Here is a 54,304-nt window from a genome sequence, read left to right as displayed (position 1 = left end):
AATAAAAGAGCGCCCGCTGGAATAGAGAAAACAAAGACTGGAAGTTTTGCTCAGCAGGTGATCAAATCCGAGTTTTGGCGTCTTGGTCTCTGCCTTAACTATGTTTGCCTGGATTCTGATTGTATTTTTATACAAGATTTTAAAAAATCTGATTTTCTGGCTAGCGATGGCAATCCTTATACTGTTATCTATCAAAACAAAGAATATTTCCAGCTAGCCTTTAATCGAGGACACGCAAAGGCGCCAGCCAATCTGCGCGCCGAGGGTGATAGAGTCAAGGCCTTATTCAAGCGCGAGGGCCCGAATTATTATTGCCCATGCCCACCGTTCATATGGTCTGCCAAGGTTTGGGAATCATTGGACCAAAATTATTTACTGCCGAAAAATATGACTTTTTGGGATATCTGTACCCCAGAACATCCTGAGAGCCTTATTTATTTGGAAGCCTTACTTAATTTTCACGCAATTCCCCTGCACCCAATTGAGCAGATGTTTCGGATTTACTACTATGACTGGCACTATTACCTGCTTAGAAGGTGGGGCGAGTCGACCGTTAAATTATCAGAAAATTATTTGGGCGTGATCTTTCAATCGAGCTGGGACTTAGGTCTCGATTATGGGGGCAGTCAAAAATCATTTTTGTCTAGGACCCTCAAAAAGTTAAAAAGATTTGGCCGATATTTGGAAAGCTTTGTGTAATGACCGGCATGCCTCTGGTTAGTGTATTAATGCCTGCTTACAATTCTGAGCTATATATAGCGCAGGCAATTGATAGCATTCTCGATCAAACCCATAGCAATCTTGAGTTGCTGATTTTCGATGATGGGTCAAGCGACGACACAAGAAAAGTTATCGAATCATATAGCGATCTAAGGGTAATAAAAGTACTTTCGGATCAAAATTATGGCGTTGTTAGGGCGCGTAATGAATTAATTGATCGGGCGAATGGTAAATACATTGCCCTGATGGATGCGGATGATGTCGCCGAGCCTACACGCTTACAAAAACAGTTGCAGGTACTCGAATCAGGCGAATGCGATATTTGTGGAAGTGCTCAGTGGGTTTTGGACGAGGCTACTAATAAGCTCAAGAAATCTAAGGACAGATTTACAGACCCAGACTTGAGGGCCTTATTAAGCGTTTACTGTGGTTTATGTAATTCTACAATTACTGGTAAAGCAGAAATTTTTAAACGTTTTAAATACGACACATCCATACTTACCTCCGAGGATTACTTTCTTTGGGTTCAGATGGCGGCCGCAGGATACCGTTTCATAAATCTGAAAGATAGATTGCTTACCTATAGGCGCTACCCCGCCCAAACAAGCGCGGTTCATCTGGAAAAATTTAAATTGACTACGGCTGAGGTGCAAAAAAAATATCTTGAGCTTTTAGGTATTTCTGAAAATTTTTTGCCTAGGCAACAGTCTTGGCGCGAGCGCTTAAGCAATGGACTAGGTTTATTAAAGGCCCTGAATCAGAAATTTAGCGGCGTCTCATTTAAAGCAAATTGTGAGATCTATGCACGCTTTCAATATCGGCGTAATGGATTGTGGACGCCACTTACGCGTCTTGAGAGGTATGCCGTTGCTACCTGGGTAGGTCTATTTTCTGGCGCCTAAGTCACCAGATTCTGTGCAAGGTGCTCAGTAACGGCAGATATCTCTGCTTCGGTAATGTGGCTACCCAGTTGCAATGTTTTGCTTGCACCCCTGTATGAGTGCCACATTTGAGGCATCACCTTAATTTGTTCTCCAAGCATTCCGGCTAAATGGGACATGCCACTTTTAGAGCCTATTAAGACATCGGCATAAAGTAGGTGGTGAAATGTATCCATAAAGCTGGTATCAATATATTCTGTGACCTCAAGCTTGGCGTCTTTGAAGTGATCTTTCCATGAAAACGGCACGCCATCTTCAGAATGGTATTGACCATCCCGACCCTCGCTAAAAATATGCAATGCTAAGGGTTGATGTACTGAGTCCTGAATGATTTCCAGGAGCTTTAAGTACCAAGCGTCAGGTAACATCCGGTCTGAAAGATCCGAGAATTGGCGACCGGGAAGTAAGTCGCCGCGACGTATATGAAGTGCAACATTTAACTTTGTTGGCTTGTAAGTGAGTGCAATGGGATGTTGTTTCCTCGCCTTGGCATAAGCCTTGATAAACCAATCTCTGGTGGATTGATATTCGTAGTCACCAAATCGATTGTTGCCGATTTTAAATACGATATTCGATTCTGGGTGGGATTGAATAAAGCGATCAAGCGATTTGTAGATGTCATCATCATCTTGCTCGTTTGATGGAATGTGAATTTCAAATGCTGGTAGAGGAATTAATCTAAGTTCACCAACCTGAATTCTTTTCTCAATTTCTTCACGACTGACAAGTAAGTTTTTAGGATTGAGCATTCGATTGAGATCGTTGCCAATATTATGCGATTCATCCCGTTTTTTCCCTCTCAATGTACGCAAGCCTTGTTTGATTTTCCAGCGGAGTGAGTCTTGAGTAGATTTCATCAGCTGATCTTCAGCATATGCAAAGTCGAGATTATTTCTTGCGGCAATTTTGAGGGCTCTATTGATGATTCCCATTGAATGACCAATGCCGGCATCTGGATTGTCATAGTCAATTAAAAATCGCTGATTCATAAGCCTAAATCTTGAGTAATCTTATTGATGATGGTTGAGACATAGCTGGTGGTATCAAACTGCATTGCAGCGGGACTATTAAGAAATTGTTGAATATTCAATTGATATTCGGCGTATTGAGATTCATTGATTCCCAACAGGAAGCGGTGAACCTCTTCTGTTGACGCAAATTTTCTGCGATCGATGTAGCATCCCTCAGGGATGTAATCTTGGATGGTATTAGAGCCCCAGTAAACGGGAACGCACCCACTAAAAAAGCAATCAAATATTTTTTCGCTAATGTAATCCGGTAAATCAGCCGCATTCTCATAACAGTATGCAAATTTTGCTTTTCTATAAACATCCGCCTTATTTTCAATTGCACCTTGATAGCTGGGAAATGGTTTATATCCGTATATTTGGGTTGCTAGTCGACGAAGCCTTCTGGAAATTTTCGCGACCGGTGTAAATGCCGGTGCAGGCTTGCCCCATCCTAATCCATACAGCGAGAAATATGCCGCAGCATTTTTTTCATACCAGCGGATGACGGCGATCCGCTCTTTGTATAGATCAATTTCAAAATTTTCACGAAATGCTTTATTGGCATTAATCAGGCAAGAAAAAACAGGACGCTCTGCAAAAGTTGGAAATTTCTCAGAGCGGATGTGATTCGGAATAAATAAGTGACTTACGTTTGGCAGATGTAATAAGTTTCTGTTCCAAGTAAATACCCCATCAAATGTGCTGAGATACCGCTCATCCCTGTTCAATGGGCAAATATAGGGGTTCTCGGTAGCAATCACATACTTTGGTCCGGAGATGCATTCGATGTTTTGACCATCATGCAGAAGGTTGAAGGCAATATTTCGTCCCTGGTTCACATCGGGGTTATTGAGCTCAATCCCACGTTTTAAGAATTCAGATCTGAGCAGTCTATTGGTAATGGTTGGGTTATAGGTATGATGTCTATCAATCTCCTCAAATGAGGCGTTTTTAACTCTATCTTGTTGATAGTAATTGGCGAATATCATCTATTTATATGGCTCTATTTAGTTCTAAACATTCCCAAAGAAAACCCATTGCCCAATCTAAGATATTGCTGGCTGGCCCAGTCAGGAATGTAGCCTCTATTATTGAGCACGAGGTTGAAACCTTAGTGTTGAGCCTTGGCAACTTCAAAGAAATTGTTTGCTTTGTTGTCGAAAGCGATTCTAGCGATGATACTGTGAAAAAACTGGAGGAGCTGCAAGGAAGAATCAAAAACTTCTCTTTTGTGAGCGCTGGAAAGCTGAGTGATCGATATACCAGACGCACAGATCGCATAGCTCTATGCCGGAATTTGGTGATTGAGGCTGTAAATACCGACCCAAAATTTGCAGATGTTGATTACATTGCCATGGCAGATATGGATGGTATGAATGGTCTTGTTACCCCTCAAAAAATTATTGACTGCTGGGAAGCTACTGAGCCGTGGGATGTGATTACTGCCAATCAACTCGGCGAATACTACGATATTTGGGCCTTGCGCCATCCTGATTGGTGCCCTGTTGATTGCTGGCAGCAAAAACATGCCTTGGAGAGTGTAATTGGCGATAAGCCCGCTAGCAATTTGGCCGTTGCTGCCCGGCAAGCACTATTGGATCCAGGTCTTGGTTTAATCGAGGTGGACTCGGCTTTTGGGGGATTGGCAATTTATAAGCGTGAGGCCTTTCTTGCGGGGCGCTATGCTGGTACTGACAAGCATGAAGGCTTTGATGTTGCTGATCACGTGCCTTTTCATGAAGAACTGCGCGCCAAGGGGTACAGAATTTACATTAATACCGCTTTGATCAATTGTGCAAGATACCCCGATGCGGTAGAGCCCCCATCACCCCCTAAGCCAAGGGGGGTCTTTATAATCATAAAAAGATTAGGACATGCAGTCTTTGGTAAGAAACGATTTAATAAGTACCTGGATTCCATGAAATCCATGTAAAGGAATTTTGATGATTTTGATTACTGGCGGCGCAGGATTTATCGGTGGTAATTTTGTTTTAGATTGGCTCGCCAATCCAAGTGCCGAAGGTATCATTAATCTTGATAAATTAACTTATGCAGGCAATTTAGCCACATTAGAGTGCCTGAAAAATGATTCTCGTCATCAATTTATCCATGGTGATATTGGTGATCAGGGACTAGTTAAGCAGTTACTTGCCGAGCACAAGCCTCGAGCCATTGTTAATTTCGCCGCGGAAAGCCATGTAGATCGGTCTATTCATGGACCTGCAGATTTTGTACAAACCAATATCGTTGGCACCTTTAATTTGCTTGAATGCGCGCGGGAGTATTGGAATGCGCTAGAGGGTCAAGCCAAAGAACAATTTCGCTTTCATCATGTGTCCACGGATGAAGTCTATGGATCACTCTCTGCATCCGATCCCGCCTTCACTGAAAAAAATTCTTATGAGCCCAATAGCCCCTATTCAGCCTCTAAGGCGGCGTCAGATCATTTAGTGCGGGCTTGGTTCCATACCTATGGTTTCCCAGTAGTGACAACCAATTGCTCTAATAACTATGGCCCTTATCACTTCCCTGAGAAATTGATTCCACTTGTGATATTGAATGCCTTGGATGGTAAGCCCTTGCCTATTTATGGCGATGGTCAGCAAGTGCGAGATTGGCTTTATGTGGGAGATCATTGTTCAGCAATTCGCGAAGTATTGGCTAGAGGTAGCTTAGGCGAAACTTATAACATTGGTGGCTGGAATGAAAAAGCCAATCTGGATGTGGTTAAAACCATCTGTTCTATTTTGGATCAGTTAAGACCTCGCGCCGATGGGAAGTCCTATGCAGCTCAAATCACCTTCGTGAAAGATCGTCCTGGACATGATCGCCGCTATGCCATTGATGCTAGCAAGATAGAACGCGAGTTGGGCTGGAAGCCTGCCGAAACCTTCGAAACAGGAATTCGTAAGACTGTTCAGTGGTACCTCGATAACCCTCAGTGGGTTGAGGGCGTTGTCAGTGGCTCTTATCGTGACTGGCTGCAAAAGCAATATCACTAAATGAAGATCTTAGTCACTGGCAAGGATGGGCAGCTTGGCAAGGCATTTCAGAAGAAATTCCAAAGCCTATTACAAGACAATCCTTCTGCGTTTGATATTCAATATATTGGTCGTCGAGAGTGTGACCTAGCTGATCTAAGTGTGCTTGAAAATATTCTGCATGAATATCAGCCAAATGTCATTATTAATGCGGCAGCCTACACGGCGGTGGATAAGGCGGAGCAAGAGATTGATCTAGCATTCACTATCAATGCTGCTGTACCCGAACTGTTAGCCAAGTATGCTGCTAGTCATGGTGCTTGTTTATTGCACTACTCAACAGATTATGTTTTTGATGGTCAGGGTGATGTGTTCTATAACGAGAATCATCCCATCGGCCCCCTGAGTAGCTATGCTAAGAGCAAGGCTGAAGGGGAGCGCTTGATATCGGAAGTTTTTGCAAGTAGCCGAGGCCCTCAAGTCTCTAAGTCTCACTACGCTATTTTTAGAGCTAGCTGGCTATATGGGGATGGCGATAATTTCATCCGCACGATTTTGCGTTTAGCTCAAGACCGATCTGAATTAAAGGTGATTGCCGATCAATTTGGGGTTCCCACGAGTACAGAATGGTTGGTAGCACTCAGTGCTGATTTCCTATTCGATATGTCTAGAGCTGCCAATATTGTGCTCAGAGATTTCCCATCCGGTATTTATCATGCAGTGCCGGCCGGTCAAACTACTTGGTATGGTTTGGCATGTCTAGCAGTTGAGACCGCCAAGGCCTCGGGCCAAAATCTATTGCTGGAAGTGGCCAATATTCATGCCATACCTGCATCTGAGTACCCATTGCCAGCCCCGCGTCCTATGAATTCAAGGATGTCTACTCAAAAATTACAGAAGGCCTTAGCAGATTTCGGACTCGTGTCACAATTTCCCCAATGGGATCAGCTCGTTCGGATTTATGTTGCTGACCTAGTAAAAAATCAGCTTATTTAAAAGGTATCACGATGGTAAATCGCAAGGGTATTATTTTGGCAGGGGGGTCTGGCACCCGCTTGTACCCAGTTACGCAAGCTGTTTCTAAGCAGCTTATGCCAGTCTATGACAAGCCGATGGTCTACTATCCCCTGACCACTTTAATGCTCGCCGGTATTCGCGACATTTTGCTGATCTCAACACCGCATGACACACCGCGCTTTACAGAATTACTGGGCGACGGATCGCAGTGGGGCTTAAACATTGAGTATTGTGTGCAACCATCACCCGATGGCCTTGCTCAAGCATTTACTTTGGGAAAAAATTTCGTAGGAAATAATCCTAGCGCATTAGTGCTTGGCGACAATATTTTTTATGGCCATGAATTAATTTCCCATCTTTCAAGCGCTAATGACCGTACAACGGGTGCCACTGTTTTTGCTTATCACGTGACCGATCCAGAACGTTATGGCGTGGTTGATTTTGATAAAGACCGCAAAGCGATCTCAATTGAAGAAAAGCCCACCAGTCCCCGCAGTAACTATGCCGTTACCGGACTGTATTTTTATGACAATCAGGTCTGCGATATTGCTGCATCCATTAAGCCTAGTGCGCGTGGTGAGCTCGAGATCACCGATGTCAACCGTGCGTATTTGGCAAAAGATCAGCTGAGCGTGGAAATCATGGGTCGTGGTTTTGCTTGGTTAGATACGGGCACCCATGATTCTTTATTGGATGCGGCAGGCTTTATAGCGACACTACAGAAGCGCCAAGGTTTGATGGTGGCATGTCCTGAAGAGATTGCTTATCGTCAAGACTGGATTACAGCAGAGACTGTGCAAAAGGTGGCCGAGCAATTGAGCAAGAATAGCTATGGCCAATATCTTGGCAAGCTCCTGAATGAGCTTAACACCAGCGCCAAGCCAGTTACTTTGCCGACTAAAAAGGCGGTGTGATGACTGCTCAGTCTAAATTAGTCAAGAAACCAACAGCCATTCATGATGTGTTTGTTTTAGAGCCAAAAGTATTTGGCGATGAGCGTGGTTGGTTTACAGAGTCATTCAACGCCCAAGATTTTGCGAGTGTTATTGAGCAAGATTATGAGTTTGTTCAAGATAACCATTCATTCTCTCAACAATGGACTTTGAGGGGTTTGCATTATCAGATGGAGAAAACTCAGGGCAAGCTAGTGCGCGTAGTTACAGGAGCTGTATTTGATGTGGTGGTTGATATTCGGACGCAGTCACCTACTTATGGGAAATGGTGTGGTGTTGAGCTGAGCGCGGAAAATCATCAACAGATGTGGATTCCCCCAGGCTTGGCACATGGCTTTTTGGTCCTTACACCTACGGCTGAGTTTTTGTATAAAACCACGGATTATTACGATCCGAAAAGTGAAGCTTGCTTAGCCTGGAATGATCCTACTGTTGGTATTCAGTGGCCTTTACCAGAAGGCGTCTCTCCGAATATGAACGCCAAAGATTTAGCGGGCCTATCTTGGGATCAAGCGCCAAAGTTTTGATGAGTATGTATAAGGCACCCCCTAAAATTTTGTTAGTGAAACTATCTTCACTGGGGGATGTGCTGCATAACCTACCGATTGTTTGGGATTTGCGTGCACAGCTGCCAGAAGCGCAAATCGACTGGATAGTCGAAGAGGCTTACGTTAGCTTGTTGACCCCTTTGCTCTCTAGAAAGGGTTTTCGTGGCATTGATCACATCATTCCATTTGGACTGCGTCGCTGGAAGAAGGGGTTACTTAGTCTTCAGACCTGGAAAGAATTTTTTGCCTTCAAAAAACAACTGCAAACAGTCGCTTATGACGTCATTATTGAGACGCAGGGCCTTTTAAAGTCTGCCTTGGTTTGCGCTTTGGCTTGTAAATCCTCCAATGCAGTAGTTGCGGGTTTAGCCAATGCAACAGAGTTCTCGGGTTATGAGCCTATCGCCCGATCTTTTTACAATCAATGCGTTCAGGTGCCCAAACAATGCCATGCAGTGGACCGTTCTCGTTGGGTGATGAGTTCAGCCTTAGATTGGCCCTTGCCCAGTCGTCAAGAAAGCCAGATCCTTTTTTATCCGCAGACTAGTGTTGCTCAACTAACTCATACTGAAATCAGTCAGCATACGAGCGCATTTAAAAAGCCCTACGTACTTTGCTTTCATTCGACTGCGCGTGAAGCCAAAAGATGGAGCAATGAAAATTGGATCGCCTTAGGAAAATCTTTAGCAAGCCAGGGTTACCAAGTGATCTTTCCTTGGGGCAATCTGAGCGAGAAGAAAATCAGTGCTCAGCTGGCGAGTCAGATTGATGGTGCAATTGTGCCGGACGCTTTTTCTATTCAGGATGGTTTTTCGATTATTGCAAGCGCCGCATTGACGATTGGCGTTGATACTGGCCTGACACATCTCGCTGCCGTATTAAATAGGCCAACCGTGGAAATATATTGCGATTCACCTCGTTGGAAAACCGAAGGATATTGGTCTGATCAAATCATCAACTTGGGTGATATACAAGCTCCTCCGAGTGTTGCTGAGGTTCTCAGTGCTTCGCTAAAACTACTAGCGCAATAGGGAGTTGATTGAGATCAGGTCTTGATCAGAAAGTGCTGCTGCTTGGGCCTTCAACTTAATCGCATTTAAGATTGTGCTGTAGCGCGCCTGTTGAAGTTGTGAGCGGGTGCTGATCACAGTATCGAGTGCAATCAAAACATCAATATTAATTAAGGTTCCAACTTGGAAGCCCAGCTTGCTCGATTCCAGTGCTGAAGTTGAAGAACGTTCTGCAGCCTCATAGGCTTTGACGCTAGCCAAACCGCCATAGAAGCCAGTAAATGCAGCACGAGTATTTTGGGCGGCGGTGCGGCGTGCATTGTCGTAGTTTGATTTTGCCGCATCTACGAGCGCGGCATTTTGCCTAATCACAGCACTGTTATATCCACCGGAAACCAGCGGAATGGTCATTTGCAAGGCAATAGTGTTGTTGTACACGTTGGTATTTGCAGGGGTGTAACTAGTAGGCGTACCGTTAGAGGTATTAAAGCCGCTTGTGCCTACCAAGTTAACGGACGGGTAATTGAGAGCTTGAGAAGCACGATAGGTACTTTCTGCAATGCTGACGCTGAGCTGACCCGCTAAGACGTTGAAATTGGCAGCCTCTGCTTGGTCGATCCAGTCTTGCAAGGTTTGACCGGGGGGTAATTGTGGGTTCACGTTATCGGCAACCACATTGCTGTTGTTATCTTTGCTCTTAGAGCGGGGATCCTTTAGCACACCATCAATCTTCACTTCTTTAGTGAGGGGTTTGAGTGCCCCCACAGGCCTGCCAACCAATTGCTCAAGGACGCCGCGCTTCACAACCAAGTCTGCTTGGGCTGCAATCTCTTGCGAGTTGGCTAGATCCAGAGCTGCCTGTGCTGTATTGACATCAACAATGGTAGCAAGACCAGCATCAAATTTGGCCTGAGCAATTTCTAATTGTTGTTTGATCAGACCCTTCTTATTGCGAAAGAGTTCGACGTTATCTTGGCTTGTTAGTGCATCAAAGTAGGCTTGGGATACTCGCAGAATCAAATCTTGTTGCGCTAAATAGAAGCGCATATCAGCGAGCTTGGTATTAAGGTCACCCTGCTTAAAGGCCTCAAGAGCGGCCATATTAAAGACCGGCTGAGTGAGGGTAACGGTGTAGCTTTTTTGATCAAATACCCTAGAGTTTCCAGGTCCAGTTGCCACAACGGTCGTGCCTACTCCATGTTGGTAGTAGCGCGTGCCACCAGGAGTTGCATTGGCTTGGGGCAGTAAAAGCGCTAGGCCTTGCCAGTAGAGTTCTTTGCCTGCCTGATAGCTAAAGCGAGCAGCATTTAAGACGGGATCACTAAAGGCAGCTTCTTGATACAGGCTTATTAAGTCCGTCATTTGGCCCAAATTGGCGGTAGCAGCGTTACCTCGATTGACATTTGAGGGCGCGGCCTCGCTAGGGAGTGCGGTCTTCGGCCCTACAACTAATTGGGGTGGAGCATCTAGGCCAACTAAGGATTGGGCGCTCAAGGGCGTGGGCAGGGACGGGCGAGCGCCAGCCGGGGCTTGGGCCATTGCCGCATTTGGGGCAATGCTCACTCCAAGCGCCTGACTTAGGATTAAACCAAATATAGTTTGTCTAGAAAGTCTAAAGCGTGCTTCAGTCATTTAATTCGGATACTTTTTTAATGTGCCATGAAGTTTAAGGCTAATTTAAAAAAAAGGCTTAAATCCCATATATTCCGCTTCATTAAGTGCTGACCTAGGGGTCAGAAGCCTATAAAATTAGGGCTATGGAACTAATCTTGCTAGCAAAAGCGCTTATTTTAGGGGTGGTTGAGGGTTTAACGGAATTTCTCCCTATTTCTAGTACTGGCCACCTCATTTTGGTGGGCGACCTTTTGGACTTCAATGATGAGCGCGGCAAGGCTTTTGAGGTGATTATTCAGTTTGGGGCGATTTTGGCGGTATGTTGGGAGTTTCGTCATAAGTTATGGTCTGTTGCCTCCACGATATTTTCAAGTTCTAGCTCTAGACGCTTTGTGCGAAACCTGCTGATTGCTTCTTTCCCAGCGATGAGTCTAGGATTCTTGTTTAGCAAGCATATTAAGGCGGTCTTGTTTGCCCCTATCCCTGTAGCGCTGGCTTTTATTGGTGGTGCGTTCATTATTTTCTGGGCCGAGCGCAGACAGGTAAATCTACAGCATGCGCATCATCTGGATTCGGCAAAGACGGTGGACGAGCTCACAGCAATGGACGCCCTGAAGGTTGGGCTTGCACAATGTGCAGCATTGATTCCAGGGACCTCACGATCTGGTGCAACCATTATTGGTGGAATGCTGTTTGGTTTATCTAGGGCGGTAGCAACGGAGTTTTCCTTCTTTTTGGCTATTCCTGTAATTGGTGGGGCAACGGCTTATGAGTTATTAAAGCTTTGGAAATCACCAGTCTCCGCCTTAGCTGGAAATGATGGCACTGGATTTGGGTTGGCAATTTTTCTTGGCTTTATTTCTGCTTTTATTTCTGCTTTCATTTGCGTGCGCTGGTTGATTCATTATGTTGCCGGCCATAACTTCATCCCCTTTGCCTGGTATCGCATCGTATTTGGTGTGTTGGTACTTGTGACTTCATATACAGGTTTAGTAGCCTGGTCGCATTAAAAATATAAAACAGGATAAGTAAGAATATGTCACTCTTTACCGCCGTTATTCCAATGGATGCATCTATTGATGCGATCACCAATAACATTCAGTTAGCGCTTGCCCCAGTATTTTTATTGACTGCAGTAGCTACCTTAATTAATGCTATTTCAGCACGCTTAGCGAGATCGGTGGATCGCATGCGCTCTATTCAAAGTCAAATTTACAATGGCGCTCAAATCATTGCCCCTTTGGTCAGAGATCACATGCTGATTGAATTAAAAGAGGCTAAAACCAGAGGGCGTCTTTGCACCTCTGCAATCTTTTTTAATGTTTTAAGTGGTGTTTTTATTTCTTTAACCGTACTGGAGTTATTTTTCTTTCAGACGGGTGCCGCCCATTCTGCAAAAACCAGTTATGTCGTCTGGACTTTTGTGTTGGGGCTCATCTCTTTTATGACCTCCTTAACAATTGTTTTAGCTGAAGTAATTTACGCTTATCGCTCAGCTGGCTGGAACTCTCCTCAGAATTAAGCCCTTAAGCATCCATATAACGTAGTTTAAGCGCAGTGAAAACGAAGGTAAAATTGCGTGAATTTCTATAAGGCTTCAACCATGAACAAAATCCTCATTACCGGCGGCGCAGGCTTTCTGGGATCCCACTTGACCGAGAAGCTTCTCAAAGAGGGTAATGATGTTCTGGTAGTAGATAACTATTTCACGGGTACTAAAGAAAACTTGGCGCATTTGTTGCCTAACCCTCGTTTAGAGCTAATGCGCCACGATGTGACTTTTCCACTCTACGTAGAAACTAATCAAATTTACAACTTGGCTTGCCCGGCCTCCCCAGTGCACTATCAATACGATCCAGTGCAAACGACTAAGACTAGCGTGCATGGTGCGATCAATATGCTCGGCCTTGCCAAAAGAACTCGGGCGCGTATCTTGCAAGCGTCTACCAGTGAAGTCTATGGCGATCCTGAAGTGCATCCCCAGCCAGAGGAGTATTGGGGCAAGGTCAATCCCATTGGTATTCGCTCTTGCTATGACGAAGGTAAGCGTTGTGCTGAAACCCTCTTTTTTGACTACAACCGTCAGCACAATTTAGATATCAAGGTCGTGCGTATTTTTAACACCTATGGCCCCCGCATGCACCCGAATGATGGCCGTGTAGTGAGCAACTTCATTGTGCAGGCGCTACAAGGCAAAGACATCACTATTTATGGCGATGGTCAACAAACTCGTAGTTTTTGTTATGTCGATGATCTGATTGATGCCATGGTGAGAATGATGAACTCCGAAGACGGCTTTACAGGCCCAGTGAATATTGGCAATCCGGGTGAGTTCACCATGTTGCAATTGGCTCAGACGATCCTCAAACTCTCAGGCAGCAAATCAAAGATTATTCATCAAGCTTTGCCATCAGATGATCCTAAGCAACGCCAACCGAATATTGAACTCGCTAAAGCTAAGCTTGGCTGGCAGCCTAAGGTGAACCTGGAAGATGGTTTGAAAGAGACAATTGCGTACTTTAAAAAGGTCTTGGTCTAATTGAAGTCTGATGATCGGTCAGATGATGGTCGCCGTATTGATCGCATTAAATCCTTTGTGCTTCGTGCAGGTAGAACAACTGCAGGTCAGCAGCGCGCGATTGATGAACTTGGACCAAAGTTCTTAATCCCTTTTCAGGAAGCTACACTTGGTTTAGAGCAGGCATTTGACGGGTCTACCAAGCCAAAGATTTTAGAGATTGGTTTTGGTATGGGGGAGACCACCGCCAAGATTGCCCAATTACGCGAGCAAGATGATTTTTTAGGGATTGAGGTTCACTCACCTGGTGTTGGCGCCCTATTAAAGCTCGTTGGCGAATTGGATTTAACCAATGTGCGCATCATTCGCCATGATGCTGTTGAGGTCCTCGAAAAGATGATTGCCCCCAACAACTTGGATGGCATTCATATTTATTTTGCTGATCCTTGGCATAAGAAGCGCCATCACAAACGCCGCTTAATTCAGGCGCAATTTGTGAAGTTGCTGGTTTCGCGTCTAAAGCCAGGCGGCTATTTGCATCTTGCAACGGATTGGCATAACTATGCCGAGCAAATGTTCTTAGTTCTCAATGCAGAAGAAGCTTTGCAAAATATGTCTCAGTCTGCTGTGCGTGTCGAAACTTTTGTAGCGCAAGATGTGGCTAAGCATGACTCAAGTGTCTCGAATGAATTTAAGCCTACGATTGAGCAGATGAATGCTGAGCATCTTGCTTATGTTGAGAAGCCAGCATACCGGCCTCTCACGAAGTTCGAAAACCGTGGCCTCAAATTAGGACACGGTGTTTGGGATTTAGTCTATAAGAAAAAACAATAAAACAATAAAGCAATAAAGCAATAAAGCAATAAAGCAATAAAGCAAAACTAGCGCTATATGTTTTTATAGGCCTACGCAAACGTATTTCAATTCTAGGTATTCATCCATGCCATAGACACTGCCTTCACGCCCTAGACCAGATTGCTTCACTCCCCCAAAGGGTGCTACCTCGTTGGATATCAGCCCCGTATTGACGCCGACGATGCCGTATTCCAAAGCCTCGGCAGCCTTCCAAATTCTGCCAATATCTCGACTATAGAAGTACGATGCAAGACCATATTGGCTATTGTTGGCCAGCTTAATCACTTCCTCATCGCTATCAAAGGGAATAATTGGGGCGACTGGCCCAAATGTTTCTTCATAGGTGATGAGCATGTCATTGCTGACATTTGCCAAAATGGTGGGTTCATAGAAGGTGCCGCCCTGAGTAGAGCGCTTTCCACCAATAACAAGTTTTGCGCCTTTTGCTAGAGCATCAGCAACATGGCGCTCGACTTTTTCAAGTGCAGGCAGGTCAATTAACGGACCCTGAGAAACACCGCTCTCAAGACCATTGCCAACCTTAATTGCTTGAACCGCTTTTGCAAATTTTTCCACGAAGATATCGTGAATTTTTTTGTGAACATAGATACGATTAGCACAAACACATGTTTGGCCGGAGTTGCGGTATTTAGAAATGATGGCACCAGCAACTGCAGCATCAATATCAGCATCTTCAAAAACAATAAAAGGAGCATGGCCACCCAGTTCAAGAGCTAACTTTTTCACTGTGGGAGCGCTTTGCGCCATCAGAATACGTCCCACCTCTGTAGATCCGGTGAAAGAGATGTGACGTACTGTAGGTGATTCACATAAGACCTTGCCAATCGCGATGGAGTTATCTGCATCTGCTGTCAGAACATTGATTACACCATTGGGGATGCCTGCCCTCATGGCTAGTTCAGCAAGTGCAAGAGCGGAAAGAGGGGTTTGCTCTGCCGGCTTGATCACAATGGTGCAGCCTGCTGCCATGGCCGGTGCAATTTTGCGTGTGATCATCGCATTTGGAAAGTTCCATGGGGTAATCGCTGCGCATACCCCAATAGCTTGTTTTAAAACCATAATGCGCTTATCACCCCAAGTGCTGGTGGGAATATCGCCCGATACGCGCTTAGCCTCTTCGGCAAACCATTCAATAAAAGAGGCGCCATAAGTAACTTCACCAGTCGATTCTGCGAGGGGCTTACCTTGTTCTAAAGTCATCAAGACAGCAAGATCTGCGGTATTTTCAATAATCAAATCAAACCACTTTCGCATAATGTGGGCGCGCTCTTTGCCAGTCTTATTGCGCCATTCTGGCAATGCTTGGGCGGCAGCATCTATTGCAGCTTGAGCGTCTATCGAATTGAGATTGGTAACATCAGCAATCACTTCATTGGTAGCGGGATTATTGATGGAGAAAGTGTTGCTACTGGCAGCCTTAATCCACTGACCATTAATAAAAGCATCTTCTCTCAAAAGGCTGGAATCTTTTAATAGTTTACGAATGTCAACTTTTTGCATGGCGCTAGTCTCACTTTGTTTGTTTTTGTGCAAATAGGGATTTAGTCCCAAAGCTGGGCCAATCTCTCAATTTTTGATTTTATCCCTCAATGACCCCGAGGTGGGCAAGGCGCGCAGGATGGCTTGAGGGCTTAGGCCCTAGCCTGCTTAGCCTGCGTTAATTTCAGTACTACGAAGCGACTGTGCCAGCAGATCTAGGACGCCGTTGACATATTTATGACCGTCGGTACCACCAAAGGTTTTGGCAAGCTCTACAGCCTCGTTAATCGCCACCTTATAGGGTACAGACAGGTCGACAGCTAATTCATATGCGCCAATCAGTAGTGCAGCATGCTCGACTGGAGATAGTTCATTGCTAGGGCGATCTAATGCGGGTGTAATTAAACTATCAAGTTCATCCGCACGCTCAAGGACGCCTTCAAAGATGCCTTGAAAGAGATCGAGTTTGCAACGCTTAAATGCCGGGTCTTCAGCAAGTTGTTTGGCAATGAGGGATGCATTCGGCAGGCTGCCAGCACGACGCATTACCAGCCATTGATAAACCCCCTGAAGTGCGTATTCGCGTGCACGACGACGAGGTGTTAGCGCACGCTTTGGAGCCGCACTTTTGCTGGAGGTTTTTTCGGCACTTGGGGTGCTAGCGTTTTTGGTCATTAACTTCTTCTTCGAGATTACTGTGATGAGTTTGGCTGGATCTCAATATCAAGATCGGGAGTAAGTGCTAATGCTAAATTGGCCATCTCAACAACTGCGCGTGCGCAGTCGGCACCTTTGATTTGAACGCGAACATGAGCTTGCTCATCGGTATCGCAAGTCAGGACACCGTTGGCAATTGGCAGGCCAGTCTCAATCGAGATGCGGGTAATTCCAGAAGCTGATTCATTGGAAACTAATTCAAAGTGATAGGTCTCGCCCCGGATCACAGTACCAAGCGCAACCAATCCATCAAATTCACCGGTCTCTGCTAACTTCTGTAAAGCAAAAGGAATTTCCAATGCCCCGGGAACAGTGACTAGGCGAATATCTTCTTGGGCCACACCTAGTTTGATTAATTCTTGAATGCATGAATTGCTCAGTGCAACGCAATGCCCCTCATTAAAGCGGGCCTGCACAATCCCAATTCGAAAGTCTTGTCCCGTCAAGTCTGGGGCTAAAACGCTGACGCCAGAATTGCTCTGTAAGTTGTTAGCATGGTCACTCATGATGAATTTCTTCCGGACTTAATATGTTTACTGGGCTGGGTTGAAGGGTGAATAAGCGGTAACTTCTAATTTATAACCCGATAGGCTTGGTGTAGGCGCAGGATTGGCTAATAAGCGCATTTTGCCAACGCCAAGGTCCTTCAGGATCTGGGCGCCAATGCCATAGCTGCGAAAGTCAGTTTTACGGACCAACGGTTTTTCTGAGTGCTGTTCAATGCTGTTGAGTTTTTGAAATTGCGCTAACCAATCTGCATCACCAGGCGCTGCAATGCCAGCAGCATTTAGAAGTACCGCAACACCGGCTGGAGCTTTAGCAATCTCTTGCAGGGCTTGTGCGAGCGGCCAAGAGTGAGTGCTACTTTTGGCTTCTAGAAAGTCTAGAGCGGTCAGGGGCTCATGCACCCGAACCAGCGTTTCTTGATTCTCGGAGGGCTTACCCTTTACCAGCGCAATATGAATGCAAGAGCTAGGGGTGTCTCGATAGATGATGCCTTGAAAATTACCCCAAGGTGTGGCAAATGCTCTTTCGCCCTCACGAACTACGATGCTTTCGTGTTGGCTACGATATTGAATCAGATCAGCAATACTGCCGATTTTTAATTGATGCTCTTTTGCGAAATCTAGCAAGTCTGGCAAGCGTGCCATCGTACCGTCATCTTTCATGATTTCGCAAATGACTGATGTCGGGGAGCAGCCAGCCAGTGCAGCCAAATCACAACCTGCTTCAGTATGACCGGAACGAATCAGTACACCGCCGGGTTGAGCCATCAATGGAAAAATGTGGCCAGGCTGCACCAAGTCAGCTGGTTTTGCGTTCGCTGCCACTGCCACTGCAATCGTATGGGAGCGGTCTGCTGCAGAAATGCCGGTAGTAACACCGCTAGCCGCTTCAATAGAAACGGTGAAGTTTGTTCCCATAGAGGTGCCGTTATCACGCACCATGAGGGGCAAATTAAGCTGCTGGCAACGTTCCCGTGTCAGCGTCAGGCAAATTAAGCCACGACCATATTTAGCCATGAAATTGATAGCCTCAGGACTGACGTGATCAGCCGCAATGACAAGGTCACCTTCATTTTCACGATCTTCTTCATCAACCAGAATAACCATCCTGCCGGCGCGAAGTTCGGCAACAATATCCTGGGTGGGGGCAAGTTTATTTGACATAGCCTCCTATTTTAAGCCGATGAGCCTTTTGTAGGTGTCTATTGGCGCAATATGCGGTTCTTCTGATGCTTGAGGTCTCTGGATGGTATATGAAGCTTACTCGCTTACTGGGAAGATGTGGGATGCCCCATCGAACCCTTACCAGTGCGTCTGGCTTTGTTTTACTTGAGGCTTTGGTAGCCATGAGTTTGGTAGCGGGTCTTGGGATCACTGCTTGCGAGGTTTACCAAAGCTTGCTCCTTCGCTATGGCAAGAATCAAGCCCTGCGCAGAGATCTCGCCTTAAAAGCGGATCAATATGAAATTCAAACTTTAGGCAAAGGGGGTGTTGGTGAACTTACTCGAATGTCTCGTGGGAATGGCGCTTTGCCTCATACTCATCGGCCCATTACTAAAGGTCAGCAGCGAAATGCTCGTAAAGCAGGTTCAACTTGAGCAATTTCAACTGGCTAGTGCCGAAGCTGATCGCGGGCTTGAATTAATTGGTCGAGCTATTCGAATGGCGGGTTATCGAAATGTGAAAACAATCGATTCAAAAAGTTCCAAAATTACCAAACTAGAAGCCTTAGAAATTCAAAAGGGTATTGGACTCAATCAATCTGATGCATTGTTCATTAAGCATGAAATATCAAACGGGATAGATTTTGATTGCATTGGGAATGCTTTAGGCAAGGAGCGAACAAAAAATAACTTAGCGCATCAGGGGTTTTTACTTGAACGTCAAGCTGGGCTGACCAAGGGGGGGAGAATTCATGGAGGCTCTTTAATGTGCCAATCCTTGGACCGAGAGGGACGCCTGCAAAATACAACGCTGATGAATGGCGTACATTCCTTAATGATTAAAGAGTTAGACCCAGGCGTCAAGTCGATGACGCCTACAGCAAACTCTCAAAAATTATTTAAAGTTAGCATCCAAATGGATACGGGTAAGTCCATTTCAGAGTTCACCCGAATTTATGCCAGTCGAAATCTCCATTGATTATTGCCTGGGTTGTCTCTTTATTGCTGCTCATGGCATCGCTGGTGGGTTATCTTCAAAAGCTTACGTCTCTTGAGTTGATTGCCACTCAGACAATGACATCAAGCCAAGTAGAGTTGGTCGCTGCAGAAGAGGTGCTGTTGACGTGTGAGAACAATATATCCAGCATCTCGACATTACCATCTAATGCCTGTGTATTCCAGTCTATCGGCCAGCAGCTTTGGAAAATTTCAACGACTGGTAATGTAACCATCGAGTCGGTTGTTTATTTGGATCAAGCTTCAGGAATTCCGACGCGTCTGAGCTGGCGGCAGGTGTTTGTAGAATGATCACCAAAGAAAGTGGTGCTAGTTTGCTGGAGTTGATGGCTGTGATTTTTATTGTGGCGATATTGGCAACGATCACCATGCCGGCTCTGCAGCATCAGATGGCTAGCAGGGAAATAGAAACACTCGCGCGACGATTCATTGCCCATGCCCATTTTGCGCGTCATCAGGCGTTATATTTAGGGCAAGTAGTGAGTATTGCTCCACGCTTCCAGAACGACTGGAATACTGGTTGGGAGATCAAAAGTGTTTGCAGTAAAAAGCCCTGTATTGAGAAGGTTTGGGTGGTGCATGACAGTATTTCCCCAATGTTCATTAAGAAAGGTGGAAAACAATTTAGTGGACCCAACTCTAACCAGCGAGCAATCTTATTTAACGCTGCAGGAGCAGCAAAAACCCAGCAAGGCGGTTTTGTGGCAAATCGTTTGATTTTGGGGCATCTAAAGGATCCGGATCTAGAGCGCCATTTAATCCTTGGGAGTGGCGGTCGCTGGCGAATCTGTGATCCATATCGGGATGCTAAATCTTGCCGGTAAGTCATGATTTAACAAAGAAGGCCAGCAATCGGTTTTAATACTGGTATGTATACCGCTTTAGACCATGAATTCATGAGCCAGGCTTTAGCCGAGGCCGCTCAGGCACTTTATTTATCTAACCCTAATCCCCGTGTAGGTTGTGTGGTGGTGAAAGATGGAAAAGTCATTGGGCGTGGCCACACCCAGAAGGTTGGTGGCGCTCACGCCGAAGTACAGGCTTTAGCAAATACTGCCGAGAATGGTTTTAATCCTGAGGGTTCCACAATCTACGTAACCTTGGAGCCTTGTAGTCATACCGGGCGGACGCCGCCTTGCGTGAATGCGCTGATTGCTGCCAAACCGGCATTGGTCATTGTTGCTATGTTCGATCCCAACCCATTGGTGGCTGGGAAAGGTTTGGAGCTATTAAAGGCCGCTGGTATCGATGTGCGCTGCGGTCTTTTGCAGGCCGAAGCCGCAGCTCTAAATGCTGGGTTTATTTCTAGAATGACAAGAGGGCTGCCTTGGGTGCGCCTGAAAATTGCAGCCAGTTTAGATGGTAAAACTGCTTTACCTAATGGTACGAGTCAGTGGATTACTGGACCTGCTGCACGTGCAGATGGCCATCATTGGCGTGCACAAGCATGCGCCATTCTCACCGGGGTTGGTACCGTTAAGGAAGACAACCCCAGTCTGAATGTGCGCGATGTTGAAACTAAGCGACAACCATGGCGCATCATTGTCGATTCAAAGTTAGAAACGCCTGTAGATTCCAAGGTTTTTGAAAACCTTCATCAGTCTGGCGTGATTCTGGTTTGCGGAAAGCTCGACACTGTAGAAAAAGAGCAAACTGCCCAAGCATTTAGAGCGCGAGGTATTGAAGTGCTCGCCTTGCCTAATGCAAACGGTAAGGTTGATTTACCAAAATTATTTTCGTATCTTGCCCAAGAGCATGAAATAAATGAAATTCATGTGGAAGCAGGATTTAAATTAAATGGATCTTTGCTGCGTGAAAATTGTGTAGATGAGTTGTTGTTGTATTACGCCCCCTTCTTAATGGGTGAGGGTATCGGCATGGCTAATGCCTCGCCATTAACTGCGCTTATGCAAAGACAGGATTGGAAAATTCTGGATCAGGCAATGGTTGGACCAGATATGCGCTTGCGCTTGGCTAAACCGGCAAACCAGCTTAAGGAATAAAATCCCACTATGTTTACTGGAATCATTACTGCTATTGGTAAGATTAAGAGTGCAACTCCTGCAGGCGATGGCTTGCATTTGCAAATTGAAGTCCCTGCCAATTATTTGGATGACGTTGCTCTTGGTGACAGTATTGCGATTCAGGGCGCTTGTATGACGGCAACCAAAATTGAGGGCAATACCTTTCGGTTGGATATCTCACGAGAGTCGCTCAATAAAACAGTTGGCTTAGATGCTGTTGGCCCCGTGAACCTTGAGAAAGCAATGCGCTTAAATGATCGCCTTGGTGGTCACTTGGTAAGTGGGCACGTGGATGGTATGGGTAAAGTCACAGACTTTGCGGCTGTAGCCCAAGATGCCTATGGTTCTTGGCTTCTCAGGATTGAAGCACCAAAGGAACTCGCCTCATTTCTGGCTTACAAGGGCTCCATTGTCGTCAATGGTGTTTCGTTGACTGTAAACAAGACTGAAGATCTGCCCAATGCTTGCATCGTTGATATCAATATCATCCCGCACACCTTGCAAAACACCACCTTGGGTAATTTAAAGCAAGGTGATCTAGTCAATCTTGAGGTTGATTTAATTGCTCGCTATGTGGCTAGGATAATGAGTCAGGCATAAATCTCTTGGTCTACAGGTAGCTTTCTTACAAATAACCTTGCTCAATAGATAGCTTTTTAACCCTTCTTGCAGTAGTCCCATTTTGGGACTACAATGAGGCAATGCGGGTAATTGCTAAAAAATACTTGGTGCAGTTTTGGTTGCTTCATCGAGATGCAGAACAGCCACTAAGGGCATGGTATGACGAGGTAATCAGCACTAAATGGTCTTCACCTCAAGAAATCAAAAATCAATATAGAAATGCAAGTTTTATCAGTAACAATAGGGTAGTTTTTAATATAAAGGGAAATGATTACCGCTTAATTGTTGCGGTTGCTTATCGTCTCGGGGTGTTCTACATAAAATTTATTGGAACCCATACTGAGTACGATAACGTTAATGCAAAGACGGTAGAAATGGGGGGTACATGAAAGAATTAAAGCCTATACGTAACGATAACGAATATGAAGCTGCGCTCGCAGAGGCATCCTATTTTATCGATCATGAGCCCGCTCCTAAAAGCAAAAAAGCAGATCGCTTCGAAGTATTACTAATGTTGATAGAGTCTTATGAAGCTAAGCATTATCCAATCGATCTTCCGGATCCGATTGAGGCAATTAAGTTTAGGATGGATCAAGCTGGTTTGAGGCCCAAAGATTTACAGCCCATGATCGGTGGGTTAAATCGAGTTTATGAAATCTTGAATCGAAAGCGTCCGTTAACCTTAAAAATGATTTGGAAGTTGCATTCAATGCTCGGCATACCAGCTGAAAGCCTCATTCAGCAGCCAGATGAACTTCACATAGCTTGATTGTTTAAGTCTAGTTTCGATATCTAGTTGGATCGACCACGCCAGCAGCTTTAAAGCCCGCTTGCCTTAGGCGACACGATTCACATTCACCGCAAGCTTCACCTAAGTCATTTGCTTGATAGCAAGAGACAGTCTGTGAGTAATCCACACTAAGGGTTGCACCAAGTTCAATAATCTCTGACTTACTCATGCCGATAATTGGAGCATGAACCCGAAAGCGATTTTCATTGTTAATAGCTTCTACACCCGCCTTTGTGGCTAGGTTGGCCATTCTTTCAAATGACTCCACATATTCAGGGCGACAGTCTGGATAGCCTGAGTAATCGACTGCGTTGGCGCCGTAAAAAATATCTAAGCCGCCAAGAGATTCCGCCCAACCCAAAGCAAGTGATAACAAGATGGTATTGCGAGCTGGCACATATGTGACTGGGATTTCTTTATCTTTGCCGGGTGTTGTTGGTATTGCGATAGATGCATCTGTTAGAGCTGAGCCACCAAAGCGAGTCAAGTCTAAGTTCACAATCTCGTGGCGCACTACACCCATCTTTTTGCCGATATGTTTAGCGGCGGCCAGCTCTGAAGAGTGCCGTTGACCATAACCAACAGAAAGTACATAGGGGGCGTAGCCAAGATCCTTGGCGAGGGCCAAAATAGTTGTGGAGTCTAGGCCACCAGAAAAAAGAATCACAGCCGGCGCATTGGGTTTGCGCGGTGCGATATTCTCAAACGCAGCGGTCAATCTAGACATGTGAATTACTTTGTGCCTGGCAATAGCTGCTGAGCATCTTTTGCGGCTTCTGTATCTGGATATTTGGCGATGATCTCGCTAAAAGTCTTTTTGGCTGCCACTTTATTGCCACTTTCTAATTGAGAATTTCCAAGCGTTACCATGGCTGCAGGAATGCGCATATGGTTGGGAAATTTCTTAATCAGCAGTTGCAGTTGGTTAATGGCGCCAACATAATTTTTGTTTGCATATTTAGAGTTGGCGCCCCAGTAGAGTGCCAATGGTAAATAAGGGCTTTGCGAATATTTGCTGGCAAAAGCAGTGAAGCTTTCATCTGCCTTCTTAAGATTACCGGCTTGGAAGGCTTTTAAGGCTTCGTCGTATGCTTTTTTCTCACCCGGTTGGACTGTGCCGCTAAGTCCTTCGATGGTGATGGTACGTGGCTCAAAATTACCTAAGCGTGTATCAAGATCTTGGTAGTAAGTCTTTTGGCTATTATTGATATCCTCGCCTTGTTTTTCAAGGGACTCGACTTTGCCACGTAATTCAGCATTGTCTGCTTTGAGTTTTTCAATTTGATTCTGTAGCTCTAATTGCGTCGTTGCTAAAGACTTGCGCAAATCTAAAATGGCCTTACGTGCATCATCGTCAGCAAAGAGTGCCCAAGCGTTATTTGGGGCTATTAAGCAAATGATGGTGGCACTTAAACAAAACGCTCCAGAGAGCGTTTGTTTAATAGATGGTTGAAGCGCCTTCATTTAGTTTGTGATGTAAACAATATCTGCACGACGATTCTCGGCCCAAGCCGCTTCGTTATCGCCTTCTGCTTTTGGTTTTTCTTTGCCAAAACTTACAGCTTCCATTTGATCATCAGAAACGCCCATCAAGTTTAATGACTTGCGCACGGAATCTGAACGACGTTGACCCAGTGCCAAGTTGTACTCGGCTGTACCACGCTCATCAGTATTGCCTTGAATAATGACTTTTTGAGTTTTATGAGCTTTTAGGTAGCTAGCATGGGCAGACAAAGTACTTTGGTACTTGGTCTGAACGGTATATTCATCAAAGCCAAAGTAAACACTACGTTGGTAAAGGGGGCTTTGTGGATCATTCCATGGTTGCGAACCAAAGTTACCGCTTCCACTGTTGGCGCTGTCACCATTTACATCATCAAGTTTGACGCTAGAACAGGCCGCCAAAAGCAATGCAGTTGCTCCCAAAAGTGCAAGTGTGGCTGCACGGCGCGCGATAGAGATCTTCATATATTTTCCTTTTCCTACAAACTGGGTAAGCAAATAAGCTAATAGGTGATATTATGCCCCCAAGATCATGAAAAGTGGCTATCGAGCCTAACTCTCAGAGGGGTTCAGATATTTAGTCCATAAAAGGACCCCAGGATGGCTGACGAACATCAGACCCCGGGATGCTGAGTACCTGCTTGGAGTTGCCATCAACCGATACCGCTGCGAGCACGCGTTTACCGCCAACCTTGGTTGAATAAAGTACATAACGACCATTGGCCGCAAAAGAGGGTGATTCATCACTAGAGCTGTCAGTCAGAGCCTGTGAATCACCGGTCGCTAGATTGAGGATATAGAGTCTAAATGCGCCACCAATATTGGCAACGTAAGCCAAGTATTTCCCGTCTGGCGCAATCCGCGGTGAAGTGACAAAGCCTTGCTTGTAGGTGATCCGTTTGGCGCCTTCCACTTGTTCACCGTCAGCGCTCATGCGATAGATTTGAGGATTGCCCCCACGATCACTTGTGAAATAGATATAGCGACCATCTGGAGAAAACTGGGGTTCAGTATCAATTGTGCTGCCGCGGGTTAGGCGGTGCAGTCCTGTGCCATCAGCGTTAATACCGTAGATTTGGGTATTACCATCGCGGGATAGGGAGATGGCTAGCTTTTTGCCATCGGGCGACCATGCTGGTGCGCTGTTATTGCCTTTTTGATTAGACAGGGCAATACGACGACCCGTAGCCAGTTCATGCACATAGATGACTGGTTTTCGATCTTCAAAAGAAACATAGGCCACTTTCTTGCCATCGGGCGACCATGATGGAGAGATGATGGGTTCAGAACTATTCATCGCATTGCGAATATTTTGACCATCCGCATCAGAAATAACTAAGCGATAGCGCTTACCTTCTTTAATGACATAAGACAGTCTGGTCGAGAAGACGCCACGCTCGCCCAGTAACTTCAGAATAATGTCATCAGCAATTTTATGGGCTACTGTGCGTAAGTTATCTGCAGTGGCATTGAGATTCAAGCCACCGAGACTTTCACTTTTACGAATATCAAATAATTTGTAATGAATCTCAAACTGTGTGCCACCAGATGACACTACCGAGCCCACTACTAGGGCATCAGCACCACGAGCAGCCCAAGATTTGTAGTTCGGCGCGCCTTCATCACTTTCGCTCGCATTACCATTTTCAGTATTTTTAAAATAACCACTGCGCGCTAAATCTTGGCGAATAATTTCAGTAACACTGGTGGGCAGTTTGTTCTCATCCTTAAAGCGCATGACGGCGATGGGATACAAGGACTGACCAACGCCTGTGATCTCAATATTCATTTGAGCTAATACCGAGCCTGCAAAGCCAAGCAGCCCAATACAGCTCAATGCTAATAGCTTGCGTGATAAGAATATTTTGGCAAATTGCAACATGCTTTAGTCCCTGGGTTTAAAGGTCAGCTTAACTTCGCGTTGTGGAATTTTGCCATTGTCATCCTTTGGCAAGCTTTCAGCGCGAGTCAGTGCCAGTAGTACTGCGCGATCCCAGCCTGCGTTGCCGCTTGAAGCCAAAATGCTAGTGCTCAAAATCGCGCCATCGGGTGCTAAATCCACTTTGACCACTGTAGCTGGATTGCCGCTAACGGATTCAGGATTGAAGACGATGAGTGGCTTAACTTTCTTCACTACCTTATCGGTCCAGCCAGGAGGGGCGTTACCACCGCCACCAACCCCGTTACCAGGGGTACCACCGCTACCTCCTTCAGCACCGGCCGCAGCACGCAGGCGCGCTAACTGGTCTGCACGCACTTTCTCGGCTGCGGCATTTGCTTTGGTTTCTGCTGGAGAGGGAGCGGGGACTTTAGCAGGTTCGAGCTTTTTAGGGGGCTCTACTTTCTTTGGGGTTTCTTTGGTTGGAGCAACTTTCACGGGTGGGGTAGGTTTGGGTACTTCTTTTGCCACTTCCTTTTTAGGCGACTCTTTCTCGACTTTCTTTTTCTTAGCAGCAATATCAGCCGCTTCTTCTTTTACTTCAGATTTAAGCTCTGGCTCTTTTGGCGCTGTTACTTGTTGGCTTGCATCCCATAATTCCACTTCAACCCCTGAAGGGGTGCTGGTATGCCAGCTAATGCCAATCATCAAAAATGCGAGCAAACCGAGGTGTGCCAAAAGCGAATAAGTAAAAGCGCGTTTATTGCTTGCTTTGTGTTTTCGAGTATTTCGCAAGAAGGGCGTATGCCGGAGTTGCGCGCTGGTCATGAATTAGAAATAAATGCTTTGTGATTTATGTTTTGTTAGCACAGTGCTTATTGGCTCTTCACCGCAAGACCAACTCGCTTAACGCCATTCTCTTTTAGCTTGGACATCACTTCCATCACTACTTCATATTTAATGGATTTATCAGCGGCAAGTACAACGGGTTGATCGGCAGATTTTTCTGCTTGTGTACGAGCAAAAGCCCCCAACTCAAATTTGTTTAAAGTTTGCATGGGCTCACCGTCTTTACGCACAATGACATTTTCATTGGCATCGATAGTCAAAAAGACAGGCGGCAAAGCTTGTACTTTTGCACCGCCAACTGTTGGTAGATTGACTACGCCTGGATTGACCATGGGGGCAGTCACCATAAAAATCACTAGCAATACCAACATCACATCAATGTAAGGAACCACATTGATATCAGACATCACCCGACGTTTGCGTGAGCCCCTAAGAGATGAAGAAGAGCCGGCCATGCTTATTTACCCGTGCCTTGGCGCTGCAAGATATTGGTGAATTCTTCGATGAAAGTTTCAAAACGAATCGAGAGGCGATCGACATCAGTGGCGTTACGGTTATAGGCGACAACTGCAGGGATCGCTGCAAACAGACCAATCGCAGTTGCTACAAGCGCTTCAGCAATGCCCGGGGCAACCGCTGACAAAGTCGCATTCTGGACATTGGCTAAGCCACGGAAGGCGTGCATGATGCCCCAGACCGTGCCAAAGAGGCCGATATATGGAGAGACTGAGCCGACTGAGGCCAAGAAGGGGAGGTTGGCCTCTAGGATGTCCATTTCGCGCTGGTAAGTGGCCTTCATGGCGCGGCGAGCGGCATCGATTTCACGTAACTTCATGAATTCCTGCATGCCTGCTTCAAAAATATGCTCTAGAACAGCGCTGCTACTCTTATTGCGTAAGGATGCCTCGAGTAAAACGTTCAGATCCCCGCCGGACCAAAAATCACGCTCGAAGCGCTCGGTATCATTGCGAACGCCTCGAAGAACCGCCCCTTTTTTGAAAATAATGGTCCAAGAGGCAATAGACATGCCCAGTAATAACAACATTACCAACTGTACTAATAGGCTGGCATTAAGGACTAGGGACAGGAATGAGAGGTCTTGAGTAGGGTTCATGGGGGATTTTGTATGATGTAGGTTGATTTTACTTAAGCAATCCAACTTTTTCAGGATTATCACCATGTTTGACCGTCAAAATACTTTAGCCAAAACCGACCCTGCGCTCTGGGCAGTGATTCAGAATGAAAATAAGCGCCAAGAAGACCATATTGAGCTGATTGCTTCTGAAAACTACACCTCCCCGGCAGTAATGGAGGCCCAAGGCTCCCAGTTGACCAATAAGTATGCCGAAGGCTATCCAGGCAAACGTTATTACGGCGGCTGTGAGTTTGTTGACGTGGCTGAGCAATTGGCGATTGATCGCGTTAAAGCCCTGTTTGGTGCCGAAGCGGCAAACGTTCAGCCCCATTGTGGGGCCTCTGCAAACCAAGCGGTTTTCTTGGCATTCCTAAAACCGGGCGATACCTTCATGGGAATGAGTCTGGCCGAAGGTGGTCACTTGACCCACGGTATGGCATTGAATATGAGCGGTAAGTGGTTCAACCCTATTGCTTATGGTTTAGATAAAAACGAAGCAATTGATTATGAGCAAATGGAGCGCTTGGCTCGTGAGCAAAAACCAAAACTCATTATTGCGGGCGCATCCGCTTACTCATTAAAGATCGATTTTGAACGTATCGGTAAATTAGCCAAAGAAGTTGGCGCGATTTTTATGGTGGATATGGCTCACTATGCAGGCCTCGTGGCTGCAGGTGTTTATCCAAACCCAGTGCCTCACGCTGATATCGTTACTTCTACTACTCATAAGAGCCTCCGCGGTCCACGCGGCGGCATTATCTTGATGAAGGCTGAGCATGAGAAGGCAATTAATTCTGCAGTGTTTCCAGGCTTGCAAGGCGGCCCACTAATGCATGTGATTGCCGCTAAGGCAGTTGCATTCAAGGAAGCGCAAGAACCTAGTTTTAAGGATTACCAAAAGCAAGTAGTAGCTAATGCTAAAGCCTTGGCAGAGACTTTAATTGAGCGTGGATTACGCATTGTTTCGGGCGGTACTGACTCGCACGTCATGTTGGTAGATTTGCGCGCTAAGAAAATGACCGGTAAAGAAGCGGAGCGAGTATTGGGCGAAGCGCATATTACTTGCAACAAGAATGGCATTCCAAATGATCCTGAGAAGCCAATGGTTACTAGTGGTATTCGTTTAGGTTCACCAGCAATGACAACCCGCGGCTTTAAAGAGGCTGAGGCACGTCAGGTTGGGCACTTCATTGCGGATGTGTTGGACAACCCAAATGATGCGGACAACATTGCCAAGGTGCGCGCACAAGTTTCTGAGCTTACTAAACGCTTCCCGGTTTACGGCTAAATCAATTTCTAAAAAAGAAAGCAAACATTGCGCTGCCCATTCTGTCATAACGACGATACCCAGGTCTTAGATACTCGGGTATCAGATGAAGGTGATACGATTCGCCGCCGCCGCCGTTGCGCCAGCTGCGATAAGCGGTTTACGACATACGAGCATGCAGAATTGGCTTTGCCGGCAATTGTTAAAAAGAATGGCAGTCGTGTTGAGTACAGCCATGAGAAGCTAGCGAGCTCGCTCAAGTTGGCATTGCGTAAGCGTCCCGTTTCCGCGGCTTCGGTAGATGAAGCGATCGCGCGTATTGAAGAAAAGCTTCTGAGTCTTGGCGAAAAAGAAATTGCGAGTGAGCGGATTGGTGAATTGGTAATGCGTGAACTCAAGCGCTTAGATAAGGTAGCTTACATACGCTTTGCTTCTGTCTATCGAAGTTTTGAAGATATTGAATCGTTTGAGAGCGCCCTAAAAGAGTTGAAGTAGGTGCAAATCTCCGCCCTAAAAGCATTACTTTTGATGTTTCTGAGCTTGTGCAGCGCACATCATTTTGATGACGCCATCTACATCCGTGGGTTTAGACCAACCCAAGGATTTAATGGCTTTTTCAGGATTGCCAATGCTGGAGACTATTTCATTTGGTCTGAAAAAGCTGGGCTCAATCTCAACGTATTTTTGCCAATCTAAATCAAAATACTCAAATGCTTTGGCTACAAAGTACTTGAGAGATTCTTGTCTACCGGTAGCAATAACAAAATCATCTGGCTTATCCAATTGCATCATGAGCCACATTGCTTGAACATACTCTGGCGCCCAACCCCAGTCACGGGAAATCTCTAAATTACCTAATTGCAATTTGCTTAATTGACCTGCTTTAATTTTCGCGGCACCCGCAATAATTTTTTGAGTAACAAATCGCTCTGGCCGCAATGGGGATTCATGATTAAACAAAATGCCCGTGCAGGCATAAAGACCGTAAGACTCGCGATAACTATTAATCAGCCATTTAGCGGTAGATTTGGCAACGGCATAAGGGCTCCGTGGCGCAAAAGGGGTATGTTCGTTTGCTGGTATGTTGCCGGTGTCACCAAAGCATTCGCTTGAGCCAGCGTTATAAAAGCGAATTGACTTATTTTGTAAGCGAATGACCTCAAGGATATTGAGTGTGCCAATAGCGATGCTTTCAATTGCCTCTACGGGCTGATCGAAGGAGAGGCCAACTGAAGTTTGCCCAGCAAGATTGTAAATTTCGTCAGGATCAAAAGACTGAATCGCATTAAAGACGCTGCGAAAGTCATTAATCGATACTGAAACCAGCTTAACCTTATCGCGAATGCCTAGAGTTTGAAGATTGGCAAAGGAGGATGCCATCACATCACGCGATGATCCGGTTACTTCATACCCTTTATCGAGGAGGTATTTTGCTAAGTAAGCACCATCTTGACCAGTGATGCCAATAATTAATGCTTTTTTTGCCGCCAATTTATTTTAAGACCACGAAGATGGAGGTAGTAATGTCTTCAACACTGCCTGTTCCATTGACCTTGCGATAAGCTGGAGCTTTCACTTTATCAGCAGGACTGCTTTGAGTAGCCCAACTTGAATAGTATTCAACTAAGGGACGAGTTTGATCGTTGTAAACCTGCAAACGCTTGCGTACAGTCTCTTCTTTGTCATCGTCGCGCTGAATCAAATCTTCACCAGTCACATCATCTTTGCCCGCAACTTTTGGTGGATTAAATTTAACGTGATAGGTGCGGCCTGAGGCGGGGTGAACACGACGACCACTCATGCGATCGATGATAGCGTCAAATGGCACATCAATTTCTAAAACATAATCAATTGGAACGCTAGCATCTTTCATGGCTTGCGCTTGAGGAATCGTTCTTGGGAAGCCATCAAACAAATAGCCTTTACTGCAATCTGGCTGAGTGAGGCGATCTTTAACTAAACCAATAATGATGTCGTCCGATACTAGGCCACCAGCATCCATAATTTTTTTTGCGGCTATGCCAAGCTCTGTACCTGCTTTAACTGCAGCACGTAGCATGTCGCCAGTTGAGATTTGTGGAATCCCAAATTTTTCGCAAATGAACTGGGCTTGTGTGCCTTTGCCAGCACCTGGTGCACCGAGCAGAATTAACCGCATTGTTTTCCCCTTAGAAGACTTTTTATTGTCCTGTATTTTTACAGCCTGGCCGTGGACATACTCCTAGGATTATCCCCGAGAACCAAAACAGATCTTAAACGGCTTTCTAAGCCCGCCAGCTTGAACGAATCCGCTCTAGGTCTTCCTGGGTATCAACGCCTGCAGGAGGAGCCTCTGAGGCCACATGGACCTGAATACGATAGCCATTCCACAGGGCACGCAGTTGCTCTAAGGATTCAGCTTGTTCTGGGGGTGCTGGTTCTAGGCGGGTATAAGCTTGCAAAAAATCTGCTCGGTAGGCATAAATGCCAAGATGCCTTAAGTGTTTGATGGACGCCTCAGGGCTCAGATCTCTAACAAAAGGGATTGTGGCTCTTGAGAAATACATTGCCTGGCCAGTGCGATTCAGGACCACTTTTACGACATTTTGGTTGCTGAGCTCGGCCTTATCTGTAATTCTGACAGCAGCAGTGGAGATGGCGCATGAGGGATGGTCTGCCAAAGCCTGTGCCACTTGATTAATCAGTTCTGGTGGGATTAAGGGCTCATCACCTTGGACATTCACTACTAAGGCGTTATCTGGAAGTTTCAGCTGTTGGGCAATTTCTGCAATACGATCAGTACCAGTGGCGTGGTCGTCACGAGTTAATAAGCATTCAATGCGATGTTCATCGCATGCCGCCTGAATCTCGGGTGAATCCGTTGCGACAACGACACTTTGCGCTGCTGACTGCATGGCGCGTTCTGCAACGCGCACCACCATCGGCTTGCCATGGATGTCAGCCAATGGCTTGCGAGGCAGCCGAGTAGATCCCAGGCGTGCAGGAATAACAACAAGAAAAGCAGGGGGGTTGGATACGCTGCTCATAGGGGTAGTTTAGGTAAGTTCGTCAGCTTCAAGGCTGCGCGCTTCGTCTACCAGCATGACCGGAATATCATTGCGAATAGGATAAGCCAGCCGATCTGCTTTGCAAATGAGCTCTTGTTTAGTGGCATCCAAATGCACTGGACTCTTGCATAAGGGGCAAACCAAAATTTCGAGTAAGCGCTTATCCATATTGGGTTCTTGTCTTTTTATAAGGTGTATTGATTTGGATCTGGTCTTTGCAATATCGATTGCATCCATTCAGAGAGGGAATCAGGGATATTGACCGACATCGGTACAACCCAAATACGCTCATCAGTAATTCCAGAACATTTTACGGCATCCTTTTCAGTAATGAAGATGCATGGTGCATTGATGCTATTAAAAAACTCGGCCGTAAAGGTGCTGTGATCGGGTAGCGGAAAGCACTTGGCTATAACACCGTGATTTTGCAAGTCGCTAAAGAAGCGCTGGGGATTGCCAAGCGCTGCAACGGCGGCAATCTTCTTGGGTAAATATTGCTCGGCAAAGCTTTCGAGCGCTTGTTGATTGTCTGGATAATTGAGTTGATATGCCAAACCTAATTGTGGTTTGAGGTTAAAGGCGCGTCGCCCTTGAAAGTATTCGTCAACCTGCACTAATTTTGGTGATTGCTTGGATGTCATGAGAGTGGCATCGCGATCGCGTGTTGCCGATTCGCGCAATGGTCCAGCGGGTAATAAAAAACGATTCCCTTCACCGCGCTCATCGCGGACAACAAACTCGATATCTCTTCCACCTTCTCTTGCAGGCCAGCGCGAGAGCCCAGTGTGTTGTAGGCCATCATCACTGATGATCACATTGACTTCCGGGTGTCGTGCCAAGAGGGCTGCAATAGTTTGTTGGCGCTTTGGATAAACCCAGATTGGAAAATGATTTTGGGTGCGCTTGGCAATCAGAACTGGCTCATCCCCAACCATGCTCGGATCAGATGCGCTAGTGACGTGCGCAGGCGAGCGACTTGCTTGATTACCTTTAACGCCATAGCCGCGAGAAATAATTCCAGGTTTCCATCCTAATGCGGCTAACTTTTCTGCTAAGGCAATCACAATCGGTGTTTTGCCTGTGCCACCAACCCGAATATTGCCAACAATGATGACTGGTACTGCGGTTGGTTTTGGATCGAAGATGTGTAGATCGGTCATCAGTTTGCGCAAACGCAATATCAAGCCATAGGCCCAAGATAGGGGCCACAACAATAGGCTGGTTGGCCCACGCCGCTCCCAAAATGTTGGCGCTTTGCGAAAGTGATTTTTAAAAGACATGATCACATTACTTTTTGGATTGACTGCTAAAAACAATATTCGAGAGATTGGCATCGCGTGCTGCCTCTAGGGCGCTCATGACGGCTTGGTGTGGGGCGCGGGCATCAGCATCAATATTGACTTGAATGCTTGGCGCATTATCTTTACTGATGTTGTTTTGAGTTAGTTGATTGAGTGAGTTGCTGAGTTGGCTACGATCAGTCACTTTTCCGTTTACAGCAAAACGTCCATCGCGACTGACTGCAATATGAATTTGCTTTACTTCATTCTGACTCTCTACTCCGCTAGCGGTAGGTAAAGTGATAGCCAATTCTTGATAGCGCGTGAAGGTGGTGGAGATCATTAAAAAAATGAGCACCACTAAGAGAACATCGATAAATGGAATGAGATTAATTTCAGGCTCTATATGAGCATCGGTCGCAATTGTGGCACCTAGCGAAAATCTACCTCGCCTAGCTTGGTGAGTGTTAAGCCAACTCATGAGTTATTTGGATAGAGTTTCTTAAAAATCTGTCTGGTGAATTCTTCACATTCACGTTGGCGTTGATTTGCCATTGCGCGTAATCCACGCCATGCGGCTAATGCTGGAATTGCAATGAGCAAGCCAAAAGCGGTGTTGTACAACGCTACTGAAATACCATGCGCAAGTTGTTGTGGGCTCCCAGCATTGCCAGTAATTGCGCCTTGACTGCCGAAGATTTCAATCATGCCCACTACTGTCCCAAAAAGGCCTAGCAGGGGCGCGACCGTAGCAATTGTCGCTAAGGTGCCAAGGTAGCGATCTAGCTTTAAGAAAGTGCCTTGAGCTACCGCCTGAATTTCTTCCAATGCTGCATCGGCATTATTTCCAGCAGACTTCTCTAGTAATGCGCAGGCCAATAAAGGTGCCGCTGGGGAGCTTTGGGCTAACTGAGCTACTTCTACATTGGTGATCGATTTTTGCGTAGTGAGTTGATTTGCAAGACTAAAAGCAGATTCCAAAGTAGTTTTAGGCAGAATATTGATTTGGCGGAGATACCAGGCACGCTCAATAGCAATTGCTAGGCCCAAGATCGAGATAATGAGGAGGGGCCAAATAGGCCAGCCGGCAGACAGTAAGATGGAGTACATAAGCTCAGTACTTTAGCTGAATTGAGAAGTGGTTTTAGGAAAGCAGGCCTGTGGATAACTCTGTGCAAAACTTTTTTCGAAAAGTGCTGTAAGTCCTTGATTGATCGTGAGGGCGGCAGAAATTCGTAGGATCAGCTTGTTATAAGTATTAAAATATCTTTATATAAATCAATGATATAGGGCTTAGCTGTTGGATTTATGAGACGCTTTGGGTCAGCAAATACTTACTTAGAGTGGCTAACCCTAGAGCGAATGGGCTTCTGTGGATATTTATCTTCCTTGAACCCTTATAGCTGTGTAGCAAAAGAGAAAAAATGTCGGAAATATCAAGGGAAATTCTCAGTGTTGGCGATCTAAACCGCGCCATTGCAAGCTCTTTAGAGGAGCGCTTCGATACCGTTTGGGTGAGCGGGGAGATTTCCAATTTCAAGGCTTACGACAGCGGGCACTGGTACTTTTCCCTAAAAGATGAGGAAGGCCAGATCCGCTGCGTGATGTTCCGTGGCCGCAATGGCCAAGTCGGATTTATGCCCCAATCAGGTGATTTGGTTGAGGTAGCTGCAAATCTGGGTTTTTATGTTCCGAGAGGGGACATTCAGCTGACGGTGCAAAGCATGCGCCGAGCCGGTATGGGTGGCCTGTACGAAGCTTTTTTGAAGCTCAAGGCAAAGTTAGCCAAGGAAGGCCTATTCGATACAGAGCGTAAGCGTGAAATTCCTTCGCATCCTCGGGCGATTGGTATTGTCACTTCGCCACAAGCAGCTGCATTAAAAGATGTTCTGAGTACTCTTGCTAGAAGAGCGCCCCATATTCCGATTGTGATTTACCCAACCTTGGTTCAGGGTCCTGATGCTCCTGGTGGAATTATTTCTGCATTGCACGCTGCGGCGCAAGAGCTTATAGAGGGCAAGACTGAGGTCGATGTGATTTTGCTAGTCAGGGGCGGTGGCAGCATTGAAGATCTCTGGGCATTTAATGATGAAAAATTAGCCTATGCGATAGTGCAATCACCAATCCCAGTGGTAAGCGGCGTTGGTCATGAGACTGATGTGACTATCGCAGATTTTGTTGCTGACCTGCGGGCTCCAACGCCCACTGGTGCTGCAGAATTGGCAGCACCAAGACGAGATCAAATGCTGCAAGAGTTAGATGCGATTGCGCAGGCCTTGCTGCAGCGAGTCTCGCAAAGAGTAGAACGTGAAGCGCAAACTTTGGACCAATTAGCGCTGCGACTGAGTCATGCGCTGCCCAATCCCGAGCGGATGCGTGAGCAAATTGGCAATTGGCAACAACGCTTAAATCAAGCATGGATAGTAAGGATAGAGAGTTGGAAGCGTAGTCAAAACCACTATCAATCTCAGTTAGAGATGCTTAATCCTCAGCGCACCTTAGAGCGAGGTTACGCAGTAATTCTCACGCAAACTAAAGAAGCCGAAAAAGGCATGCTGCAGGCAGTACGCAATCCAAAGGAACTTAAAGCAAATGAGAGCTATCAAGTTCGTTTGGCTGAGGGTGAGATAAAGATTGAAGTATCAAAGGTAGGCCATTAATCAGGTAATCTCAACTGGGTTAATTGCCTAATTAGGCGCTCTCGAAGAATATGCCGGCAGGCACCTTGAAGCGCTTAGCTAAAGAATTAATTTGTCTCACATTCAGCTGGCGGGCACCAGATAATATTTGAGAAATAACACTCTGATTACCAACTTCTGGCAATTCGGATTGCTTAAGTTGGTGCTGCTCCATTAAATAAGCTAAGAGGGCCTGCGGTTTTGCGTCAGGCACTGGAAAGTGTTCATGTTCATAGGTGCGAATAAGTTCACTAGCAAGTTCGAATAAGTCCAAAAGTGGATGTCTTTTTGCCGGCCCAATAACATCTGAGAGCATGTCTGCTAATTGCACCATTTTTTTATATTGCTTGTCGCTACGAATTGGGCTGAGATCCACGGTCTTAGAAAGACTCTCCCAAGCCTTCTGCAAGTCATTAAGATTCATTTTTTCCATCCGTCTTTATCATATTGTTTGTGTGTCAAGACAGCCTTGATATAGCAAATCTGCCTCTCAAACTGAAGGTAGGCTACTAGACGATATTTATTTCCACAAATATTAAAAACATATAAATCACCAACTTTGTCAGCTGAACCAAACACTTGTTTGATATCTGAAAAACTTTTGAAACATCCGAATTCCATCAGTTTTTTCCACGACTGCAGTGCCTCAAATGAATCCTTATGAGAGGCGCCAAACTCAAGAAGGCGGCGATTGGTAATAACTCTCATTGACTTATTGTATTGCAAATTGCAATATTAGGGTAGCAAAAAGATGCCCCTGAAATTTGTATGGATTAACTAGCCCTAGAGAATATTCGGCTCAATTTGCAACTCAACGCCAAAGCGTTCTCTAACTTTTCCCTGAATGATGTTTGCAAGCTCCAGAATATCGTTTGCAGTTGCACCACCATGGTTGACGAGTACCAAGGCTTGTTTTTCATAAACACCAGCAGACCCTGAGCGATAGCCCTTTAATCCACACTGATCAATCAACCACCCTGCGGCTAGCTTGCGGGTGCCAGTGGCATCGGGATAAGAAACCAGATTGGGGTGCTGCGCCAACAGATTTTCATATTGAGCGATGTCAACGATAGGGTTTTGAAAAAAACTACCAGCGTTACCGATCACCTTGGGATCGGGCAGTTTGGCACTTCGTACTTTACATACAGCATGAAAAACCTCTAAAGCACTTACTAATGGATTATCAGAAAATTGCTTGGCTAGATCGGCATAAGTTAAGCGTGGCTTCCATGCCTTCGGAATTTTAAAAGCGACCTTTGTCACGATGTAGCGCTCAGGATTTTGCTTAAAGTAGCTATCGCGATAAGCGAAACAGCAATCCTCTTTGCTCAGAGTGACAAAGGCTTGATTTTTGCTATCGAAAGCTTCGATGGAATCTATGTACTCTGCTACATCTGCGCCATAAGCGCCAATATTCTGAATGGGGGCTGCGCCAACTGTGCCAGGTATGAGGGCTAAGTTTTCAAGACCGGGTAGGTTTTGCTCAAGTGTCCAAGCTACAAAATCATGCCAGTTTTCACCGGCGCCGACTTCAACTAAGGTGAATTGTCCATTGCTGTCGATGATTTCTTTTCCAGAAATACCCATTATCAGGGTGGTACCGGCAAGAAGGCTTGGGAGAACAACATTGCTGCCTCCGCCTAATACGCGCCAAACAACCCCTGCCTTCAGAATGCTCGCGATCAGCTCAGGCAACTGATCAGGTGAAGTGATTTCGTAAGCAAGGTCTGCGATTGCGGGCAGGCCGAATGTATTTTTATCCTCAAGAGATAAATTTGGGAGGGGTTGGGGGGCTGCAGGCGCATTTTTTGCACAGTTCATGCCACAATCTTATTCGTGTTCAGCAATCCGCTTCTAAAAAGTGCTTGCTGGCAAGGTTTCAGGGGTTTTTAAAGCAAAAAATTAAAGGATTTGATATGCCAACATTTGATGTAGTTTGCGAACCAGACATGAATGAGTTAAAGAATGCGATTGAGCAATCCAATAAAGAGATTACCAATCGATTTGACTTTAAGGGCTCTGATAGTCGCGTAGAGCAAAAAGATGAAGTCTTATTTTTATTTGGTGACGATGACTTTAAGTTAGATCAAGTACGCGATGTGCTCTTTGGCAAGATGGCCAAGCGTAATGTGGATGTACGTTATCTCAAGGATGAGAAAAAAGAGACTATCGGTAGTGATAAGCGCAAGCAAACGATGAAGATCCAAAAGGGCATCACTCAAGAGTTGGCTAAAAAAGTAGTGCGCATCATTAAAGATAGCAAGATTAAAGTGCAGGCGAGCATTCAGGGCGATGCTGTGCGCGTGACGGGTGCTAAGCGTGATGATTTGCAGGAAACTATGGCATTGCTCAAAAAAGAAGTGACAGAAGCGCCATTGGGCTTTAATAACTTCCGTGACTAAAGAAGGCTCTGTTGCAGGGCTAGCTAAAAAATCTAGTCCTGCGCTATTAGCCCCTGCCAGCCAGGAGGCCATTGAGCGTTTCTGTGACGCCTGTTGGTTAGAGGATGGTCTTGCTCAAAATAGTCTTGCAGCCTATCGCAGAGACCTGTTGCTCTTAGCGCAGTGGTTGTATCAAACAGCTCATTTGGATTTGTATGCCGTGGATGAAAAAGAGCTCACCGCCTATATTGCACATCGTCGAGCAGATAAAGCTACTACAGCGAATCGTCGCCTTACTGTATTTAAGCGGTTTTATCGCCATGCCCTGCGCAATAATCTTGTAAAGAGTGATCCTTGTATTGGCTTACGAGCTGCTAAACAAGCACTCCGTTTTCCCAAAACCTTGAGCGAGGATCAAGTCACCTCATTGTTAAATGCCCCTAAGATTGAAACTCCTTTAGGTTTGAGAGATCGCACTATGCTGGAATTGATGTATGCCAGTGGCTTACGTGTTTCCGAAATTGTTTCTTTAAAAACGGTTGCGCTTGGCTTAAATGAGGGGATTGTGCGAATTGTGAATGGCAAGGGCGGCAAAGAACGTTTAGTTCCCTTTGGTGGTGAAGCGGGCCAATGGTTGCGCAGATATCTGGCAGAAGCTAGAACGCCACTGCTAGAAGGTAAAACTTCAGATGCAGTTTTCATCGGGCGCCATACTGGTTCGGCGCTGACCCGTCAGGCATTTTGGGCGCTGATTAAGCGCTATGCTTTGCAGGCCGGTATTCCTGTGGCTCTATCACCTCATACCTTGCGTCATGCGTTTGCAACCCATTTACTCAACCATGGGGCTGATTTACGGGTGGTTCAGTTACTTTTGGGGCATGCAGATATCTCCACCACCCAAATCTACACCCATGTAGCTAGAGAGCGTCTGAAGTCGATTCATCAGCAACATCACCCCCGTGGCTCCTAAATTGACAGATGTGTTTAAGATAGCGGCATGGATATTCTTTTAATACTGCTTGCTTACCTGATTGGCTCCGTGTCCTTTGCGGTGGTAGTGAGCAAATGCATGCGCTTACCAGATCCGCACTCTTACGGCTCTGGTAACCCTGGCGCAACCAATGTTCTGAGAACGGGTAATAAGCGTGCCGCAGTACTGACATTACTAGGTGATGCTCTCAAGGGTTTTGTGGCAGTAGTTTTGGCTCGTATGATTTTGGGTGAAGAGTCTTTGAGCTCTAGTCTTAATTCTTGGATTTTGTGTGGTGTAGTGATCGCCGTTTTTCTAGGACACTTATTTCCACTCTTTCATGGCTTTAAAGGTGGCAAAGGCGTTGCTACTGCCTGCGGTATTTTGTTCGGTATTAATTGGGTTTTGGGATTAGCAACCCTTGCTACCTGGATCATTGTTGCGAAGTTCATGCGCTACTCTTCTTTAGCAGCAATTGCTGCTGCAGTATTTGGTCCAATCTATTTTGTCTTTCTATTTGGCTTTCATCCTATGGCTCTCGCGTTGCTCATCATCTGTGCATTATTAATTTGGCGCCATCGTAGCAATATTCATAATTTGATGAATGGTACGGAGTCCAGAATTGGCTCTAAGAGTGCAAAGTCATGACCATTGCATTTGCCTGTGTTTTATTCATGGGTCTGCTGCCTTATGTCGCCGCAGGGATTGCTAAAAAAGGTTTCGAGGGCTATGACAATGGTCAGCCTCGCATATGGCTTGCAAAGCAAACTGGTTTTCGGGCGCGCGCTAATGCGGCGCAAGCCAATCTGTTTGAGTCTTTGCCATTCTTTTTTGCAGCCGTCATCATTGCATCAGTGATGCATGCTCCGCAAGCTCGGATAGATCTTCTGGCTCTGGGATTTGTAATCGCGCGCATTGCTTACTTGATTTGCTATATCGCGAACTGGCCAACTACCCGCTCTATCGTATGGTTATGTGGCATAGCTTGTGTAGTAGCGATTTTCTTTCAGATATAGATTTATCCCTACAGTTTATTCAAAGAATATTCAAAAATTACTTAGAAGAAATAATTTATGGCCACTAAAAAAACAGTTGCGAAGTCGGTAAGTAAGAGGACTTCCAAAGTAGTAATTAAAAAAACTCCCGCAGGAAAATCTGCCGCAAAGAAGGTGATTAAAAAAGAAGATTCTGGGCTGCCTTTGTCGGTGGTGATCCGTCGTCGGATCGAGGCACAAAAGGCACGCTTTCATGCGAATGACAATATTTCTGCCTTTATTAAGCCTGGTGAGTTAGAGGGTTTAGTCGATGAGGTAGCAGAAAAAATGCAGGCCGTATTAGAAAGTTTAGTGATTGATACAGACAGTGATCACAATACTCAAAATACGAGTAGACGTGTTGCTAAGATGTATGTGCAAGAGGTCTTTAATGGTCGCTATACGGTGCAGCCAACCTTAACAAAGTTCCCCAATGTGAGCCGCTTAAATGAGCTCATGATTATTGGCCCGATTACTGTCCGTAGCGCCTGCTCTCATCATCTTTGTCCAATTATGGGCCGTATTTGGATTGGTGTTCTACCTAGTAAAGAGTCAGCTTTAATTGGTTTGTCTAAATACTCACGTCTCACCGAGTGGGTCATGTGCCGCCCACAAATTCAGGAAGAGGCGGTAGTGGAATTGGCCGACATGCTCGAGAAAAAAATTAAGCCCATTGGCGTAGCGATTGTGATGGATGCTGATCACTTTTGTATGCAATGGCGTGGTGTGAAGGATCGCGACTCAAAAATGGTCAACAGCGTGATGCGTGGCGCTTTCTTAAAAGACTCCAACTTACGACGCGAGTTCCTCTCTTTACTTGAAAGACGCTAGTTAAAGTTTGCTGTTATCGCAAGCTTCTGAGTTTGCTCACAACTCAGCCTATGGTTGAGAATAGTTCTCAACTATTACCTCATATAAATCAGCAACTTAAGCGGTGAGTAGAGAACTTATTTCTTCTGCTCTATGATCGCTCTTAATCACTTTGCATTTACGTTTTACATTTCGCTTTTAATGATTAATTAACCCACTGGAGTCACTATGAAAACTACCCGTCGCCAATTCATGATCATGTCAGCTGCTGGTGCTGCTACTTTGGCTTTAAACAGCAAAGTGCAAGCTCAAGCCATGGTTGCTGAAACCGATCCACAAGCTTCTGCATTGGGTTACAAAGCAGATGCTTCTAAAGTAGATAAGGCAAAGTACGCAAAATATGCTGCGCCACAAGCCTGTAGCAATTGTGCCCTCTATCAAGGTGCTGCTGGTTCTGCTGCTGGTGGTTGCGCGCTTTTTGCTGGCAAGCAAGTGTCAAGCAAAGGTTGGTGCTCTGCTTACGCTAAGAAAGCTTAAGTTATCAGGAGTTACATTCTGATAATGAATTACTGAGAAACAATTTCAGTAATGGCAAAGAAAAAAGCCACTGCAATTATTGCAGTGGCTTTTTCTATTGACAGGTTTAATGATTAAACGTTAGCCAAGTGTGCTTCTAATGTTTTGGTGAACTTGTTAGCGTGGCTACGTTCAGCCTTTGCCAAAGTTTCAAACCAATCAGCGATTTCGTCAAAGCCTTCATCGCGTGCAGTCTTAGCCATGCCTGGGTACATATCGGTGTACTCATGTGTTTCACCGGCAATCGCTGCTTGTAAAGCTTCTGCAACAGTCTTTGCTGGCATACCTGTACCTGGCTCGCCTGCGCCGCCTTCAATCAAATACTCCATGTGACCATGGGCGTGACCAGTTTCGCCTTCAGCGGTTGAGCGGAAAACAGCTGCAACATCGTTTGCACCAGCAATATCAGCTTGGTTCGCGAAATACAAATAACGACGATTTGCTTGGGATTCGCCAGCAAACGCTTCTTTCAAAGACTGTTCAGTCTTTGTACCTTTAACAGTTTTAGCCATAAATGACTCCTAAGATGATGATTTCGGATAGGGCGAGCGTTCCATTTCTGGGGTAATGCCACTCACCACGGGGTTATTATCAACAAAACAGGCCTCTCGAATAATCATATTTTTGTATTGGTCTGATAGCTAAAAGCAACTAATAATTAAATTTCGATTAAAGAAATAAAAGATGAGACATACCGCCAAATATCTACTTAAACGTTACTCCTTTTACTTTGGTGGCGACCAGCCAGCAGTTTCTTGGGCAGAGCGTTTTCGCTCTAGTTGCGGTGCATTTGTAGGCTTGATGTTAGTGCTCACTCTCGCTAAATACCTTGGCGAGTTAAGTGGTATCGACGAATGGCTGATGGCATCCTTAGGGGCTAGCGCTCTCTTGGTATTTGCCTTGCCAGGCAGTCCCATGGCACAGCCGTGGGCAGTGATTGCCGGAAATACCTTGTCAGCTTTAATCGGTATCACCGCTGCCAACCTTATTAAAGAACCATTATTGGCGATGCCGATTGCTGCGGCAGCCTCTATTTTGGGAATGTTTGTCTTGCGTTGTTTGCATCCCCCGGCAGCGGCAGTAGCCCTGATTGTTGTCTTAGGTCATGTGACGCACTACCGCTATGCCGCATTCCCAGTTATGGTGGATTCCATATTGCTGGTAATGGCTGGGGCGATTTACAGCAATATGACCGGAAAAGGCTACCCCAACCGGCCCATGAAGTAGTCTATTTAAGGTGATTAAGTCTTTTTGGCATTCAAATTGGTCTAAAAAGACTTAAAAGTTTCTAAAAGTAGTTAATTACTTAAATTTTGAAGCAGCAATAGAGCTAATGCAGTCTTTAATACTGTAGTTCTGATATTTACCAGCATTTTCTTTGCGAAGAGATTGAGCGCATTCAGAAACAGAATTACGTACATTGATTTTCGGAATTGAAGTCATTTGTTTTCTCCTAATGATGATGAAATAGCTTAGATCAATATTCTATTGATATTTAGAATGATTGGTGCGCCATCAGAAGGCTTTAAAATCATGTTAACATTATTTATAGGCAATATGCCAAAAGAAATGCTGACAGAATTGCCAAACATTAGTAGAACCTTATGACCCAAGTATTGCCAGTGATCCTCTGCGGTGGCTCGGGTACGCGTCTTTGGCCGCTATCGCGCGCAGGCTTTCCAAAGCAATTTTTGGTGCTCTCTGACAATGACTCAAAATACAGCCTTTTTCAGCAAGCCATAGAACGCATTCACTCAGTTGCTGATGCTGAAATTGAGCTTGGCACTACATTAATAGTGACTAATGAAGAACATCGTTTTTTAGCTTTAGACCAGTTGCGTGAAATGAAAAACGCATCAAAGATGCTCCAGACTGCTTTATTGCTTGAGCCATCAGGTAGAAACACTGCTCCAGCATTAACGCTGGCCGCATTCTATGCGCAAGATCGTGCGGCCGGCACAAATAGCGACCCAATCTTGGTCGTGACCCCAGCAGATCAAACAATTCAAAATCCTGCAGCATTTACACAGGCGCTGCAGCAGGCTATACAACTTGCTAGTGATGGTGCAATAGCAATTTTAGGAATTACTCCAAGCGCTCCTGAAACCGGTTATGGCTACATCAAAACGAAAACTCAGGAAGCTGGCAAAAATGCAGGCGAATTTACCGTTGAACGTTTCGTTGAAAAGCCGGATGCCGGTACTGCCAAACAATATCTAGCAGAGGGCGGTTACTTTTGGAACGGCGGTATGTTTGTTCTTAAGGCGAGCGTTTGGCTTGCAGCCTTAAAAGAATTTAGGCCCGATATTTTGGCGGCTACGCAAACAGCGTGGCAAGCCAAAGAACAAGATCTCGCTGGTGATGCCGTTTTTGTGCGACCAGGCAAGGATTTGTTTAATGCCATTCCAAGTGAATCGATTGACTACGCTGTGATCGAGAAATGCCCCAATTCCACGTACCCAATCAAGATGGTGGCCTTAGATGCCGGCTGGAATGATTTAGGCGCGTGGGATGCGGTATGGCAAGTAGGTAAACAGGATCAAGACGGCAATGTTACCAGTGGCGATACCTTGCTCACCAATGCTAAAAACACATTAGTGCATGCCAGCAGTCGCTTAGTGAGCGCAGTTGGCGTTGAGAATCTCATTATTGTGGAGACAGCCGATGCTGTTTTGGTTGCCGATAGAAAACATAGCCAAGACGTTAAAAATATTGTTAGTCAATTAGCAGAGCAACAGCGTGAAGAAAAGAATTTGCATCGCAAGGTCGCCAGACCTTGGGGTTGGTATGACAGTGTTGATGAGGGCGAGCGCTTTAAAGTAAAGCGTATTCAGGTAAAACCCGGCGCAAGTCTTTCACTACAGATGCATCATCACCGTGCTGAGCATTGGATTGTGGTCAAGGGCGTAGCAGAAATTACCAATGGCGATAAAGTGATTACGCTAACGGAGAACCAAAGTACCTTCATCCCTCAGGGGCAAACCCACCGACTCGCTAATCCTGGCAAAACGCCGTTAGAGATTATTGAAGTGCAGTCCGGTAGTTATCTGGGCGAGGATGATATTGTGCGTTTTGAAGATACCTACGGTAGAAGTTAATTTAGAAAATTACAAAGAGTTAAATATATGACGAGCAATAAAACGAATCCGCAAAAAGTCGCGTTAATCACTGGCATAACAGGCCAAGATGGTTCTTACCTTGCTGAGTTCTTGCTGGAAAAAGGTTATATCGTTCACGGCATTAAGCGTCGTGCCTCTTCTTTTAATACCGAGCGTATCGATCACCTCTATCAAGATCCCCATGTCAATCACCCTGATTTAATTTTGCATTATGGTGATCTAACCGATACCAGCAACTTGGTGCGCATCATCCAAGAGTGTCAGCCAGATGAAATCTACAACTTGGGTGCGCAGTCTCACGTAGCCGTTTCTTTTGAATCTCCTGAGTACACGGCTGACGTTGATGCCATGGGCCCCTTAAGAATGTTAGAAGCCATTCGTATTTTGGGTCTGGAAAAAAAGACCCGCTTCTACCAAGCTTCAACTTCTGAGCTCTATGGTTTAGTGCAAGAAATCCCTCAAAAGGAAACCACACCGTTCTACCCAAGAAGCCCTTACGCCGTAGCCAAGATGTATGCCTACTGGATTACCGTGAACTACCGTGAAGCTTATGGGATGTATGCCTGTAACGGCATCCTCTTTAACCATGAATCTAAGCGTCGTGGCGAGACTTTTGTCACCCGTAAGGTCACCCGTGGGTTAGCAAATATCTCCCAGGGATTAGAGAAGTGTCTCTTCATGGGTAATATTGATGCCTTGCGTGATTGGGGTCATGCCAAAGACTATGTACGCATGCAGTGGCTAATGCTCCAGCAAGATAAACCCGATGATTTTGTGATTGCTACAGGTGTGCAGTTCACTGTCCGTGAATTTATTATCCGCAGTGCCAAACAGCTAGGTATCACCCTAAAGTTTGAAGGCACTGCCGAGAATGAAAAAGCGATCGTAGCCAACATTGAGGGTGATAAAGCACCAGCCTTAAAAGTAGGGGATGTGATCGTGCAAATTGATCCGCGCTACTACCGTCCTACAGAAGTGGAAACACTCTTGGGTGATCCGACTAAAGCAAAAACAAAACTGGGCTGGGTTCCAGAAATCACTCTAGATCAAATGATCGTCGAGATGGTGGCTAACGACTTAGACCAAGCCAAACAACATGCTTTACTTAGTAAGCATGGCTTTAGCGTTGCAGTTGGTAAAGAAAACTAAAAAAAGATTACATACATGCCAACAGATTTAAATCAAAAAATATACGTAGCTGGTCATCGTGGCATGGTCGGCTCAGCCATTGTGCGCGATCTGCAGGCTAAGGGTTACACCAATATCGTTACTCGCACCCATGCACAACTTGAACTCACGAGCCAACAGGCTGTAAGCGCTTTCTTTGAAACTGAAAAGCCTGATCAAGTGTATTTAGCCGCTGCAAGAGTGGGTGGTATTTATGCGAACAACACTTTTCCTGCCGAGTTCATTTACGACAATTTGATGGTGCAGGGTAATGTGATTCATCAAGCCTTTTTGAATGGTGTCAAAAAACTCCTGTTCTTAGGATCAAGCTGTATCTATCCGAAGTTAGCACCGCAACCGATGAGTGAAGATGCGCTCCTTACTGGAAAGCTCGAGCCTACCAATGAGCCTTATGCCGTTGCCAAAATTGCCGGCATCAAGATGTGTGAGAGCTATAACCGTCAATATGGTGCTTCTCATGGTGTGGACTACCGCTCAGTCATGCCAACTAATTTATATGGTCCGGGTGATAACTACCATCCAGAAAATAGCCATGTGATACCAGCGCTCATTAGACGTTTTCATGAGGCTAAATTGAGCAATGCGCCCGAAGTAGTGATTTGGGGAACGGGGACTCCAAGACGTGAGTTCTTATATGTTGATGATATGGCTGCCGCATCCGTGTTTGTAATGCACTTAGATAAGCAAACTTACGATAGTCAAACGGAACCCATGCAAAGTCATTTAAATGTTGGCTATGGTTCTGATGTCACGATTGCAGAGCTGGCTTATGCTGTTGCCAAAGCCACCGGCTATCAAGGCACGATTAGTTTTGACTCTACCAAGCCAGATGGCTCTCCAAGGAAATGGATGAGCTCTGATCGTTTAAACAAGTTGGGTTGGTTGCCAAAGATTAATCTTGATCTAGGTCTGCAAAATGCCTATCAAGAATTCATGTCTAGGATTGATATCTAATGTTGGGTATGCTGAAGGTGCCAAAAAATATCTCAGTCACATCTGACGCCGCCCCCTCAAAAGATGTGTTGGGATATTGTTTAATTATTTTAAGTAGTGTGCTGTTGGGTATTTGGGCTGTCAAAGGCACGATTGCCTTGCGCAATAGCTTATTAGGTATTGAGACTATTCTCTCTACTATTTATTGCATGCGTTTTTTTAAAGTCGATAAACAAAAGCCCCCCCTCAAGAATTGGACGCCACTAATTCTGCTGGGTCTCATGTTTTGTTGGGTGATTTTTCATTATTTTTTCTTGACCCGCTTCCCCGAACAACAATTCCATGAATTAACCAGCACCTGGTTGCGTAGTGGTTTAGCGGTAATTGTGGGGGTGGGGACAGGTATGGCTATTAGAAAAAGACCCAATGCAGTGAGCTTTTTGTGGATCGGTATTCTGGTAAGTTTTGGATATCTCATTTATGAGTACATTCCGAAAGCAATTGCCTTAAATAGTTTTTTTGTTCCTCTGCCCGATAACATAAGCTACATCTTTTACGGAAAGATCAGTGGCGTATTGGCGGGAACGATTTTAGTAGTGGGCTTGCTAGGCACCATGGCTGATGCGATTAGACGAGGTCAATTTTGGGACATCTTTGGCACTGCTATTTTATGGCTCCTTGGCACGGCCACTGCTTTGTACGCTTACGTTTTTATATTTGATACCCGAAACGGTGTTGGCTTGGCTGCTATCTTTTTTATCTTCATGAGTATTGCTGCCATCTTTCAGCTCATCAAGGCATTGCTAGGTAGAAAAATGGGTTTGAGTGCGCCCTTATTGCTGGCCTTGATTATTGTTTTTACGGTAATGCTGGGATGGTTCGGCATGCAGCACCTCAAGCACAATTCTGGCTGGTCAACCATGTGGGAAGATGCTAAAACCGCAATCCAGATAGAAAAGTACCCTAACTGGCAAAATCCTGCAGTGATGGGCTATCCCCAAAATGCAAATGGGGAGGGAGTCAAAGCCAATACCTATGAACGCTTGGCTTGGGCCAGCGCTGGCGCGCGCATTTTCTTGCCAGAAAATCCCTTAGGCGTGGGCATTCTGAGTAAGCCGTTCACCACCTTATTGATGCAAAAATACCCTAATGGGGGCGCTTACATACCCTCAACCCATAGCGCCTGGGTGGAGATTGCCCTGGCATTTGGTTACCCGGGATTGCTGTTGACCTTGGGGGCGCTATTTGGCCTCTTGTGTATCTCAGTCAGCTTTGCTGGGCCACATCAATATCTCACCAGCCTACTTTCCTTGGGGCTCATATTGCTCTACACCGTTGGGGAAATCAGTAGTCAGCATGCCATCGAGATGCTCTGCTTTTTGATTGCCTTGATGTCAGCATTGCTGCCATCTTCCGAGTAGGGTAAACCCATGAAGTCTAGGGATTGACCCCGTTTTTAAAATCAGCGAAATAGCGCCCAGCGCTTATAATTAATAGAACTAGTAGGCAGACTCTCATAGTAAAGGTATTAAGCGCATGTCATCCCAAGAAGTCGCATCCGAAAATGAAATCTCCCTCTTAGATATCGTCAATTTTCTGACTGGGGCCTGGAAAAAACTCGCTGCGGCAAGCATCGTGGGTGCTGTATTGGGCCTTGCAGGCTGGTTGACCTTAGGCAGTTACTCAGCCGAGTATGTTTTATTAAATAATAATAATAATAATAGCTACGCCCTGGACCTCGTCTCCTGGAAGATGCTGCAAAAGAGCCTGCCAAACTTGGCCGCTCAAATCGTCGAAGAAAATAAAGCCCCGCAGGACCAAGCGTCCCTCTATAAAGCCATGAGCAACGAGCAGTGGTGGCAAAAAAACGTACTACCCAGTTATGCGCTCTCCAAAGCGGACACCAAAGACCTAGCTGGAATTAGCAAGGACTTGGACGCGGCTTCGACCACCATCCTCAATCTCACCTTGACCGCCAGCGGTTCCTCTAAGGAGCAATCAATTGTCAATGTCCGAGCAAGCGCAAAATTTTTACGCTCAGGTAGTGCCTACCTGCAGATCCGCCCTATGCTCAATGGCTACGAGAGCCAAACGGTTAGCACCGTAGCGGAGCTGCAGCAAAAAATCACCAGCACCCAAATCGAGATGGGCTACCAGCAAGAGCGCGCCAAGTCTTTAGAGGAGCTGCAGAAGCGCTTCCCCGGCGGCGCCAATGTCAGCGGACAAGTGGTTGACCCCAAAGACTCGGGAGCCAAGTACCTCCCACTAGCAACCCAAATTGTGGCGGTCAATAACGACATCAACGCCTCAAAAGAAAACCTGGCCAGACTACAAAAACGTGTAGAGCAAATTAGCCTCATCAAAGCCTTTATCGAACAAGCCATACCGCTACAAGACCAGACCTTTGATGGTTTAGCACTCGTTGATCAGCTATTAGCAATCGAAGGCTCTTTGCGCAGCAAATTAGCTAAGGGTGATGCCAACGGCCAAGAAATACTCGATCAGCTGCATAGCCAATTGCTCGCTATCCAGGTGCGCTTTACCAAGGGTTTAGAGGCCAACACTGCCCCAATCGCGAGTAAAAAAGGCATGCTCAAGTCGACCGCCGGAGGATTGGCGGCGGCGTTCTTCTTGATGCTCTTAGCGCTGTTAGGTGGGCGAGTATGGCTTCACATCAAAAGCGGTGGTGCCAAGTGAAGTCTGGAGTGCAAATGCCAGCACGGTACCGGGCATTAGCGGGCTTGAGTGGTTGTAACTAATATCTAATACAGAGTGAGTCTTTTTATTAGGCTCTAAGAAGAATTAATCAAATGAGCGATAAGCCAATTTATGTGACCCAACCATTTCTTCCGCCTTTGGAAGAATTTACTGCCTATTTAGAGCGGATTTGGGAAAACAAAACGCTCACGAACGGTGGACCGTTTCATCAGCAATTAGAAAAAGCATTGTGTGAGTATCTAGGTGTTAATCACATTGCCTTATTTAATAATGGCACGATTGCACTTATTACTGCATTGCAGGCTTTAAAAATCAAAGGGGAGGTTATTACCACCCCTTACTCTTTTGTGGCTACAGCCCATTCGCTTCTTTGGAATGGAATTGAGCCCGTTTTTGTTGATATTGATCCCAATACTTTAAATTTAGATCCGTCAAAAATTGAAGCCGCAATCACATCTAAAACCACGGCCATCATGCCGGTACATTGCTATGGACATCCTTGTAATGTGGAAGCAATCCAAGAAATTGCAGATCGTCATAACTTAAAGGTAATTTATGATGCAGCGCATGCTTTTGGAGTAGATTGTCATTGTGGGAGTGTATTGAACCATGGTGATTTGTCAGTGTTAAGTTTTCATGCAACAAAAGTATTTAATACTTTTGAGGGTGGGGCTATTGTTTGCCCGGATGCCAAAACGAAGCGCCACATTGATCAACTGAAAAACTTTGGCTTTGTGGATGAGGTTACCGTGGATGTTGCAGGAATTAACGGAAAGATGAGTGAGGTGAATGCGGCATTTGGATTGGTTCAATTAAATCATATTGATGCAGCATTAGATGGGCGTAAAAAAGTCGATACACTCTATCGGTCTCTTTTGAAAGATGTTGTGGGAATTAAGTGTCTTGAAGATACGGGTAAAAAAGTTGCGAATTACTCCTACTTTCCGATATTGGTTGAACAGGATTACCCCTTAACTAGAGATGAGCTTTATCAAAAGTTAAAAGATTGTAATATTTACGCTAGACGCTATTTTTATCCATTGATTAGCCAATTTCCAACGTATAAAAATTTAAATTCTTCCAATTCAAAAAATTTATTAAATGCTTTAGATGCATCGGAAAAAGTATTATGTCTGCCAATTTATCCTGACTTGGAAAATGGCGAGATTAAAAAAATTGTTAATGTGATTAACAAGGATGGCAAATCTTGAAACTCGCAATTATGCAACCTTATTTATTTCCTTATATAGGGTATTTCCAGTTAATTAACTCGGTCGATAAATTTATCTTTCTTGATGATGTAAATTTTATCAATAAGGGTTGGATTAATAGAAATCGATTAATTTTTTCAGGTAGCGTAAGTTACTTTAGCTTAGCACTGAAACAGGCTAGCCAAAATAAAAAAATTGAAGAAATCGACATCAGCGAAGATTCAAAATTGCTACTAAAGCTAGAGCGATCAATTAAGGAGTCATATAAAAAGGCTCCATTTTTTTCTGAGGCTTATCCAATTCTAGAAAGTAGGTTGTTTTTAAGTGACCTTGATAAAATTTCTGAGATCGCTAAATTAAGCGTGCTAGATGTAATGAAATTCTTGGATATCAAGACAACAGTCGTGCAGAGTTCTGGCTTATATGAAAATCAGCATTTAACAGGTCAAGACAGAATCTTGGATATCTGCCTTAAGGAAGGGGCAGCTGAGTATATTAATTTACCTGGAGGTAATAACTTATATGATAGGAATTTTTTTAAAAACCAGGGAATTGAATTGAGCTTTATTAAACCCAATATAGCTGAGTATAAAAACTTCTCCGTAGCTTTTGAGCCAGCACTATCAATTATTGACTTGATGATGCATGTACCCTGCGAAAATATCAAAGAAATGATTAATGCATGAGTTACTTAGAAATTGCAGGACACTACGATAAATGCCTTGAAGTATATGGCGATACGCATCGGGGTTTGGATTGGCCTAATGAGCAAGATATGTATAAGCGCTATCAAATTATGCTTGATCTGGTTCGGCGCGATACTCGGGAAAATAAAGTTTCCCTTTTAGATTTTGGATGTGGGACTTCTGGTCTTTACCAATATATAGTTGATCATGAACTGGCTAAGATTGAATATGCAGGATTAGATATTTCGAGAAATTTTATAGATATCTCCACAAAGAAATATCCTGAAAATAAATATTTTTGCCTTGATGTGCTGTCTGATCACTGCGATCTACCATTATTTGATTATGTGATTTTTAATGGGGTTTTTACGATTAAAAAGACGTTAAGTTTTGATGAAATGTTTAATTTCATGAAGTCGGTTCTTATAAGGATGACCCAAAAAACAACAATAGGTTTTGCATTTAATGTAATGTCAAAGCAAGTCGATTGGGAGAGGGAGGATTTGTTTCACTTGCCACTAGACATGCTAGCTAGTTTTCTCACTCAGTCTATTTCTAGAAATTTTGTAATCCGTAATGACTATGGCTTATATGAATATACTGTTTACGTTTATCCTTGAAGTGAGTAAATAAGAATGTCTAAGGTAGTTATATTTGGGGTTCAGGATTTTGCAGATTTGGCTCATTTTTATTTGGGGTTGGACACTGAGCACGAGGTCGCAGCCTTCACGGTCCACGAAAAATATTTAAATTTATCTGAATTTAAGGGGTTGCCTGTTATTCCATTCGAGTCGGTTCAAGATCTTTACCCGCCAACTGATTTTAAATTTTTTGCCCCGTTAAGCCCTTTGCGAATGAACTACCTTAGAGAGTCGGTTTATAAGGAAGCTAAGTCCAAAGGTTATCAGTTTATATCGTATATAAGTACAAGGGCTACTTACTATGGAACACCGGTAGGCGAAAATTGCTTTATTTTTGAAAATAATGTTATTCAGCCCTTTACTAGCATTGGGGACAATACTATTCTCTGGAGCGGTAATCACTTGGGTCATCACAGCTCAATAAAAGATCATTGTTTTATTTCATCTCATGTCGTTATATCAGGTCACGTAACAATTGCTAATAATTGTTATCTTGGCGTGAATTCCACAGTAGTAGATGGGGTAAATTTGGCCGCCTCTACTTACGTTGGTGCTGGAGCTTTGATTGGGTCAAATACTAAAGAGTTTGGAGTGTATCCCGGAGCAAAATCTGAAATTTCTAAGGTACCCAGCAATCGACTAAGGGGCATGTGATGACATGGGTAAAAAAAGGGCTTATATACTCCCCCAATATGGATAGAGCATGGTCTAAATCTCATGCGCAGGTTCCAACTGTCGATTTAATTTCAGATAACGTCCTTAGAATTTATTATTCATCACGGGATGCGCAAAACCGATCTCATATTTCTTATATAGAGGTTAATCCAAAAAACCCAAAAGAAATTCTTTATGAACATCCAGAACCTATTCTGGACCTTGGAAAATTGGGGGCATTTGATGAGTCTGGCCTCATGCCTTCGTCGGTTGTAACTATTAATGATATTAAATATCTCTATTACACCGGCTGGAGTATTGGGAAAACCGTTCCCTATCACAATACGATTGGGTTAGCGGTTAGTGATGATGGGGTAAATTTTAGAAAGGCAGGGGAGGGGCCTGTACTGTCGACTACTTTGCAAGAGCCCTACTTCATAGGCACGGCTGAAGTGATGATGCTAAATGGGGTATGGGGGTGTTGGTATGCGTCTTGCACCGGATGGGAACTTATAGACGGAAAGCCGGAGCCAAGATATCACATAAAGTTTGCAGAGTCTAAAAATGGTATCGATTGGATTAGAAATGGAGCCATTGCAATAGATTACAAGGATCAAAATGAAGGCGGCATTGTTAAAGCGACCATTCTTGTAGGCGAGGAATATGAGATGTGGTTTAGCTATAGAGGCATAAAAGATTATCGATTCAATTCAAGCAATAGTTATCGCATTGGATACGCGCACTCTCAGGATGGACGGCAATGGGTTCGACGGGATGAGTTCGCGGGCCTAAATGTTTCCAAGATTGGCTGGGATTCTCAAATGGTTGCATATCCTAGTGTTTTTAATATCGGCAACAAAAAAGTGATAATTTACAACGGAAACGCTTTTGGGAAAGAAGGATTTGGATATGCTGAATGGGAGGGATCTGATGAAAAATAATATTAACCAAGTTTCTCTTAGGAAAATAGCTCAATTTGAAATTGAGCAGCATATCCATAATATTGTGGAGTACGGGTATACCGTCATAGAGGGTTACTTGAAGTCGGTCGAAGTAGATGAAATACATGCCCGCATAATTTCTTTATATGAAAAAAATGAAAAAAATAAAGAAGGTGGATTCAACCACGAAGTGCAACTTTGAACAACTAGGTAAGGAGGCTAAGGATGTTTTAGTATCCAAAGCTTCTAGACCTGCAAGTCAAAGTAGCCATGACCTATCAACACCTTAGCCAAACTGA

Annotated in this window: 67 protein-coding genes (1 of these 67 cut by a window edge); 41 read left to right on the top strand and 26 right to left on the bottom strand. The window is 45.1% G+C overall.

Features of this window, described 5'->3' with window-relative positions; translation table 11 throughout:
- A protein-coding gene (locus ICN46_RS02405; protein ID WP_216204151.1) for a DUF6492 family protein crosses the window boundary here: on the top strand, positions 1-699 show its 3' portion. It extends 201 nt beyond the left edge of the window; 699 of the gene's 900 nt are visible here — the last part of the coding sequence; the start codon falls outside the window, past its left edge; its stop codon occupies positions 697-699.
- On the top strand, positions 699-1,622 hold the full coding sequence (locus ICN46_RS02400; RefSeq protein ID WP_524538577.1) for a glycosyltransferase family 2 protein: 924 nt from the start codon (positions 699-701) through the stop codon (positions 1,620-1,622). Before ICN46_RS02405 ends, ICN46_RS02400 begins: the two co-directional genes overlap by 1 nt.
- Here the strand turns inward: ICN46_RS02400 and ICN46_RS02395 are convergent.
- Entirely contained in the window at positions 1,619-2,650 is a 1,032-nt protein-coding gene (locus ICN46_RS02395; protein ID WP_216204147.1) for an O-fucosyltransferase family protein, read from the bottom strand. The genes ICN46_RS02400 and ICN46_RS02395 overlap by 4 nt on opposite strands.
- Entirely contained in the window at positions 2,647-3,660 is a 1,014-nt protein-coding gene (locus tag ICN46_RS02390; protein WP_216204146.1) for a glycosyltransferase family 10 domain-containing protein, read from the bottom strand. The genes ICN46_RS02395 and ICN46_RS02390 overlap by 4 nt, the downstream gene beginning before the upstream one ends.
- An 8-nt stretch (positions 3,661-3,668) precedes the next feature.
- Between ICN46_RS02390 and ICN46_RS02385 the strand changes: the two genes are divergently transcribed.
- From ICN46_RS02385 to waaC, 6 genes are read left to right on the top strand one after another with little or no spacing between them, the layout of a single operon-like run.
- Positions 3,669-4,604 carry a hypothetical protein gene (locus tag ICN46_RS02385; protein ID WP_216204144.1) on the top strand — a complete coding sequence of 312 codons (936 nt, stop codon included), beginning with the start codon at positions 3,669-3,671 and terminating at the stop codon, positions 4,602-4,604.
- A 10-nt stretch (positions 4,605-4,614) separates the two neighbouring features.
- Positions 4,615-5,673: a dTDP-glucose 4,6-dehydratase gene (rfbB, locus tag ICN46_RS02380; RefSeq protein WP_216204143.1), complete on the top strand. Its 1,059-nt coding sequence runs from the start codon at positions 4,615-4,617 to the stop codon at positions 5,671-5,673.
- Positions 5,674-6,648 carry a dTDP-4-dehydrorhamnose reductase gene (rfbD, locus tag ICN46_RS02375; protein WP_216204141.1) on the top strand — a complete coding sequence of 325 codons (975 nt, stop codon included), beginning with the start codon at positions 5,674-5,676 and terminating at the stop codon, positions 6,646-6,648.
- Between the two features lie 11 nt (positions 6,649-6,659).
- A complete protein-coding gene (rfbA, locus tag ICN46_RS02370; protein ID WP_216204139.1) occupies positions 6,660-7,583 on the top strand; it encodes a glucose-1-phosphate thymidylyltransferase RfbA in 924 nt (307 codons plus the stop codon).
- Positions 7,583-8,149, top strand: a complete 567-nt coding sequence (rfbC, locus tag ICN46_RS02365; protein WP_216204137.1) for a dTDP-4-dehydrorhamnose 3,5-epimerase — start codon at positions 7,583-7,585, stop codon at positions 8,147-8,149. Before rfbA ends, rfbC begins: the two co-directional genes overlap by 1 nt.
- 35 nt (positions 8,150-8,184) lie before the next feature.
- Positions 8,185-9,201: a lipopolysaccharide heptosyltransferase I gene (gene waaC / locus ICN46_RS02360; RefSeq protein ID WP_370625471.1), complete on the top strand. Its 1,017-nt coding sequence runs from the start codon at positions 8,185-8,187 to the stop codon at positions 9,199-9,201.
- On the opposite strand, the gene ICN46_RS02355 is transcribed toward waaC, so the two are convergent.
- A complete protein-coding gene (locus ICN46_RS02355) occupies positions 9,190-10,812 on the bottom strand; it encodes a TolC family protein (RefSeq protein WP_216204134.1) in 1,623 nt (540 codons plus the stop codon). The two genes, waaC and ICN46_RS02355, sit on opposite strands and share 12 nt — an antisense overlap.
- Positions 10,813-10,937: 125 nt before the next feature.
- Here ICN46_RS02355 and ICN46_RS02350 point away from each other — a divergent pair, with 125 nt between their 5' ends.
- The 4 genes from ICN46_RS02350 (at position 10,938) to trmB (ending at position 14,146) form a co-directional block, all read left to right on the top strand.
- Positions 10,938-11,804: an undecaprenyl-diphosphate phosphatase gene (locus ICN46_RS02350; protein ID WP_216204133.1), complete on the top strand. Its 867-nt coding sequence runs from the start codon at positions 10,938-10,940 to the stop codon at positions 11,802-11,804.
- Between the two features lie 26 nt (positions 11,805-11,830).
- Complete coding sequence (locus tag ICN46_RS02345) at positions 11,831-12,316, top strand: DUF2721 domain-containing protein (RefSeq protein ID WP_255538702.1); 486 nt, start codon at positions 11,831-11,833, stop codon at positions 12,314-12,316.
- 81 nt (positions 12,317-12,397) lie between these two features.
- Complete coding sequence (locus ICN46_RS02340) at positions 12,398-13,333, top strand: UDP-glucuronic acid decarboxylase family protein (RefSeq protein WP_216204131.1); 936 nt, start codon at positions 12,398-12,400, stop codon at positions 13,331-13,333.
- Complete coding sequence (trmB, locus tag ICN46_RS02335) at positions 13,334-14,146, top strand: tRNA (guanosine(46)-N7)-methyltransferase TrmB (RefSeq protein WP_216860277.1); 813 nt, start codon at positions 13,334-13,336, stop codon at positions 14,144-14,146.
- Between the two features lie 63 nt (positions 14,147-14,209).
- On the opposite strand, the gene ICN46_RS02330 is transcribed toward trmB, so the two are convergent.
- The 4 genes from ICN46_RS02330 to ribBA all read right to left on the bottom strand — a co-directional run bounded on the left by ICN46_RS02330 (position 14,210) and on the right by ribBA (position 18,054).
- A complete protein-coding gene (locus tag ICN46_RS02330) occupies positions 14,210-15,688 on the bottom strand; it encodes an NAD-dependent succinate-semialdehyde dehydrogenase (RefSeq protein ID WP_216204129.1) in 1,479 nt (492 codons plus the stop codon).
- A gap of 147 nt (positions 15,689-15,835) precedes the next feature.
- A complete protein-coding gene (gene nusB, locus ICN46_RS02325; RefSeq protein WP_216204128.1) occupies positions 15,836-16,342 on the bottom strand; it encodes a transcription antitermination factor NusB in 507 nt (168 codons plus the stop codon).
- A 17-nt stretch (positions 16,343-16,359) separates the two neighbouring features.
- A complete protein-coding gene (gene ribH / locus ICN46_RS02320; RefSeq protein ID WP_216204125.1) occupies positions 16,360-16,890 on the bottom strand; it encodes a 6,7-dimethyl-8-ribityllumazine synthase in 531 nt (176 codons plus the stop codon).
- 27 nt (positions 16,891-16,917) lie between these two features.
- On the bottom strand, positions 16,918-18,054 hold the full coding sequence (gene ribBA / locus ICN46_RS02315) for a bifunctional 3,4-dihydroxy-2-butanone-4-phosphate synthase/GTP cyclohydrolase II (RefSeq protein WP_216204123.1): 1,137 nt from the start codon (positions 18,052-18,054) through the stop codon (positions 16,918-16,920).
- Between the two features lie 89 nt (positions 18,055-18,143).
- Here ribBA and ICN46_RS02310 point away from each other — a divergent pair, with 89 nt between their 5' ends.
- From ICN46_RS02310 to ICN46_RS02275, 8 genes are all read left to right on the top strand, one after another.
- Entirely contained in the window at positions 18,144-18,488 is a 345-nt protein-coding gene (locus tag ICN46_RS02310) for a type IV pilus modification PilV family protein (protein WP_216204122.1), read from the top strand.
- Entirely contained in the window at positions 18,463-19,032 is a 570-nt protein-coding gene (locus ICN46_RS02305; RefSeq protein WP_216204120.1) for a hypothetical protein, read from the top strand. Before ICN46_RS02310 ends, ICN46_RS02305 begins: the two co-directional genes overlap by 26 nt.
- Positions 19,029-19,361: a hypothetical protein gene (locus ICN46_RS02300; RefSeq protein ID WP_216204118.1), complete on the top strand. Its 333-nt coding sequence runs from the start codon at positions 19,029-19,031 to the stop codon at positions 19,359-19,361. Before ICN46_RS02305 ends, ICN46_RS02300 begins: the two co-directional genes overlap by 4 nt.
- The gene (locus ICN46_RS02295) at positions 19,358-19,894 is read left to right on the top strand and encodes a GspH/FimT family pseudopilin (RefSeq protein ID WP_255538701.1); all 537 of its coding nucleotides are present in this window, start codon (positions 19,358-19,360) and stop codon (positions 19,892-19,894) included. The genes ICN46_RS02300 and ICN46_RS02295 overlap by 4 nt, the downstream gene beginning before the upstream one ends.
- Before the next feature lie 45 nt (positions 19,895-19,939).
- Positions 19,940-21,073, top strand: coding sequence for a bifunctional diaminohydroxyphosphoribosylaminopyrimidine deaminase/5-amino-6-(5-phosphoribosylamino)uracil reductase RibD (gene ribD / locus ICN46_RS02290; RefSeq protein WP_216204116.1), 1,134 nt, complete (start codon positions 19,940-19,942; stop codon positions 21,071-21,073).
- A 9-nt stretch (positions 21,074-21,082) separates the two neighbouring features.
- Complete coding sequence (locus tag ICN46_RS02285; protein ID WP_216204115.1) at positions 21,083-21,694, top strand: riboflavin synthase; 612 nt, start codon at positions 21,083-21,085, stop codon at positions 21,692-21,694.
- Positions 21,695-21,795: 101 nt separating this feature from the next.
- Positions 21,796-22,104, top strand: a complete 309-nt coding sequence (locus ICN46_RS02280; RefSeq protein ID WP_216204113.1) for a type II toxin-antitoxin system HigB family toxin — start codon at positions 21,796-21,798, stop codon at positions 22,102-22,104.
- Positions 22,101-22,484: a helix-turn-helix domain-containing protein gene (locus ICN46_RS02275; RefSeq protein WP_216204111.1), complete on the top strand. Its 384-nt coding sequence runs from the start codon at positions 22,101-22,103 to the stop codon at positions 22,482-22,484. The genes ICN46_RS02280 and ICN46_RS02275 overlap by 4 nt, the downstream gene beginning before the upstream one ends.
- 10 nt (positions 22,485-22,494) lie before the next feature.
- On the opposite strand, the gene queC is transcribed toward ICN46_RS02275, so the two are convergent.
- The 7 genes from queC to tolQ form a co-directional block, all read right to left on the bottom strand.
- Positions 22,495-23,232, bottom strand: coding sequence for a 7-cyano-7-deazaguanine synthase QueC (gene queC, locus ICN46_RS02270; RefSeq protein WP_216204109.1), 738 nt, complete (start codon positions 23,230-23,232; stop codon positions 22,495-22,497).
- 5 nt (positions 23,233-23,237) lie between these two features.
- Positions 23,238-23,969 carry a tol-pal system protein YbgF gene (gene ybgF / locus ICN46_RS02265; protein WP_216204107.1) on the bottom strand — a complete coding sequence of 244 codons (732 nt, stop codon included), beginning with the start codon at positions 23,967-23,969 and terminating at the stop codon, positions 23,238-23,240.
- On the bottom strand, positions 23,970-24,473 hold the full coding sequence (gene pal, locus ICN46_RS02260; RefSeq protein ID WP_216204105.1) for a peptidoglycan-associated lipoprotein Pal: 504 nt from the start codon (positions 24,471-24,473) through the stop codon (positions 23,970-23,972).
- A 112-nt stretch (positions 24,474-24,585) separates the two neighbouring features.
- Positions 24,586-25,890: a Tol-Pal system beta propeller repeat protein TolB gene (tolB, locus tag ICN46_RS02255; RefSeq protein ID WP_216204103.1), complete on the bottom strand. Its 1,305-nt coding sequence runs from the start codon at positions 25,888-25,890 to the stop codon at positions 24,586-24,588.
- 3 nt (positions 25,891-25,893) lie between these two features.
- The gene (locus tag ICN46_RS02250; protein WP_216204101.1) at positions 25,894-26,715 is read right to left on the bottom strand and encodes an energy transducer TonB; all 822 of its coding nucleotides are present in this window, start codon (positions 26,713-26,715) and stop codon (positions 25,894-25,896) included.
- Positions 26,716-26,762: 47 nt separating this feature from the next.
- Positions 26,763-27,191 (bottom strand): ExbD/TolR family protein, encoded by a 429-nt coding sequence (locus tag ICN46_RS02245; protein WP_216204098.1) that lies wholly within the window; start codon positions 27,189-27,191, stop codon positions 26,763-26,765.
- 2 nt (positions 27,192-27,193) lie between these two features.
- On the bottom strand, positions 27,194-27,850 hold the full coding sequence (gene tolQ, locus ICN46_RS02240; protein ID WP_216204096.1) for a protein TolQ: 657 nt from the start codon (positions 27,848-27,850) through the stop codon (positions 27,194-27,196).
- 64 nt (positions 27,851-27,914) lie between these two features.
- Here tolQ and glyA point away from each other — a divergent pair, with 64 nt between their 5' ends.
- Both glyA and nrdR read left to right on the top strand, forming a co-directional pair.
- Positions 27,915-29,159 (top strand): serine hydroxymethyltransferase, encoded by a 1,245-nt coding sequence (gene glyA / locus ICN46_RS02235; RefSeq protein WP_216204094.1) that lies wholly within the window; start codon positions 27,915-27,917, stop codon positions 29,157-29,159.
- 27 nt (positions 29,160-29,186) lie between these two features.
- The gene (gene nrdR, locus ICN46_RS02230) at positions 29,187-29,633 is read left to right on the top strand and encodes a transcriptional regulator NrdR (RefSeq protein ID WP_216204092.1); all 447 of its coding nucleotides are present in this window, start codon (positions 29,187-29,189) and stop codon (positions 29,631-29,633) included.
- Between the two features lie 24 nt (positions 29,634-29,657).
- Here the strand turns inward: nrdR and ICN46_RS02225 are convergent, their stop codons facing one another.
- The 7 genes from ICN46_RS02225 to ICN46_RS02195 all read right to left on the bottom strand — a co-directional run bounded on the left by ICN46_RS02225 (position 29,658) and on the right by ICN46_RS02195 (position 34,575).
- Positions 29,658-30,629 (bottom strand): GDP-mannose 4,6-dehydratase, encoded by a 972-nt coding sequence (locus ICN46_RS02225; protein ID WP_216204090.1) that lies wholly within the window; start codon positions 30,627-30,629, stop codon positions 29,658-29,660.
- A gap of 1 nt (position 30,630) precedes the next feature.
- Complete coding sequence (gene adk, locus ICN46_RS02220) at positions 30,631-31,296, bottom strand: adenylate kinase (protein ID WP_216204088.1); 666 nt, start codon at positions 31,294-31,296, stop codon at positions 30,631-30,633.
- Between the two features lie 106 nt (positions 31,297-31,402).
- Positions 31,403-32,164, bottom strand: coding sequence for a 3-deoxy-manno-octulosonate cytidylyltransferase (gene kdsB / locus ICN46_RS02215; RefSeq protein WP_216204086.1), 762 nt, complete (start codon positions 32,162-32,164; stop codon positions 31,403-31,405).
- A gap of 9 nt (positions 32,165-32,173) precedes the next feature.
- A complete protein-coding gene (locus ICN46_RS02210) occupies positions 32,174-32,353 on the bottom strand; it encodes a Trm112 family protein (protein WP_216204084.1) in 180 nt (59 codons plus the stop codon).
- Positions 32,354-32,370: 17 nt separating this feature from the next.
- A complete protein-coding gene (lpxK, locus tag ICN46_RS02205; RefSeq protein ID WP_216204082.1) occupies positions 32,371-33,465 on the bottom strand; it encodes a tetraacyldisaccharide 4'-kinase in 1,095 nt (364 codons plus the stop codon).
- 7 nt (positions 33,466-33,472) lie between these two features.
- Positions 33,473-33,946: an ExbD/TolR family protein gene (locus tag ICN46_RS02200; protein WP_216204080.1), complete on the bottom strand. Its 474-nt coding sequence runs from the start codon at positions 33,944-33,946 to the stop codon at positions 33,473-33,475.
- On the bottom strand, positions 33,943-34,575 hold the full coding sequence (locus tag ICN46_RS02195; RefSeq protein ID WP_216204078.1) for a MotA/TolQ/ExbB proton channel family protein: 633 nt from the start codon (positions 34,573-34,575) through the stop codon (positions 33,943-33,945). Before ICN46_RS02195 ends, ICN46_RS02200 begins: the two co-directional genes overlap by 4 nt.
- A gap of 314 nt (positions 34,576-34,889) precedes the next feature.
- Between ICN46_RS02195 and xseA the strand changes: the two genes are divergently transcribed.
- Positions 34,890-36,125 (top strand): exodeoxyribonuclease VII large subunit, encoded by a 1,236-nt coding sequence (gene xseA, locus ICN46_RS02190; protein WP_216204077.1) that lies wholly within the window; start codon positions 34,890-34,892, stop codon positions 36,123-36,125.
- Between the two features lie 31 nt (positions 36,126-36,156).
- On the opposite strand, the gene ICN46_RS02185 is transcribed toward xseA, so the two are convergent.
- The 3 genes from ICN46_RS02185 to murB all read right to left on the bottom strand — a co-directional run bounded on the left by ICN46_RS02185 (position 36,157) and on the right by murB (position 37,964).
- Positions 36,157-36,567 (bottom strand): helix-turn-helix domain-containing protein, encoded by a 411-nt coding sequence (locus tag ICN46_RS02185; RefSeq protein ID WP_216204074.1) that lies wholly within the window; start codon positions 36,565-36,567, stop codon positions 36,157-36,159.
- Positions 36,564-36,851 carry a type II toxin-antitoxin system HigB family toxin gene (locus tag ICN46_RS02180; protein WP_216204073.1) on the bottom strand — a complete coding sequence of 96 codons (288 nt, stop codon included), beginning with the start codon at positions 36,849-36,851 and terminating at the stop codon, positions 36,564-36,566. The genes ICN46_RS02185 and ICN46_RS02180 overlap by 4 nt, the downstream gene beginning before the upstream one ends.
- Positions 36,852-36,926: 75 nt before the next feature.
- A complete protein-coding gene (gene murB / locus ICN46_RS02175; RefSeq protein ID WP_216204070.1) occupies positions 36,927-37,964 on the bottom strand; it encodes a UDP-N-acetylmuramate dehydrogenase in 1,038 nt (345 codons plus the stop codon).
- Positions 37,965-38,059: 95 nt separating this feature from the next.
- Between murB and ICN46_RS02170 the strand changes: the two genes are divergently transcribed.
- From ICN46_RS02170 to ICN46_RS02145, 6 genes are all read left to right on the top strand, one after another.
- Complete coding sequence (locus ICN46_RS02170) at positions 38,060-38,545, top strand: YajQ family cyclic di-GMP-binding protein (RefSeq protein WP_216204068.1); 486 nt, start codon at positions 38,060-38,062, stop codon at positions 38,543-38,545.
- Positions 38,538-39,494, top strand: coding sequence for a site-specific tyrosine recombinase XerD (gene xerD, locus ICN46_RS02165; RefSeq protein WP_216204066.1), 957 nt, complete (start codon positions 38,538-38,540; stop codon positions 39,492-39,494). The genes ICN46_RS02170 and xerD overlap by 8 nt, the downstream gene beginning before the upstream one ends.
- Positions 39,495-39,521: 27 nt before the next feature.
- Positions 39,522-40,142 (top strand): glycerol-3-phosphate 1-O-acyltransferase PlsY, encoded by a 621-nt coding sequence (gene plsY / locus ICN46_RS02160; RefSeq protein WP_216204064.1) that lies wholly within the window; start codon positions 39,522-39,524, stop codon positions 40,140-40,142.
- Positions 40,139-40,510, top strand: coding sequence for an MAPEG family protein (locus tag ICN46_RS02155; RefSeq protein WP_216204062.1), 372 nt, complete (start codon positions 40,139-40,141; stop codon positions 40,508-40,510). The genes plsY and ICN46_RS02155 overlap by 4 nt, the downstream gene beginning before the upstream one ends.
- A 57-nt stretch (positions 40,511-40,567) precedes the next feature.
- Entirely contained in the window at positions 40,568-41,359 is a 792-nt protein-coding gene (folE, locus tag ICN46_RS02150; RefSeq protein ID WP_216204060.1) for a GTP cyclohydrolase I, read from the top strand.
- A gap of 207 nt (positions 41,360-41,566) precedes the next feature.
- Entirely contained in the window at positions 41,567-41,875 is a 309-nt protein-coding gene (locus tag ICN46_RS02145; RefSeq protein WP_216204058.1) for a high-potential iron-sulfur protein, read from the top strand.
- A 113-nt stretch (positions 41,876-41,988) separates the two neighbouring features.
- Here ICN46_RS02145 and ICN46_RS02140 read toward each other — a convergent pair whose 3' ends face one another.
- Positions 41,989-42,426: a rubrerythrin family protein gene (locus ICN46_RS02140; RefSeq protein ID WP_088524842.1), complete on the bottom strand. Its 438-nt coding sequence runs from the start codon at positions 42,424-42,426 to the stop codon at positions 41,989-41,991.
- 172 nt (positions 42,427-42,598) lie between these two features.
- On the opposite strand from ICN46_RS02140, the gene ICN46_RS02135 reads away from it, so the two are divergent.
- Complete coding sequence (locus tag ICN46_RS02135; protein WP_216204056.1) at positions 42,599-43,141, top strand: HPP family protein; 543 nt, start codon at positions 42,599-42,601, stop codon at positions 43,139-43,141.
- Between the two features lie 75 nt (positions 43,142-43,216).
- On the opposite strand, the gene ICN46_RS02130 is transcribed toward ICN46_RS02135, so the two are convergent.
- Positions 43,217-43,357 carry a hypothetical protein gene (locus tag ICN46_RS02130; RefSeq protein WP_216204054.1) on the bottom strand — a complete coding sequence of 47 codons (141 nt, stop codon included), beginning with the start codon at positions 43,355-43,357 and terminating at the stop codon, positions 43,217-43,219.
- A 161-nt stretch (positions 43,358-43,518) separates the two neighbouring features.
- Here ICN46_RS02130 and ICN46_RS02125 point away from each other — a divergent pair, with 161 nt between their 5' ends.
- The 11 genes from ICN46_RS02125 to ICN46_RS02075 all read left to right on the top strand — a co-directional run bounded on the left by ICN46_RS02125 (position 43,519) and on the right by ICN46_RS02075 (position 54,207).
- Positions 43,519-45,012 (top strand): mannose-1-phosphate guanylyltransferase/mannose-6-phosphate isomerase, encoded by a 1,494-nt coding sequence (locus tag ICN46_RS02125; RefSeq protein WP_216204052.1) that lies wholly within the window; start codon positions 43,519-43,521, stop codon positions 45,010-45,012.
- Between the two features lie 27 nt (positions 45,013-45,039).
- Positions 45,040-46,182 carry a GDP-mannose 4,6-dehydratase gene (gene gmd / locus ICN46_RS02120; RefSeq protein ID WP_216204049.1) on the top strand — a complete coding sequence of 381 codons (1,143 nt, stop codon included), beginning with the start codon at positions 45,040-45,042 and terminating at the stop codon, positions 46,180-46,182.
- A 15-nt stretch (positions 46,183-46,197) separates the two neighbouring features.
- Positions 46,198-47,175 carry a GDP-L-fucose synthase gene (fcl, locus tag ICN46_RS02115; RefSeq protein ID WP_216204047.1) on the top strand — a complete coding sequence of 326 codons (978 nt, stop codon included), beginning with the start codon at positions 46,198-46,200 and terminating at the stop codon, positions 47,173-47,175.
- Positions 47,175-48,575, top strand: coding sequence for an O-antigen ligase family protein (locus tag ICN46_RS02110; protein WP_216204045.1), 1,401 nt, complete (start codon positions 47,175-47,177; stop codon positions 48,573-48,575). The genes fcl and ICN46_RS02110 overlap by 1 nt, the downstream gene beginning before the upstream one ends.
- Before the next feature lie 115 nt (positions 48,576-48,690).
- Complete coding sequence (locus ICN46_RS02105) at positions 48,691-49,851, top strand: hypothetical protein (RefSeq protein ID WP_216204043.1); 1,161 nt, start codon at positions 48,691-48,693, stop codon at positions 49,849-49,851.
- A 113-nt stretch (positions 49,852-49,964) separates the two neighbouring features.
- Positions 49,965-51,083: a DegT/DnrJ/EryC1/StrS family aminotransferase gene (locus ICN46_RS02100; protein WP_216204041.1), complete on the top strand. Its 1,119-nt coding sequence runs from the start codon at positions 49,965-49,967 to the stop codon at positions 51,081-51,083.
- Positions 51,080-51,769, top strand: coding sequence for a WbqC family protein (locus tag ICN46_RS02095; RefSeq protein ID WP_216204039.1), 690 nt, complete (start codon positions 51,080-51,082; stop codon positions 51,767-51,769). The genes ICN46_RS02100 and ICN46_RS02095 overlap by 4 nt, the downstream gene beginning before the upstream one ends.
- Positions 51,766-52,389 carry a class I SAM-dependent methyltransferase gene (locus tag ICN46_RS02090; RefSeq protein WP_216204037.1) on the top strand — a complete coding sequence of 208 codons (624 nt, stop codon included), beginning with the start codon at positions 51,766-51,768 and terminating at the stop codon, positions 52,387-52,389. Before ICN46_RS02095 ends, ICN46_RS02090 begins: the two co-directional genes overlap by 4 nt.
- Before the next feature lie 15 nt (positions 52,390-52,404).
- Entirely contained in the window at positions 52,405-53,064 is a 660-nt protein-coding gene (locus ICN46_RS02085; RefSeq protein WP_216204036.1) for an acetyltransferase, read from the top strand.
- Positions 53,064-54,005 carry a glycoside hydrolase family protein gene (locus ICN46_RS02080; RefSeq protein WP_216204034.1) on the top strand — a complete coding sequence of 314 codons (942 nt, stop codon included), beginning with the start codon at positions 53,064-53,066 and terminating at the stop codon, positions 54,003-54,005. The genes ICN46_RS02085 and ICN46_RS02080 overlap by 1 nt, the downstream gene beginning before the upstream one ends.
- Positions 53,995-54,207, top strand: a complete 213-nt coding sequence (locus tag ICN46_RS02075; protein ID WP_216204031.1) for a hypothetical protein — start codon at positions 53,995-53,997, stop codon at positions 54,205-54,207. Before ICN46_RS02080 ends, ICN46_RS02075 begins: the two co-directional genes overlap by 11 nt.
- The last annotated feature ends 97 nt before the right edge of the window (positions 54,208-54,304 follow it).

This window comes from Polynucleobacter sp. Latsch14-2 (genome assembly GCF_018881925.1).
GTDB lineage: Bacteria > Pseudomonadota > Gammaproteobacteria > Burkholderiales > Burkholderiaceae > Polynucleobacter.
This window is presented reverse-complemented; position numbering and strand designations above follow the sequence as displayed.

What these genes read in the sequence shown, in the direction of transcription:
- ICN46_RS02400 (WP_524538577.1), top strand. Translation starts at nt 699, where the DNA reads ATGACCGGCATGCCTCTGGTTAGTGTATTAATGCCTGCTTACAATTCT.
- ICN46_RS02395 (WP_216204147.1), bottom strand. Translation starts at nt 2,650, where the DNA reads ATGAATCAGCGATTTTTAATTGACTATGACAATCCAGATGCCGGCATT.
- ICN46_RS02390 (WP_216204146.1), bottom strand. Translation starts at nt 3,660, where the DNA reads ATGATATTCGCCAATTACTATCAACAAGATAGAGTTAAAAACGCCTCA.
- ICN46_RS02385 (WP_216204144.1), top strand. Translation starts at nt 3,669, where the DNA reads ATGGCTCTATTTAGTTCTAAACATTCCCAAAGAAAACCCATTGCCCAA.
- rfbB (WP_216204143.1), top strand. Translation starts at nt 4,615, where the DNA reads ATGATTTTGATTACTGGCGGCGCAGGATTTATCGGTGGTAATTTTGTT.
- rfbD (WP_216204141.1), top strand. Translation starts at nt 5,674, where the DNA reads ATGAAGATCTTAGTCACTGGCAAGGATGGGCAGCTTGGCAAGGCATTT.
- rfbA (WP_216204139.1), top strand. Translation starts at nt 6,660, where the DNA reads ATGGTAAATCGCAAGGGTATTATTTTGGCAGGGGGGTCTGGCACCCGC.
- rfbC (WP_216204137.1), top strand. Translation starts at nt 7,583, where the DNA reads ATGACTGCTCAGTCTAAATTAGTCAAGAAACCAACAGCCATTCATGAT.
- ICN46_RS02355 (WP_216204134.1), bottom strand. Translation starts at nt 10,812, where the DNA reads ATGACTGAAGCACGCTTTAGACTTTCTAGACAAACTATATTTGGTTTA.
- ICN46_RS02350 (WP_216204133.1), top strand. Translation starts at nt 10,938, where the DNA reads ATGGAACTAATCTTGCTAGCAAAAGCGCTTATTTTAGGGGTGGTTGAG.
- ICN46_RS02345 (WP_255538702.1), top strand. Translation starts at nt 11,831, where the DNA reads ATGTCACTCTTTACCGCCGTTATTCCAATGGATGCATCTATTGATGCG.
- ICN46_RS02340 (WP_216204131.1), top strand. Translation starts at nt 12,398, where the DNA reads ATGAACAAAATCCTCATTACCGGCGGCGCAGGCTTTCTGGGATCCCAC.
- ICN46_RS02330 (WP_216204129.1), bottom strand. Translation starts at nt 15,688, where the DNA reads ATGCAAAAAGTTGACATTCGTAAACTATTAAAAGATTCCAGCCTTTTG.
- nusB (WP_216204128.1), bottom strand. Translation starts at nt 16,342, where the DNA reads ATGACCAAAAACGCTAGCACCCCAAGTGCCGAAAAAACCTCCAGCAAA.
- ribH (WP_216204125.1), bottom strand. Translation starts at nt 16,890, where the DNA reads ATGAGTGACCATGCTAACAACTTACAGAGCAATTCTGGCGTCAGCGTT.
- ribBA (WP_216204123.1), bottom strand. Translation starts at nt 18,054, where the DNA reads ATGTCAAATAAACTTGCCCCCACCCAGGATATTGTTGCCGAACTTCGC.
- ICN46_RS02310 (WP_216204122.1), top strand. Translation starts at nt 18,144, where the DNA reads ATGAAGCTTACTCGCTTACTGGGAAGATGTGGGATGCCCCATCGAACC.
- ICN46_RS02305 (WP_216204120.1), top strand. Translation starts at nt 18,463, where the DNA reads ATGCTCGTAAAGCAGGTTCAACTTGAGCAATTTCAACTGGCTAGTGCC.
- ICN46_RS02295 (WP_255538701.1), top strand. Translation starts at nt 19,358, where the DNA reads ATGATCACCAAAGAAAGTGGTGCTAGTTTGCTGGAGTTGATGGCTGTG.
- ribD (WP_216204116.1), top strand. Translation starts at nt 19,940, where the DNA reads ATGTATACCGCTTTAGACCATGAATTCATGAGCCAGGCTTTAGCCGAG.
- ICN46_RS02285 (WP_216204115.1), top strand. Translation starts at nt 21,083, where the DNA reads ATGTTTACTGGAATCATTACTGCTATTGGTAAGATTAAGAGTGCAACT.
- ICN46_RS02280 (WP_216204113.1), top strand. Translation starts at nt 21,796, where the DNA reads ATGCGGGTAATTGCTAAAAAATACTTGGTGCAGTTTTGGTTGCTTCAT.
- ICN46_RS02275 (WP_216204111.1), top strand. Translation starts at nt 22,101, where the DNA reads ATGAAAGAATTAAAGCCTATACGTAACGATAACGAATATGAAGCTGCG.
- queC (WP_216204109.1), bottom strand. Translation starts at nt 23,232, where the DNA reads ATGTCTAGATTGACCGCTGCGTTTGAGAATATCGCACCGCGCAAACCC.
- ybgF (WP_216204107.1), bottom strand. Translation starts at nt 23,969, where the DNA reads ATGAAGGCGCTTCAACCATCTATTAAACAAACGCTCTCTGGAGCGTTT.
- pal (WP_216204105.1), bottom strand. Translation starts at nt 24,473, where the DNA reads ATGAAGATCTCTATCGCGCGCCGTGCAGCCACACTTGCACTTTTGGGA.
- tolB (WP_216204103.1), bottom strand. Translation starts at nt 25,890, where the DNA reads ATGTTGCAATTTGCCAAAATATTCTTATCACGCAAGCTATTAGCATTG.
- ICN46_RS02250 (WP_216204101.1), bottom strand. Translation starts at nt 26,715, where the DNA reads ATGACCAGCGCGCAACTCCGGCATACGCCCTTCTTGCGAAATACTCGA.
- ICN46_RS02245 (WP_216204098.1), bottom strand. Translation starts at nt 27,191, where the DNA reads ATGGCCGGCTCTTCTTCATCTCTTAGGGGCTCACGCAAACGTCGGGTG.
- tolQ (WP_216204096.1), bottom strand. Translation starts at nt 27,850, where the DNA reads ATGAACCCTACTCAAGACCTCTCATTCCTGTCCCTAGTCCTTAATGCC.
- glyA (WP_216204094.1), top strand. Translation starts at nt 27,915, where the DNA reads ATGTTTGACCGTCAAAATACTTTAGCCAAAACCGACCCTGCGCTCTGG.
- adk (WP_216204088.1), bottom strand. Translation starts at nt 31,296, where the DNA reads ATGCGGTTAATTCTGCTCGGTGCACCAGGTGCTGGCAAAGGCACACAA.
- kdsB (WP_216204086.1), bottom strand. Translation starts at nt 32,164, where the DNA reads ATGAGCAGCGTATCCAACCCCCCTGCTTTTCTTGTTGTTATTCCTGCA.
- ICN46_RS02210 (WP_216204084.1), bottom strand. Translation starts at nt 32,353, where the DNA reads ATGGATAAGCGCTTACTCGAAATTTTGGTTTGCCCCTTATGCAAGAGT.
- lpxK (WP_216204082.1), bottom strand. Translation starts at nt 33,465, where the DNA reads ATGTCTTTTAAAAATCACTTTCGCAAAGCGCCAACATTTTGGGAGCGG.
- ICN46_RS02200 (WP_216204080.1), bottom strand. Translation starts at nt 33,946, where the DNA reads ATGAGTTGGCTTAACACTCACCAAGCTAGGCGAGGTAGATTTTCGCTA.
- ICN46_RS02195 (WP_216204078.1), bottom strand. Translation starts at nt 34,575, where the DNA reads ATGTACTCCATCTTACTGTCTGCCGGCTGGCCTATTTGGCCCCTCCTC.
- xseA (WP_216204077.1), top strand. Translation starts at nt 34,890, where the DNA reads ATGTCGGAAATATCAAGGGAAATTCTCAGTGTTGGCGATCTAAACCGC.
- ICN46_RS02185 (WP_216204074.1), bottom strand. Translation starts at nt 36,567, where the DNA reads ATGAATCTTAATGACTTGCAGAAGGCTTGGGAGAGTCTTTCTAAGACC.
- ICN46_RS02180 (WP_216204073.1), bottom strand. Translation starts at nt 36,851, where the DNA reads ATGAGAGTTATTACCAATCGCCGCCTTCTTGAGTTTGGCGCCTCTCAT.
- murB (WP_216204070.1), bottom strand. Translation starts at nt 37,964, where the DNA reads ATGAACTGTGCAAAAAATGCGCCTGCAGCCCCCCAACCCCTCCCAAAT.
- ICN46_RS02170 (WP_216204068.1), top strand. Translation starts at nt 38,060, where the DNA reads ATGCCAACATTTGATGTAGTTTGCGAACCAGACATGAATGAGTTAAAG.
- plsY (WP_216204064.1), top strand. Translation starts at nt 39,522, where the DNA reads ATGGATATTCTTTTAATACTGCTTGCTTACCTGATTGGCTCCGTGTCC.
- ICN46_RS02155 (WP_216204062.1), top strand. Translation starts at nt 40,139, where the DNA reads ATGACCATTGCATTTGCCTGTGTTTTATTCATGGGTCTGCTGCCTTAT.
- folE (WP_216204060.1), top strand. Translation starts at nt 40,568, where the DNA reads ATGGCCACTAAAAAAACAGTTGCGAAGTCGGTAAGTAAGAGGACTTCC.
- ICN46_RS02145 (WP_216204058.1), top strand. Translation starts at nt 41,567, where the DNA reads ATGAAAACTACCCGTCGCCAATTCATGATCATGTCAGCTGCTGGTGCT.
- ICN46_RS02140 (WP_088524842.1), bottom strand. Translation starts at nt 42,426, where the DNA reads ATGGCTAAAACTGTTAAAGGTACAAAGACTGAACAGTCTTTGAAAGAA.
- ICN46_RS02135 (WP_216204056.1), top strand. Translation starts at nt 42,599, where the DNA reads ATGAGACATACCGCCAAATATCTACTTAAACGTTACTCCTTTTACTTT.
- ICN46_RS02130 (WP_216204054.1), bottom strand. Translation starts at nt 43,357, where the DNA reads ATGACTTCAATTCCGAAAATCAATGTACGTAATTCTGTTTCTGAATGC.
- ICN46_RS02125 (WP_216204052.1), top strand. Translation starts at nt 43,519, where the DNA reads ATGACCCAAGTATTGCCAGTGATCCTCTGCGGTGGCTCGGGTACGCGT.
- gmd (WP_216204049.1), top strand. Translation starts at nt 45,040, where the DNA reads ATGACGAGCAATAAAACGAATCCGCAAAAAGTCGCGTTAATCACTGGC.
- fcl (WP_216204047.1), top strand. Translation starts at nt 46,198, where the DNA reads ATGCCAACAGATTTAAATCAAAAAATATACGTAGCTGGTCATCGTGGC.
- ICN46_RS02110 (WP_216204045.1), top strand. Translation starts at nt 47,175, where the DNA reads ATGTTGGGTATGCTGAAGGTGCCAAAAAATATCTCAGTCACATCTGAC.
- ICN46_RS02105 (WP_216204043.1), top strand. Translation starts at nt 48,691, where the DNA reads ATGTCATCCCAAGAAGTCGCATCCGAAAATGAAATCTCCCTCTTAGAT.
- ICN46_RS02100 (WP_216204041.1), top strand. Translation starts at nt 49,965, where the DNA reads ATGAGCGATAAGCCAATTTATGTGACCCAACCATTTCTTCCGCCTTTG.
- ICN46_RS02090 (WP_216204037.1), top strand. Translation starts at nt 51,766, where the DNA reads ATGAGTTACTTAGAAATTGCAGGACACTACGATAAATGCCTTGAAGTA.
- ICN46_RS02085 (WP_216204036.1), top strand. Translation starts at nt 52,405, where the DNA reads ATGTCTAAGGTAGTTATATTTGGGGTTCAGGATTTTGCAGATTTGGCT.
- ICN46_RS02080 (WP_216204034.1), top strand. Translation starts at nt 53,064, where the DNA reads ATGACATGGGTAAAAAAAGGGCTTATATACTCCCCCAATATGGATAGA.
- ICN46_RS02075 (WP_216204031.1), top strand. Translation starts at nt 53,995, where the DNA reads ATGAAAAATAATATTAACCAAGTTTCTCTTAGGAAAATAGCTCAATTT.